Origin of the sequence: Bartonella australis AUST/NH1, from assembly GCF_000341355.1 — a bacterium.
Lineage (GTDB): Bacteria > Pseudomonadota > Alphaproteobacteria > Rhizobiales > Rhizobiaceae > Bartonella > Bartonella australis.
Map to the genome: position 1 here is coordinate 461,372 of NC_020300.1, position 57,671 is coordinate 519,042.

The 57,671-nt window shown below is 41.0% G+C and carries 40 protein-coding genes, 2 tRNA genes and 1 pseudogene (1 of these 43 cut by a window edge); 22 read left to right on the forward strand and 21 right to left on the reverse strand.

Annotated elements, in window-relative coordinates:
* The first annotated feature begins 47 nt into the window (after positions 1 to 47).
* From ppdK to BANH1_RS02010, 4 genes are all read left to right on the forward strand, one after another.
* Positions 48 to 2,720 carry a pyruvate, phosphate dikinase gene (gene ppdK, locus BANH1_RS01990; protein ID WP_015397768.1) on the forward strand — a complete coding sequence of 891 codons (2,673 nt, stop codon included), beginning with the start codon at positions 48 to 50 and terminating at the stop codon, positions 2,718 to 2,720.
* A gap of 474 nt (positions 2,721 to 3,194) precedes the next feature.
* Complete coding sequence (locus tag BANH1_RS01995) at positions 3,195 to 3,980, forward strand: DUF1499 domain-containing protein (protein ID WP_015397769.1); 786 nt, start codon at positions 3,195 to 3,197, stop codon at positions 3,978 to 3,980.
* A 452-nt stretch (positions 3,981 to 4,432) separates the two neighbouring features.
* Positions 4,433 to 4,507, forward strand: a tRNA-Gln gene (locus tag BANH1_RS02000).
* A gap of 788 nt (positions 4,508 to 5,295) precedes the next feature.
* On the forward strand, positions 5,296 to 5,898 hold the full coding sequence (locus tag BANH1_RS02010) for a superoxide dismutase (protein ID WP_015397770.1): 603 nt from the start codon (positions 5,296 to 5,298) through the stop codon (positions 5,896 to 5,898).
* Positions 5,899 to 5,970: 72 nt separating this feature from the next.
* On the opposite strand, the gene BANH1_RS02015 is transcribed toward BANH1_RS02010, so the two are convergent.
* Positions 5,971 to 8,064, reverse strand: a complete 2,094-nt coding sequence (locus tag BANH1_RS02015) for a S9 family peptidase (RefSeq protein WP_015397771.1) — start codon at positions 8,062 to 8,064, stop codon at positions 5,971 to 5,973.
* A gap of 881 nt (positions 8,065 to 8,945) precedes the next feature.
* Here BANH1_RS02015 and BANH1_RS02020 point away from each other — a divergent pair.
* Complete coding sequence (locus BANH1_RS02020; RefSeq protein ID WP_015397772.1) at positions 8,946 to 9,383, forward strand: Ros/MucR family transcriptional regulator; 438 nt, start codon at positions 8,946 to 8,948, stop codon at positions 9,381 to 9,383.
* A gap of 103 nt (positions 9,384 to 9,486) precedes the next feature.
* Here the strand turns inward: BANH1_RS02020 and BANH1_RS02025 are convergent, their stop codons facing one another.
* The gene (locus BANH1_RS02025) at positions 9,487 to 9,897 is read right to left on the reverse strand and encodes a SufE family protein (RefSeq protein WP_015397773.1); all 411 of its coding nucleotides are present in this window, start codon (positions 9,895 to 9,897) and stop codon (positions 9,487 to 9,489) included.
* Between the two features lie 98 nt (positions 9,898 to 9,995).
* Complete coding sequence (locus BANH1_RS07520; RefSeq protein ID WP_244427670.1) at positions 9,996 to 10,196, reverse strand: DUF5330 domain-containing protein; 201 nt, start codon at positions 10,194 to 10,196, stop codon at positions 9,996 to 9,998.
* Here BANH1_RS07520 and BANH1_RS07525 point away from each other — a divergent pair.
* Entirely contained in the window at positions 10,099 to 10,335 is a 237-nt protein-coding gene (locus BANH1_RS07525) for a hypothetical protein (RefSeq protein ID WP_041582927.1), read from the forward strand. The two genes, BANH1_RS07520 and BANH1_RS07525, sit on opposite strands and share 98 nt — an antisense overlap.
* Positions 10,336 to 11,139: 804 nt before the next feature.
* On the forward strand, positions 11,140 to 11,994 hold the full coding sequence (locus BANH1_RS02035; RefSeq protein ID WP_015397774.1) for a peptidoglycan-binding domain-containing protein: 855 nt from the start codon (positions 11,140 to 11,142) through the stop codon (positions 11,992 to 11,994).
* A gap of 464 nt (positions 11,995 to 12,458) precedes the next feature.
* Here the strand turns inward: BANH1_RS02035 and BANH1_RS02040 are convergent, their stop codons facing one another.
* Genes BANH1_RS02040 through BANH1_RS02050 form a run of 3 tightly spaced genes read right to left on the reverse strand, consistent with a single transcriptional unit; the run spans position 12,459 to position 15,757 of the window.
* Positions 12,459 to 12,998: a DUF1254 domain-containing protein gene (locus BANH1_RS02040; protein ID WP_015397775.1), complete on the reverse strand. Its 540-nt coding sequence runs from the start codon at positions 12,996 to 12,998 to the stop codon at positions 12,459 to 12,461.
* Positions 12,991 to 13,587, reverse strand: coding sequence for a DUF1214 domain-containing protein (locus BANH1_RS02045; protein WP_015397776.1), 597 nt, complete (start codon positions 13,585 to 13,587; stop codon positions 12,991 to 12,993). The genes BANH1_RS02040 and BANH1_RS02045 overlap by 8 nt, the downstream gene beginning before the upstream one ends.
* Before the next feature lie 16 nt (positions 13,588 to 13,603).
* The gene (locus tag BANH1_RS02050; protein ID WP_015397777.1) at positions 13,604 to 15,757 is read right to left on the reverse strand and encodes a transglycosylase domain-containing protein; all 2,154 of its coding nucleotides are present in this window, start codon (positions 15,755 to 15,757) and stop codon (positions 13,604 to 13,606) included.
* Positions 15,758 to 16,084: 327 nt separating this feature from the next.
* Between BANH1_RS02050 and BANH1_RS02055 the strand changes: the two genes are divergently transcribed.
* The 14 genes and pseudogenes from BANH1_RS02055 (at position 16,085) to BANH1_RS02120 (ending at position 31,370) form a co-directional block, all read left to right on the forward strand.
* On the forward strand, positions 16,085 to 16,321 hold the full coding sequence (locus tag BANH1_RS02055) for a hypothetical protein (protein ID WP_015397778.1): 237 nt from the start codon (positions 16,085 to 16,087) through the stop codon (positions 16,319 to 16,321).
* A gap of 17 nt (positions 16,322 to 16,338) precedes the next feature.
* Positions 16,339 to 17,007 (forward strand): response regulator transcription factor, encoded by a 669-nt coding sequence (locus tag BANH1_RS02060; protein ID WP_015397779.1) that lies wholly within the window; start codon positions 16,339 to 16,341, stop codon positions 17,005 to 17,007.
* Positions 17,004 to 18,416 (forward strand): ATP-binding protein, encoded by a 1,413-nt coding sequence (locus BANH1_RS02065; RefSeq protein WP_015397780.1) that lies wholly within the window; start codon positions 17,004 to 17,006, stop codon positions 18,414 to 18,416. The genes BANH1_RS02060 and BANH1_RS02065 overlap by 4 nt, the downstream gene beginning before the upstream one ends.
* A 413-nt stretch (positions 18,417 to 18,829) precedes the next feature.
* Positions 18,830 to 19,597, forward strand: coding sequence for a tetratricopeptide repeat protein (locus BANH1_RS02070; protein ID WP_015397781.1), 768 nt, complete (start codon positions 18,830 to 18,832; stop codon positions 19,595 to 19,597).
* Positions 19,598 to 19,738: 141 nt separating this feature from the next.
* Positions 19,739 to 20,233, forward strand: a complete 495-nt coding sequence (gene ccmE, locus BANH1_RS02075) for a cytochrome c maturation protein CcmE (protein ID WP_015397782.1) — start codon at positions 19,739 to 19,741, stop codon at positions 20,231 to 20,233.
* Positions 20,223 to 22,208, forward strand: a complete 1,986-nt coding sequence (locus BANH1_RS02080; protein ID WP_015397783.1) for a heme lyase CcmF/NrfE family subunit — start codon at positions 20,223 to 20,225, stop codon at positions 22,206 to 22,208. The genes ccmE and BANH1_RS02080 overlap by 11 nt, the downstream gene beginning before the upstream one ends.
* Positions 22,205 to 22,617 (forward strand): annotated as a pseudogene (locus BANH1_RS07620) (cytochrome c-type biogenesis protein). The gene BANH1_RS02080 and the pseudogene BANH1_RS07620 overlap by 4 nt, the downstream one beginning before the upstream one ends.
* Positions 22,618 to 22,863: 246 nt before the next feature.
* Complete coding sequence (locus tag BANH1_RS02085) at positions 22,864 to 24,378, forward strand: Do family serine endopeptidase (RefSeq protein ID WP_015397784.1); 1,515 nt, start codon at positions 22,864 to 22,866, stop codon at positions 24,376 to 24,378.
* Between the two features lie 79 nt (positions 24,379 to 24,457).
* The gene (locus BANH1_RS02090) at positions 24,458 to 25,144 is read left to right on the forward strand and encodes a response regulator transcription factor (RefSeq protein WP_015397785.1); all 687 of its coding nucleotides are present in this window, start codon (positions 24,458 to 24,460) and stop codon (positions 25,142 to 25,144) included.
* Positions 25,141 to 26,523 (forward strand): sensor histidine kinase, encoded by a 1,383-nt coding sequence (locus tag BANH1_RS02095; protein ID WP_015397786.1) that lies wholly within the window; start codon positions 25,141 to 25,143, stop codon positions 26,521 to 26,523. Before BANH1_RS02090 ends, BANH1_RS02095 begins: the two co-directional genes overlap by 4 nt.
* Positions 26,524 to 27,487: 964 nt before the next feature.
* The gene (locus tag BANH1_RS02105; protein WP_144050534.1) at positions 27,488 to 28,009 is read left to right on the forward strand and encodes a hypothetical protein; all 522 of its coding nucleotides are present in this window, start codon (positions 27,488 to 27,490) and stop codon (positions 28,007 to 28,009) included.
* Positions 28,010 to 28,164: 155 nt separating this feature from the next.
* Entirely contained in the window at positions 28,165 to 29,100 is a 936-nt protein-coding gene (locus BANH1_RS02110; protein WP_015397787.1) for an outer membrane protein, read from the forward strand.
* A 391-nt stretch (positions 29,101 to 29,491) separates the two neighbouring features.
* On the forward strand, positions 29,492 to 30,244 hold the full coding sequence (locus BANH1_RS02115) for an outer membrane protein (RefSeq protein ID WP_015397788.1): 753 nt from the start codon (positions 29,492 to 29,494) through the stop codon (positions 30,242 to 30,244).
* Positions 30,245 to 30,611: 367 nt separating this feature from the next.
* Positions 30,612 to 31,370, forward strand: a complete 759-nt coding sequence (locus tag BANH1_RS02120) for an outer membrane protein (protein ID WP_015397789.1) — start codon at positions 30,612 to 30,614, stop codon at positions 31,368 to 31,370.
* A gap of 200 nt (positions 31,371 to 31,570) precedes the next feature.
* Here BANH1_RS02120 and BANH1_RS02125 read toward each other — a convergent pair whose 3' ends face one another.
* The 10 genes from BANH1_RS02125 to BANH1_RS02170 form a co-directional block, all read right to left on the reverse strand.
* Positions 31,571 to 33,898, reverse strand: coding sequence for a PAS domain-containing sensor histidine kinase (locus BANH1_RS02125; RefSeq protein ID WP_015397790.1), 2,328 nt, complete (start codon positions 33,896 to 33,898; stop codon positions 31,571 to 31,573).
* Between the two features lie 283 nt (positions 33,899 to 34,181).
* The gene (gene pepN, locus BANH1_RS02130) at positions 34,182 to 36,809 is read right to left on the reverse strand and encodes an aminopeptidase N (RefSeq protein ID WP_015397791.1); all 2,628 of its coding nucleotides are present in this window, start codon (positions 36,807 to 36,809) and stop codon (positions 34,182 to 34,184) included.
* A gap of 80 nt (positions 36,810 to 36,889) precedes the next feature.
* Positions 36,890 to 37,720: a uracil-DNA glycosylase gene (locus tag BANH1_RS02135; RefSeq protein ID WP_015397792.1), complete on the reverse strand. Its 831-nt coding sequence runs from the start codon at positions 37,718 to 37,720 to the stop codon at positions 36,890 to 36,892.
* 140 nt (positions 37,721 to 37,860) lie between these two features.
* Complete coding sequence (locus BANH1_RS02140) at positions 37,861 to 38,619, reverse strand: hydroxymethylpyrimidine/phosphomethylpyrimidine kinase (protein ID WP_015397793.1); 759 nt, start codon at positions 38,617 to 38,619, stop codon at positions 37,861 to 37,863.
* Positions 38,610 to 39,215, reverse strand: coding sequence for a thiamine phosphate synthase (locus tag BANH1_RS02145; protein WP_015397794.1), 606 nt, complete (start codon positions 39,213 to 39,215; stop codon positions 38,610 to 38,612). The genes BANH1_RS02140 and BANH1_RS02145 overlap by 10 nt, the downstream gene beginning before the upstream one ends.
* The gene (locus BANH1_RS02150) at positions 39,212 to 39,985 is read right to left on the reverse strand and encodes a thiazole synthase (protein ID WP_015397795.1); all 774 of its coding nucleotides are present in this window, start codon (positions 39,983 to 39,985) and stop codon (positions 39,212 to 39,214) included. The genes BANH1_RS02145 and BANH1_RS02150 overlap by 4 nt, the downstream gene beginning before the upstream one ends.
* 4 nt (positions 39,986 to 39,989) lie before the next feature.
* A complete protein-coding gene (gene thiS / locus BANH1_RS02155) occupies positions 39,990 to 40,187 on the reverse strand; it encodes a sulfur carrier protein ThiS (RefSeq protein ID WP_015397796.1) in 198 nt (65 codons plus the stop codon).
* Positions 40,188 to 40,190: 3 nt separating this feature from the next.
* Positions 40,191 to 41,141 carry an FAD-dependent oxidoreductase gene (locus BANH1_RS02160; RefSeq protein ID WP_015397797.1) on the reverse strand — a complete coding sequence of 317 codons (951 nt, stop codon included), beginning with the start codon at positions 41,139 to 41,141 and terminating at the stop codon, positions 40,191 to 40,193.
* A complete protein-coding gene (gene thiC / locus BANH1_RS02165) occupies positions 41,138 to 42,973 on the reverse strand; it encodes a phosphomethylpyrimidine synthase ThiC (protein ID WP_015397798.1) in 1,836 nt (611 codons plus the stop codon). Before thiC ends, BANH1_RS02160 begins: the two co-directional genes overlap by 4 nt.
* A gap of 805 nt (positions 42,974 to 43,778) precedes the next feature.
* Positions 43,779 to 45,002: a porin gene (locus BANH1_RS02170; RefSeq protein ID WP_015397799.1), complete on the reverse strand. Its 1,224-nt coding sequence runs from the start codon at positions 45,000 to 45,002 to the stop codon at positions 43,779 to 43,781.
* A gap of 300 nt (positions 45,003 to 45,302) precedes the next feature.
* Here BANH1_RS02170 and BANH1_RS02175 point away from each other — a divergent pair.
* A tRNA-Ser gene (locus BANH1_RS02175) sits at positions 45,303 to 45,393 on the forward strand.
* Positions 45,394 to 45,778: 385 nt separating this feature from the next.
* Here the strand turns inward: BANH1_RS02175 and BANH1_RS02180 are convergent.
* The 5 genes from BANH1_RS02180 to BANH1_RS02200 form a co-directional block, all read right to left on the reverse strand.
* Entirely contained in the window at positions 45,779 to 47,734 is a 1,956-nt protein-coding gene (locus tag BANH1_RS02180) for a DUF1561 family protein (RefSeq protein ID WP_015397800.1), read from the reverse strand.
* Between the two features lie 1,399 nt (positions 47,735 to 49,133).
* Complete coding sequence (locus BANH1_RS02185; RefSeq protein ID WP_015397801.1) at positions 49,134 to 51,116, reverse strand: DUF1561 family protein; 1,983 nt, start codon at positions 51,114 to 51,116, stop codon at positions 49,134 to 49,136.
* Positions 51,117 to 51,690: 574 nt separating this feature from the next.
* Positions 51,691 to 53,667: a DUF1561 family protein gene (locus BANH1_RS02190; RefSeq protein ID WP_015397802.1), complete on the reverse strand. Its 1,977-nt coding sequence runs from the start codon at positions 53,665 to 53,667 to the stop codon at positions 51,691 to 51,693.
* 570 nt (positions 53,668 to 54,237) lie between these two features.
* A complete protein-coding gene (locus tag BANH1_RS02195) occupies positions 54,238 to 56,223 on the reverse strand; it encodes a DUF1561 family protein (protein WP_015397803.1) in 1,986 nt (661 codons plus the stop codon).
* 454 nt (positions 56,224 to 56,677) lie between these two features.
* Positions 56,678 to 57,671, reverse strand: partial view of a DUF1561 family protein gene (locus BANH1_RS02200; RefSeq protein ID WP_015397804.1) — the 3' portion only. Its footprint extends 962 nt past the window's final position; only the last 994 of its 1,956 coding nucleotides appear in the window; its start codon lies beyond the right edge, outside the window; it ends in the stop codon at positions 56,678 to 56,680.

Consider the following 57,671-nt stretch of genomic DNA (forward strand, 5'->3'; position numbering starts at 1 on the left):
GCCTGAATCAGAGGATGTTTTGATGCTGATAACGGGAGAGTTTGTGTATGACAAAGTGGGTTTATAGTTTTGGCGACGGCCGTGCAGAAGGCAGTGCGAATGAATGCAACCTCCTTGGCGGCAAAGGAGCGAATTTGGCAGAAATGAGCAATCTTGGTTTGCCTGTGCCTCCTGGATTTACCATTACAACAGAAGTGTGTAACTTTTATTATGCAAATGATAGGGTATATCCTAAAGGATTGCGGGAAACCGTCAAGCAGACGCTCAAACGTGTCGGTGAGCAAACTGGACGCGAGTTTGGTAATGAAAAAATGCCACTTTTGCTCTCTGTACGTTCGGGGGCCAGAGCTTCTATGCCGGGGATGATGGATACAGTTCTGAATCTCGGTATGAATGATGGAACCGTGGAGACAATTGCTGTACAAGCTAACGATGAGCGCTTTGCTTACGACAGTTATCGCCGTTTTATTCAAATGTATTCCAATGTCGTTTTGGGATTAGATCATTCATGTTTTGAAGAGATCCTCGATGAAACGAAAATACGCAATGGCTATAATATCGATACAGAAATGACAGCTGATGATTGGAAAAATGTTATTATTTCTTATAAGGCGCACGTTGAAGAAAAGTTAGGGAAACCTTTTCCGCAGAATCCTGAAGAGCAATTATGGGGCGCGATCGGGGCAGTTTTTTCAAGTTGGATGACCATGCGTGCAGTCACTTATCGTCGTTTACACGATATTCCCGAAAATTGGGGGACAGCTGTTAACGTTCAGGCTATGGTTTTTGGCAATATGGGGGAAGATTCGGCGACAGGTGTTGCTTTTACACGTAATCCATCGACAGGAGAGAAAGAGCTTTATGGCGAATTTTTAGTTAATGCACAGGGTGAAGATGTCGTAGCGGGGATTCGCACTCCTCAAAATATCACAGAAATCGCACGTGTTGCTGCTGGTTCAAATAAGCCATCGCTGGAAAAAATTATGCCAGAAGCTTTTCGGGAACTATGCCGGATTGCTCATAAGCTTGAACAGCATTATCGAGATATGCAAGATTTAGAGTTCACGATTGAAAAAGGTAAATTATGGATGTTGCAGACTCGTTCAGGCAAGAGAACAGCGCGTGCAGCTCTAAAGATGGCAGTCGAAATGGTCGAGGAAGGATTGATAAGTCGTGAAGAAGCTATAATGCGGATTGAACCAAAATCTCTTGACCAGCTTTTGCACCCGACGCTTGATCCGCAAGCGACGCGTTCTGTTATAGCGTGTGGTTTGCCCGCTTCTCCTGGAGCGGCAACTGGTGAAATTGTTTTTACTTCAGAAGAAGCGGAAACAGTTAAGGCAGAAGGTCGGAAGGTTATTTTAGTACGCATAGAAACAAGCCCGGAAGACATTCATGGTATGCATGCTGCAGAAGGCATTTTAACGACGCGTGGTGGCATGACGAGTCACGCTGCCGTTGTAGCACGTGGTATGGGAAAACCCTGTATTTCTGGTGCGGGAAGTATACGGATTGATTACAGTACGAACACAATGGTTGCTTCAGGGCAGAGTTTTCAAAAAGGCGATATCATTACGATCGATGGTGGAAGTGGGGAGGTCTTCGAAGGGAAAGTCGCAATGTTGCAGCCTAAGCTTTGCGGAGATTTTTCTAAATTGATGGAATGGGCCGATGGGATGCGGCGTATGAAAGTTCGCGTTAATGCTGAAACGCCATCTGATGCACGTATGGGACGTTCTTTTGGGGCCGAGGGTATCGGCCTTTGTCGTACCGAGCATATGTTTTTCGCGGCCGAGCGTATTGTCGCTATGCGTGAAATGATTTTAAGCGGTGATGAAGAGGGACGTCGTAAAGCGCTGAATAAACTTTTGCCAATGCAGCGGTCGGATTTTATCGAGTTGTTTGAGATTATGTCTGGCCTGCCTGTCACTATCCGGTTTTTAGATCCGCCTTTACACGAATTTTTGCCGAAAACAGATGCAGAAATTCTCGATATTGCGACAGCTATGGGGGTTTCTCCTGAGATACTTGCAGAACGTGCTCAGCAATTGCACGAGTTTAACCCTATGCTTGGACTGCGGGGGTGCCGTCTGATTATTACTTATCCTGAAATTGCAGAAATGCAGGCGCGGGCAATTTTTGAAGCAGCAGCGGAGGCAGCTCAGAAAACTGGTTCTCCTGTTATGCTTGAAATTATGGTGCCGCTCGTTGCGCTTAAGTCTGAATTGGTTTTTGTTAAAGCCTGCATTGATCATGTAGCTGGTGAAGTGATGAGGGAGAAAAGAATAGACCTTCACTATATAGTTGGAACGATGATTGAATTACCAAGGGCAGCTCTTCGGGCGGACGAAATTGCAGAAATCGCAGAATTTTTTTCGTTTGGGACAAATGATCTGACGCAAACGACTTTTGGTATTTCGCGTGATGATGCAGCATCTTTTTTGGAAATTTATTTTCAAAAAGGGCTTTTAGAACAAGATCCTTTCATATCAATTGATCGCGGTGGAGTTGGAGAGCTCATTGCCACCGCAGTACAGCGTGGACGTTCTCAGCGTGCGAAAATTAAATTGGGCATTTGCGGTGAGCACGGAGGTGACCCTAATTCAATCGCTTTGTGTGAAGAAAATGACTTAGACTACGTCTCATGCTCTCCCTTCCGAGTACCAATTGCACGTTTAGCCGCTGCGCAATCAGCAATTGCTAAAAAACGTAGGCGCTGAAGGTGTTGTCTATATGATTATTTCTGTGCGCAAATAATACTTTTTAACCTTTTATATATCACTAAAGGCGGGGAAAAGGGGGATATTGCTGGGATGCAGTGGGAAGAAGGTAGTATCACGCTTTGATATGCGTATAGGCCGATAAGGCGGGGTACAATGGTATACGATCCGTTGTCACCGCAGCTCGTTATTTATAGAATAGTACCGACTTTCTAAATTTTTCTTGAAGGTGAATATCAGCGTTTTTCTGTTTGCCAAAAGACGAGAAGGAGGGGGCGTATTACAAAAATAAAAGGCCAAAATACGATGATCTATATAAATTGGTTAAAATAGCTATCGGAGGTATCAAGCAGGATTATCCTTGATCTCACGAGTAAGTGCTTTACTTTTTCTATGTGATTGGAAGCGGTCCATGAGATACAAAATCTGAGGGTAGCTTTACCAAGAACACGTTATCGAGAAAAAGAGAGCTTAATGCAAAAGAGATATGTTCGGTTAACCTCAAGGGCGGCGGTATGGGCGCCGCGTTTCGGTGGATTGGCTTTCCTTATTTTGCTATTTTCGGCGCTCCTACAGCGTTTTTCTGTGATTCGCACGATTGACTTCGCTATTTTGATGGTAGTTTCTGCGTGCTGCGTTCTTTTTTCTCTCTTTCTTGCTGTAAAAGCGCTTTACAGTTTATGGAGGTATGGCGCCCGGGGTGGGATGAAAGCTCTAAGAGGTATTGTATATTCATTGATAACTGCTACACCACTGATGTTATTCGTCTGGTTTTGGTTTGCTTTTCCGGCTATTTATGACGTTTCTACTGATACACGAAGGCCGCCGGTTTTTTTTCGTTCCGCACGCCCTAGTGATTCTTTGCCGCTTAAGAGCGTTTTGATTGAACAGGCAGCGTTACAAATGTCAGAATGGCCGGAAATGTCTGGTCGTCGTTATGAGGGCTCTCCTGATTATATTAGTAAATCTGTTCTTAATGTTTTAGCTGCTTATGGTTGGCCAGTGATAGCTCAGCGGTCTGTTAAGGGAGAAGAAGAAGAATTGTATATTGAGACAGTAGCGAAGTCTTTTAGCTTTGGTTTTATTTCTGATATCGCGATTCGCTTAACAGATGAAGGAGGTACAACTTTTGTTGATATGCGCGCTGCTTCACGTTATTTTCCGAGGGATTTTGGTACAAATGCCGCTTTTATTATCGCTTTTATGGATGCACTCGATATGGAAATAGCTTCGCTCCCTTTTTATCAAAGTGATGAGTAAAAGCTGTTGAGATATAGTGCGTTGTTGCAGCAAGGCGCCTTATTTCTTCAATAAATTTTTGAGCTGGGCAAAAATAGGGAGATTGGTTTCCTCCTATAATTTTGAGTTAGAGCTTTTAAACGATTTTTTTGATGGGGTGATCATTGCGGGCGGCAAATTCTAAAGTGGTTTTTTGTTTCATTTTTAGTTGCTTGTTAAGGTATTAATATAACGGAGGGCGTTTATAAATAGCGATTGCTGAAGATTGGATGGGAGAAAGCACGCTATGGGAGGTAGCATCACCGCAGAGTTTTCCATTAACGTGAATGCTTGATTGTTAGTAATATTTATTCGCGTCGTCACCATGCGGGCTAACTTTACGGCACGAAAAAGTGAGAGCTTTAACTTTCAGATGTTGCGTACGATTGCGGAAATGGCTATAAGGTGCGGACGCGGATGCAGCTGCGTCCTTTTGGGGTATAGCCAAGCGGTAAGGCACCGGTTTTTGGTACCGGCATTCCCTGGTTCGAATCCAGGTACCCCAGCCAGATTTTTTAAAGCTTTGTTTCGAGGATCTTTTTTCGAAGTGGGTAGCAACAGGTAGATGGTTTTGCAGGGTTTCGAGTTATTTCCCCGTAACCTTTCTGTAATGTAGTTTTGACTGCATGTAGCGGCGTGGCCATTAATTACGGCTTGGATTATGGGGTTTTCTCGAGTCTAGACTGTTTAAATTTAGACAAGTTCGCACATTTAGGATTAACGTGGGGAGCGTTTTGAATATGTATACGCACCTTTCTAAGATCACTTATGGTTTAGGAAACTACATTTGCTTTTCAAGGGCGTTTTTGAAGCTTCGATTGAGAAAATAGAATAAGGCCGCTCGTTTCGTTCAGTAAAGAAATGTGGGGGTTTATTTTACCGAATCTGTTTGATATTCTTGGGCCTACTTCAGCGTAGCTTAATCAGCCGCATTCAATGTGGGTTTCGCTGCTTATTTTTTTGAAAATCACGATGGAGAGGGGATTGTATTTTCAACTTTTTGTGCTAATCCGCAATTTTATACAATGGGGCCGACAAAGTGGCTCTCTGAAGGGGGGCTTCCTGTTTTGTTCCATCGATCGCCCGACACGCGGTTAAGAACTTTTTTAGCGATGCAATTGTATTAATCGATCATATCTTGATTGGTTAATTAAACGGTCCATGAAAAGCTTCTTTATAGATAGACGCTTGTGAATGCTAAATGATATGTATAGATATTTATTTATTTTTAGATGCTATGAGTACCAAATTAGGTCTATAGAGTGAGCTTAAAATTAGAATCGAGGAGATTTTTAAAATGGCTTTTGAATTGGCAGAATTGCCTTATGCTTATGATGATTTTTCGCCGTATATGTCGCGGGAAACGCTCGAATATCACCGTGATAAGCACCACCTTGCTTATCTTACTAATACTAACAAGTTGGTGAAAGATTTGGGCTTAGAGGGTAAAAGCATCGAAGATATCATTAAAGAAAGCTTCGGAAAAAATCCCGCTTTATTTAATAATGCCGCCCAGTATTACAATCACAACCAGTTTTGGTATTGGATGAAAAAAGGCGGTGGTGGTCGAAAATTACCAGAAAAATTAGCGCGAGCTATTGAAACCGACCTGGGCGGCTATGATAAATTCCGTGCAGATTTTATTGCGGCGGGTTGTGCTCAATTTGGTTCTGGTTGGGCGTGGCTTTCTGTCAAAGATGGCAAGCTTGAAATTACAAAAACACCCAATGGTGAAAATCCCTTGGTTCATGATGCTCAACCTATTCTAGGGGTCGATGTTTGGGAGCATTCTTATTATATTGATTATCGTAATGCACGCCCGAAATACCTCGAAGCTTTCGTGGATAATTTGATTAATTGGGATTACGTTCTCCAACTGTATGAAGGTTGTGGGTTTTAAACAATTTGTTTCAAAATCGGGGGCTCCGTGCTTTACTGAATCACGAAGCCTTTTTAGAAAAAAATACTTAAGTTATAAATGGTGTTTGCCTGCTATTTTCAGAATATACGCGTATATGTACGCGGTCTCTTTTAGTCTTGAGAATCGACCGGCTGTCCCTGTGTGACCCGAATCCATATTTATTCGCAATAAGATTGGGTTGTTATCTGTTTTACAGTCACGTAGTTTTGCTATCCATTTTGCAGGCTCCCAATAAGTTACGCGAGGATCGGTTAGTCCTGCGGTAGCGAGGATAGGGGGGTATTTCTGTGCTTTTACGTTATCATAGGGTGAATAAGAGGCGATAAGATTATAATCTTCTTGTGATTCAAGCGGATTGCCCCATTCAGGCCACTCTATGGGTGTCAGAGGTAGTGAAGCATCTAACATAGTCGTGAGGACATCGACAAAAGGGACGTTCGCTATAATGCCGGCAAAGTCTTGCGGGGCCATGTTCGCGATGGCGCCCATCAACATTCCTCCTGCTGAGCCTCCTTGAGCGATGAGACGGTCGTGAGCGGTGAATTTATTTTCCACGAGGTGGCGTCCGCATGCGATAAAATCTGTGAATGTATTTTTTTTGAAAAGGTGTTTTCCTTTTTCGTGCCACTCAACTCCTTTTTCTTTTCCCCCACGAATATGAGCAATTGCGTAAATAAAGCCTCTATTAACCAATGAAAGGACGTTGCTGTCGAAATCTGCGGGTATGGAAATTCCATAAGCGCCGTAACCATAAAGAAGACAAGGTGCGCTGCCGTTAAGCGGGGTGGTTTTATGATAAAAAAGTGAGATAGGAATTTTTTCACCATCATCTGCAGTTGCTGTAATACGCTTCGCTATATAATCATCTTTATTGTGCCCGGAGGGGACTATTTGTGTTTTTAGAAGTATTTGTTTGCGACTTTTAATTTCATAATCAAAAACCTGATCAGGTGTTGTCATGGATGAATAAGAAAAACGAATGGTTTGGCTGTCATATTCTGCAGCGCCTTGTAGGCCTAAAGAGTAAGCTTCTTCTGTAAAGGCGACGAGATGAATTTGTCCAGTAGAACGCTCCATGACTTGTATACGAGGAAGCCCATCGAACCGTTCAAACCAGATAAGAAAATCTTGATAAGCATCATGAGATAAAATTAGGCGTCCGAGTTGGTGAGGTATGAGTTCGGACCAGTTTTCTGGTTGCGGTGATGCGCACGGCGCTACCATAATTTTAAAATCTTTAGCGTTATCTTGATTAGTGAGAATATAAAAGACATCCCCTCCTTCTGTGAGAGAATACTCAACACCTTTTTGACGCTTTTTTACGCATCGGGGAGCTGTAAGAGGCGATTCAGCAGGGATGAGCCAAGTTTCTGATGTTTCATGGTCATGAACATTAATATAAATAACGTTATTGAGCTTAGAACCACTTATATTTAAAAAAAATCCCGGATCTTTTTCAGAGAAAATAAGCTTGTCTTGAGATTGCTCGGTATTCAATCGATGATAATAGAGTTCTGAAGGACGATGATTTTCATCCATTTTAGTGTAGAAAAAACCTTCAGATTTTGCATCCCATACAATTTGTCCAGATGTTTCAATGATCGTATCCGTATAGTCAGACAATGTTTTAAAACTGCGAATCTTAGCTGTATAAAATTCAGATCCTTTGTCATCGTAAGTCCATGCAACATGTGTATGATCAGGAGATATTTGGACCGATCCAAAATTGAAATAGTTTTTACCTTCGGCCAAGGCATCACCATTAAGGTAAATATTTTTTTTACCTCCGTCTCTAGGCATGCGAAAATAGCGTGGTTGTTGACCTCCGGTGATATAGGATAGGCCATAGGAAAAAGGGCCACGTTTCACGGGAACAGAACTATCATTTTCTTGAATACGATTTTTCATTTCTGCAAAAAGTGAATCCTGCAATAGTTGTGTATCAGCCATTTGAGCGGCTTGATAAGCATTTTCTTTTTCGAGATGACATCGGATATTTTTACAAAGATTGTTAGGATTTTTGAAAACATTCCGCCAGTTAGATGCACGTAACCAGTGGTAAGGGTCATTACGGCAGGTACCGTGGTATATTTTTTTATAAACAATTTTGGGTGCCTTCGGGGGAAGTACAGATGGGTAAGTCATATATGGTCCTATATTGAAAGACATCAGTGGTTTTTTCACATGCTGAAGAAATAATATGCACGTAATAACATGAGCTTGTAAATTACAGTTTATTCAGCAAAGGTGCGGCTGAAGGAGATTTGGCGGTTCATACAACACATTATTCATTATGTGCTATAATGAACGTTCCTTAACATATGTAACAGCATTTTCACCGATGAGTTGGAAAAAATTAGCTATTTGGTACCGAGACCAAATTTTGCCGTATGGTGGAGTCGCTTGCTACGACTTACGCAGTAAAACAGCAAAGAAGTGAAGGTACCAAAATTCGCATAGAAAAAAGCCCCCTTGAGGTCATATTAATGTGCCTTTCCGTACTGTTTTAACGTTAATCATTCACATTTAAGCTGTTTTATACATTTTGTTTTTATTTATCTATGCATTTCCCATGCGTTGAATTTGAAAGGTTATTTGACTCACTTTTTAATGTCTATGGAAGGTTGTCCTCTGATATTAAAGTTGAGATTTTCAGAGAAAATAATAAAGTACGATATCATTAATACATAAAATAAAAAACTTATTTTATGTATTATAGCCTTGTATTGAACATATTTATTCCTAAATTCAATGTAAAATGTTAAGTTTATACTGTACTTTGTTTTCGTAAAAGGTGTTTTACGAGGCGAAGTCCTTTTTAAAAAGGGAACAAATCAGCTTTTTTGTTATATAATATGACGAAAAATGGGATTTTGTTTTGTTTTTTTGTGTTAGAGCTATTTTATAGAATAATTGAATTGACAAAAAAGATTTTTATACAATATGAAACTTATGCGCGTGAAATTCTGGTATTACGAGTGTAAATGCGAATGATGTCTCAATTTTAATATTTAAAGGAAACAAAAATGGAACGTCATCCAGTCCTAGAGACTGAAAGCAATTTAGTTATTACGTTGGTTGCTGATGTTGTCGCTGCTTATGTGGGTAATAATTCGATCCGGCCGACTGAAGTACCAAGTTTGATTGCTGATGTTCATGCTGCTTTTTTAAAAGCGGGAAATGCGGCGTTAACGGAAGTTGAAATCGAAAAGCAAAGGCCTGCTGTTAATCCGAAACGTTCAATCTTTCCTGATTACCTTATTTGTCTTGAAGATGGGAAGAAGTTTAAGTCTTTAAAGCGTCATCTTATGACGCATTATGGGATGCTGCCTGAGGACTATCGTGAAAAATGGCAACTGGACAGTTCTTATCCTATGGTTGCACCCAATTATGCGAAAGCTCGTTCGGCTTTAGCCAAGGAAATGGGGCTTGGGCGCAAAAGTCAGCAGAAGAAAGCTAAGTAATTGCATTTTCTGAAAAGCATTCCGAATTTCGGCGTGTGGAGGTTCTGTTTTAGAAAAGATGTTTGTCGCGGTCTTTTTTGGTCGCGGTACAAGGGTCTGATTCTTATAGAGAGCTCTCAGCGCGGATACGATTAATCATTGATTTAAGGCCATTAGATCGTTGTGGGGTTAAATTTTCGTGTAAGCCAAGTGTTTCAAAAAGTTTTTCAGCGTCCGCTGTGCGAATTTCAGAAGCCCTCTTGCCTGAGTAGAATGCAAAGAGGATGTAAATGAGCCCGCGCACGATATGGGCGTCGGAGTCACCTAGGAATGTTAATATGGGATTTTCTGAGTTATCATGAGAAGATAAGAGCCATACTTGGCTGACGCAGCCGTGCACTTTGTTGGCATCATTCCGGGCACTTTCGGGAAAAGGCGGTAATTTGTGGCCAAGTTCAATTACATAACGATAGCGATCTTCCCAATTATCGAGAAGAGCGAAATTTTCCGCAATGTCGTCGATCGTCTCTGTCATAGACGCAGACCTTTCTTTGTGTTATTGTTTAGTGAAATTTTATTGACGGGTAAATATTTATTATCCCCTGTTTATTTTTCCATGAGGTTCGGTGTGTCTTATTTGGGGCCAGTGTTTTTGGATTGAGTTGTGTCTTTACCGCTAAATGTGCGATCGAGGTATTCATAGGCGATTTTTGCGCCATCGCGTGCGTGCTCTCCAATGGAATTTAAAAAAGATTTTCCGGTTTTACAGATTGTCATATTACGCCCGCAAAATGCCCGCAAATCGTTTACAGTTCCTGTAAAGGCGGTAGCCACATCGCTTATTGTTATGTCTACGGTTGCTGAAGAGGAAGAGCGGCCGCCGTTTGGCTTTGTTGCAAAAAGCGAAATAACCACGAAGGCAAAAAATAAAAAAAACACTGTTTTAATTAAAAAACGCACCATGGGAGGCTAATATACCGCAGTTAGAAATGAATAAAAAGAAATAATTTATGATATTTTTGCTGAAAGATTGGTAACACCTTATATCTTAAAAATACACGTCATCGATTATGTCAGAAAAGATGCATAACGCAATGTGTGTACAAGGCAGTGCTCATTGTCTTTTTGATAAAAATCTTAACATCAAATTTCCGCGTGAAAGATCATTGAAAATGCGCGACGTTTCCGGTTCTATCAGGGTAGTTGGAAAAAAATCTTCCTTACTCCTTTCACTATTTCGAATAAAAGTTTGAATGGAGCCTGCAAAATTTGTTAAATAGCAGCGGAGTAAATTGACATTGTCGTACGATATTATATTAACCGCGTTGACTACGTTATTACACGGGGGTGTGAGTTTACGTACGGGATATCGGGAAGATATATGCTGTGAGGTTGATTATTTGACATTAAGGTAAATGTCGAATTTTGCTTCATGTGTCGTCCGGAGTATGCTTGAAAAAGCGCATTACGTGCGCGGTGGTATATAGAGAGGTGCGGAGGACTGATTATACGCAATGATGGCGTTGAATAAAACAAAAGGGCGTCGTGTATTAAGCTCTTCTTGCGTGTGCTTGGAGTGCCTGTGAGGTGTGGTATTACGAAAAATAGATTAGAAGTTATTGCCGGTCTACAAACTTACCTATCTACGTAATAATTAACAGTTTAAAAGAACATGGAACAATAGCGCCAGTGTGTTTTCTCAGCCGGCTGAAAATGGAGGTTGTTTATATTGGACCTCGCACAGGGAGCAGTTAAAACCGAGAATAAAATTGAGATAATGGCAAAAAAACGAAAGACGCGCAAAACCAAAGTTGCCCGACAGCGCAGCTTTATTATAGCATTTTTTTTAATAAGTAGTCACTTTTTTTTCTGGTTAGTGAAATGGCTTTATCAGCGTACACGCGCGAACGCTTTATTGGTCGTTGGCTTTTTTCTTTTCATTATCAGTTTTGGGGTCGTTACTTTGAATGCTTTATTTTTACAAAGAAATATGCATCAAAATGTATTTATTCAAATGGAATCATTGCCGTTTTCAGCTTTGGTCAAAAGTTCCGCTATACTTAAAAAGCCGGCAAATTTCCCAGAAGACATTCGAGTTATCCCTATACCTGTTTTGAATAGTTTACGTAAAAATTCATCTTCACATCCTCTACGTAACTCTCTGTCGCAGAATTTGCCAGAAATGAAAGAAAAGCCGACAAAACTTGGATTTTATGATGGCGCTTTAGGCAGGATAAATAGTCCTGAAACACGTCGTGCTGTACCACTGCGGGAACAACGAACTGCTCATGGAACTTCATCAGCGCAAAGGAGCATTCTACCGAAATACTCTACAGATGAGATTGCTTTATTAATTAAGCGCAGCGAAGAAAATATAGCAAATGATAAAATAATAACAGATAGCCCGACGCATCCAGAGAAGGTCATTTTAAGTCTTTCTACCGCGGATATTACGCGGGTGCAAGAGGCTTTGCGCATTTTCGGCAACCAGGAAGTGGTCGTCACTGCTGTAGAAGATAAGGAGACTGAGAGCGCTTTAAAACAGTTTCAAAAAATGTTTAATCTTCCCATAACAGGTAAGATTAGCCGTGGGGTTTTGGTTAAAATGCGTGAAGTTGGTTTATTGAGCTGAAGACAATCCCCTTTATGCAGAGTCCTCACATAATTGTTTGAGTTTTACGGACATCGGGCTTACTTGGGAGTAAATGTGGATTGTAAGTTAAATAATCGATGTGGGTACGCTTATTACTCAGAGCCTTTCGATGTTACTTGTAGTGCTGGAGGCAGTCTTCGCCAAACATGGATATTTTAAGTGAAATAGAAGGAATTTTCGTTTTATTTCACGAGAGGTGGCGAGTGGATGAATTCAACTGTGTTTATATCGTAGGAGTCTTTATGTATTGAATAGGAATAGCTGTTAGCATTTTTTCGCCAGCCTTCTAAATTGATAAACAAATTTCAAGTTATCAAAAATAAAAAATAAGGGCCGTAGCGCAATTCTATATCTCTCTCGATCGAGGATAAAATTGTCATTTCGGTAATCTCGTTCGCTTTTACAAAAATAGGATAATCGCAAAATTAGAGGTTAATGTGATTTTATTCATTAAATATGCGACAAGTTGCAGATGAAAGAAAAGCTTCGCTTTCCTTTTTCGTGGAGAGAGAAGGGGTGAAGATACGCAAGATAGCAAAGCCTTTGTTTAATTTTTTAGCCACTAAAACTGGATCGGTCTCGTTTTTAGATTTCGATTGCCTGAGAGTCATCACTTGTATAGGGGTTCCAACGATAAGATTGAGCACGGCATTAGGGGCTGTTTGGTCGTTGATACTATAAAAAATCGTTCCTTCATATGTATAAACTGACAATGACCAAAATTGTGTAATTGGGGGAGTTGTTAAATGAACAGGGCCATTTTTGAGGTTAAATTTGCAGACTTTAAAGAGGAATAAGGGGTCAGCGGATCGGCGAATAGGATCCTTTGGATCTAAATCTACAAATTGATAATATTTTCCTGTCTTCTCAAGTCGCTCCCACGTATTATGCTGCGTATAATAAGGGACTAAAAATAAAACACAAATATGAACTACAACAGCACCAATACTTGTAAGAAGCGCGGCGTAAATGAATTTAGTCACAGCCTTTTTGTCCTGATGGAATTCGTTTTATGGATGGCATGATAAGTTTGTGTAACGGCGTTATAGTCATGATTGGTGTATCGTACAAGGTGAGGACGAGCCCGAATTCTTTTTTACTAAGAGTCGTAAGCCAATTTCCAGTTTGCGGTATTGGTGATATGTGTATACGCAATGACCCATCGCTTTCATAGATGGCATTATGAGTGTGAAGTTCGAAGGGTATAGATTTAGTTGAGATATAGGGTTCAAGAAATTGGTTGGCTGCATAAAGAGTAAAGAGTCGTGCCGTGGGGATTTGGCCTTCAAGTAAATAATGGCAATAGGGCTGTAGTGGGCGCCCGTCGTTATCCCTCCAAGCTTGAAAAGCTACGTTTTCTACGTATCCAAGGGAGAGCTCACCACGTTTCGCGGTGCGTGCGCGGGTATAGGGGTCCGCGTTTAAGGTTCCTATTTGTGGATAAGCACTCCATTCTCCAATTGTTAAACGCCCAAAATTTTTGGAAGAATTGAGCATGTAATCAACACTAAGTGTTCCAAATAGAATGGAAAAAGAAAAAATTAAAAAAGCACTAGCGATATTAATAGCCATTCCGGGATACTCGAATTTAATGTGTTAAGGACTCAGAGATTTTTATTTTCGATGAGATCTTAGGTGGGATTTGTTTTAAACTGTTGTAAATATATCGCACAGTGTCTAACGTTTTAGGCGAGAGTGTGTAGGGGAATTGAGGTACATGCTCAGAATTATCGCGGGAGGAGATATCTGGTGGCTGATAAGGTAAAATAGAATCTTTGACACCATAAAGAGGTTTGATTTCTTTATTTTGATGTGCATAGAGCATGATGCGGTGCCATATCATAGCGGGGATGACGCCGCCAAAAGCGCGGTTCATGGAGGAAAAATCGTCATTGCCCATCCATACAGCTCCAGTGTAATTTCCAGTGAAACCAACAAACCACGCGTCACGATAAGCTTGCGATGTTCCGGTTTTTCCAGCAACAAGGGTCATGGGTAGAGCTGCACGTTTACCAGATCCTCTAGTTGTAACACCAACCATCATTTGGTTCATATAAGCTGCTGATTGTTCACTGATAACCCGATGCAGATTTTCGCTGTTTCGTTTCCAATCCCATATTATTTCTCCATCTGCCGCGCTAATTCGCGTAAACCCGTGGCGATTCCCAGCTATACCTCCATTAGCAAAGACATTGAAGCCAGTTGCTTGATCCATTGGAGTCATATTAGAGGTGCCTAAAACCATCGTTTTGTGCGATAAAATGTTGGCGTTAATACCCATATTCTTGATCAGGTTTATGATTGGCTGAGTACTGCGATTGAGATATTGGCGGGTGATATAAACGGGAACTGTATTTATAGAAAATGCTAAAGCAGTTGCCACATCGACTTTGCCGAGATAGTGGCCAGAGTTATTTTTTGGTGTCCACCCACCCCAATTAATAGGTACATCGGGAACTATTGTTGAGGGGGACAGACCGCGTTCCATTGCAGCAGTGTAAACATAAGGTTTAAATGAAGAGCCAGGTTGCCGACCACCTTGTGTCGCCCTATTAAATTGGCTCTGAGCATAATCAAGTCCCCCGACAATCGCGCGCACGGCCCCGTTATTAGATATAATAACGGCAGCTGCTTGCGTCGCACGATATTGCTTACCATATTGATTTAAATAATATTGGACTGATTCTTCTGCTATTTTTTGAATCTCTGGGTCAAGAGTGGTTTGGACAATCAAATCGTGGGTCGGTAGTTTATCGCTTATGCTACGGACTTCGTTAAATACCCAATCAAGAAAATAATTAAACTGATTATTTTTAAATTTTGTAACAGTGTTGGCAGGATGGCGATATGCTTTAATAATTTGGCTGTCAGTCATAAAACCACCTCCGACGAGGTTGAAAAGCACCACATTGGCACGTGCTCGTGCGACGGGTAAGTTGCTATGGGGAGCGTATTTAGTCGGTGCTTTGAAAAGGCCCGCCAGCATAGCTGATTCAGCAAGAGATACATTGCGTATATTTTTACCAAAATAAAATTTCGAAGCTGCCGCGATACCAAAATTATTGCCTCCCATATATACGCGGTCAAGATAAAGCTGTAAAATCCGTTTTTTACTCAAATTTGCTTCCAGCCATAAAGCTAGATAAGCTTCTTTGATTTTGCGTGTGATGGTTCTCTCACTTGTTAAAAATAAATTTTTAGCCAGTTGTTGTGTGAGGGTTGAGCCACCTTGGACTACGCTTTTAGCCTGCATATTCTGTGAGATTGCCCGTATGAGGCCGTAAAAATCAATTCCCCAGTGGTCAAAAAAACGGCGGTCTTCTGTTGCGAGAACTGCTTTGATAACATAATCAGGCATTTCTTCAACGGGGACAGATTTAGCCGGTAAGGCACCACGGTAACCGACAGGAATCCCATATCGATCTAAGAAAAGAACGGAAAAATTCTCAGATAAATACCAATCTCTTTTCGTTAGCTCAAAGACAGAAATACCGATAGCGGTGAAGATGGTAAAGCCAATCAATCCCAACGTTAAGGTTTCATTGAGAATTTCGACCGTAAACCGCTTCCATCCTCGCACGCGAAAACGTTGCAAAATAATAGCTGTTTTGTTCAAGAAAAAACTGCTCGCAACGCGGATGTGGTAAAGAGTTGTGTCCAGCCACGCGTCTAATTCGATGAGCGCAGGGCTACAGAACGGCCTATTATGCCGCGCTTTCTTTTTTCGCGATAAATTAAACATTCAAAGAAGCCCACTACACAATGATGCAACCGGATAGATCTATAACTATATGGAGTGAAAGCACTTTTTTGCTATAGTGGTGATAGAAGGAAGTTTTTTGAATGAGGCAGTTTGTTGTATACAGTACACGCATTCAGCCTTTATGGCCTCTTTGAAGCTTTGTTATTTAAATTTTGCGTAATTTTTAAATGCTTTTGAGCGAGAAGTTTTGAGATTTATGGTTACGATACACTTACCTATTGAAACGGATAGAGGTTATATTTTTATGATTTTTGATAATTTCCATTATTCAGTTTATATTCAGGTTGAATAGGTTATGAAAGATCCATGATGGTAAGAATCTCTTTTTTTGCAGTACTGATAAGTCTCGTAGGTGTAAATTCTGTTTTGGCAAATAATTGTGCCGAAATAGGCAAAAAGGTTGCAATTCAACAGAGAGGAATGTTGACTCGTTCGACGTTGAGTGTTCGAGGTGGCAGAAATGTGTGTGTAGTCGTGGTTGTAGTACCTGCTTATGATGGTCAAAAACCACGCCGCATTGAGGTTACGGTCCCCGCTGATTAGTTTTTTCAGGTACGGTGATGCGCATTTTAATTGTCGAAGATGATCGGGATCTTAATCATCAATTAGCGGAAGCTGTAAGAAATGCAGGGTATGTATCTGATAGCGCTTTTGATGGTGAAGAAGCTTATTTTTTGGGCAGTACGGAGCCTTATGATGCTGTGATTCTTGATATTGGTTTACCGCGCATGGACGGGATTCGCGTCGTTGAGAAATGGCGTCAAGAGGGGTATTCTATGCCCGTTTTGATACTTACGGCGCGTGATTGTTGGTCTGATAAAGTGTTGGGCATTGATGCGGGCGCCGATGATTACGTTGTTAAGCCATTTCATTTAGAGGAAGTCACGGCGCGGTTAAGGGCGTTAATTCGCCGCGCTGCCGGCCATGCGACAAATACGTTGTCCTGTGGTAAGGTTTTATTGGACACTAAAACTTCCCGTGTTTTTGTCGAAGATAGGTTAGTTAAATTAACGTCACATGAGTTTCGGCTTCTCTCCTATCTTATGCATCATCGTGATAAAGTGGTTTCGAGGACAGAGCTCATTGAGCATCTTTATGATCAGGATTTTGACAGGGATTCGAACACAGTCGAAGTTTTTGTGGGGCGGTTGCGTAAAAAACTTGGAGTAGATTTAATCGAAACTATCCGGGGTATGGGCTATCGGGTAAAAACGTTAGGTGATCAATGACGGCTCCAAAAAATGATAGCCAGTTTAGGCGATTGTGCCTTTTTATCGGCAGGTCTCTCAGTTTGCGTGTTATGATTTTATCGACAGTATGGGTTGCTATTTCTCTTTCGTCTATCTCCGCAGTTAGTATTTTATTTTATAAGCGCTCAAGTGAACAAAGCTTAGAACGCGTCCTTTTTGCTCATCTTTATAGCCTGATTGCGACTGTGACTGTGAAAGCTGATGGGGTTTTAGAAGGAAATTTTGGGCTCGATGATATTCGTTATTCAGACCCGACATCGGGATGGTATTGGGAAGTTTTCGCGATATCACCTAGTCTGCATGGAAGGCTGACCTCCCCGTCGTTAGGAACTAAGAAAATTTTCTCTCCGAGTGATAGTGATGTGCCCTTTGACGGCAATTTTTTGCGCTCTTACCGGACCAAGGGGAGCGACGGCCAGGAGGTACAAGTTATCGAAAGCGATGTTGCTCTGGGCGATCAGAATCGTGTCGCACGCTTTCGCCTCATTGGGAATATTGATGAAGCACATGCACAGGTACAGAAATTTAAACGGACCTTGCAAATTTTTCTTTGGAGCTTTGGTATAGGGAGTGTTCTCATCAATATTGTCATTATTTTCTTAAGTTTTCAGCCATTGAAGCAGATAAGGCAAACGCTGAACGATATTCGCGAGGGCAGGGCCGATCATGTAAATACGGATTTATTAAGCGAGATTATGCCGTTAGCACAAGAAATGAACGCTCTTATTGATAATAATCAGCGCATCATTGAGCGGTTTCGAACGCAGGTTGGCAATCTCGCTCATTCATTGAAGACACCTTTGTCGGTTATTATGAATGAAGCGGATAAAATGAGTGGGGCGCGGGCTGTCTTATTGCGGGAGCAAACCAAGATAATGCAGGCCCAAATCAATCATTATTTACGACGCGCCCGAATTGCAGCGCAGCGTGATAGTGTTATTTATCATACATCTGTCCGTACGACGGTTGATCGTCTAGTACGGGTTATGAGAAAGCTCAATCCCGAGAAACATATACAATTTACTATGAACGTCGATGACGTTATTTTTTCCGGTGAAAGAGAAGATCTGGAGGAGATTGTGGGTAATTTAGTCGAGAATGCAGCTCAATGGTCTCGCACTCAAATCTCAGTCCACTGTTTTTTAGAAAAAAATATTGGAGAAACGGCGTCTTTTAGTATCACCGTTGAGGATGATGGCCCCGGTTTAACAGAAAAGCAGATTAATGAAGCTTTAAAAAGAGGCCGACGGATCGATGAAAGTAGACCAGGGACGGGTTTAGGATTAGCTATCGTTTCAGATATGGTTAATGAATATGGCGGGAGTCTTTCTTTGTCGCGTTCCAAGCTGGGCGGATTATATGCAAAAGTCTTATTACCAAGACAATAAATGTACCCCCCTTATCTAAAGGAACATATATGTTATAGATTCTTTACAATTGTGGATCTATGTCATTGCATAATGTATGAGGCAGAAAGAACGCGGGATGAGAAGGTTATTTTTGTATTTTGAGAGTTATATTTATGCGCGACAAGAATGTATAAAGGAAAGTTTCATTTTTTACTATCAGCGATGTACGTTGAACAGCTCGCATTAATATGCGCTGCAAGGCGGGAAGTCGGTTTTCTTGCTTAAATATTTTAGTAAATGGAAGTGCGAGCAAATGGGTTGCAGATTTTTGACTCGTACTGGTACAGAAATGATATGTTACTGTTAATTTTTATTGCACTTCTTTTTATTTTTTTACAGTTCTTCCTTTTTTCATTGAACTTTAATTGTAAGAAAAAAAAGATAAGAAACTTGTGGTTATTGATATTAACAAAAATCGAATTCACGAATTTAAGGCCAATTTTAAGCGCGATTGTACTAGCGAAGAAAGTATGCAGAAAGCGCATTTCGGGTCAGCTCTTTTTGTTATTATGACGAAAATACAGGAAAATTTCGCACAAAAGTTCCGCAAGGATCATAAAAGCATCCGCACTTTTATGATCCTTGGTGCTTTGTTTATTTTCTTCGTAACGTGGGGCGTTTATAGTTTAACGGGCAATCCAAAAGTCAAAAGTTATTTTTTTAGCGAATTAATGAATAAAGATCCAAAAATGCTCAATGAGTACGAAAAAGTTGTACGTCTACAAGCGCTTTTTTTCCGCACGCCAAATGATGGCAAAATAGCGGATGCCTTGGCAGTGGGCTATTTTGAAATAGGTCATTTTCAGGATTCAGTAAATACTTACGTAGACGCACTTCGTTTAAACGGAGAGTCGCCTCAAAGGCTTGTAGGCTACGGTTTGGCTTTGGTTGGTTATGAAAACGGAGTGATTACGCAGGAGGCGCAAAGTGCTTTTCAAAAGGCCGCGGATTTAGCACCAAATGATTTTTATCCTTTTTTGCTCTTAGCTAGCGCATTTCAGCAAGCAAAGAAGTTTACCCAGGCAGTACAAATTTTACAAAATTTTCTTGATAGAACGCCTGAGGATATTACAGGACGATCACAGATCGAGGCAATGATAGCTTATTTACGTAGTGTATCTAATCAGGATGCTGGAGAAGTTTTAGAATCTCTTCACTGAATAGGGCTGTTTAGTAATAATAGAAATAGCAGATAAGAAGTTGCACTAACGTGAAGGATATGTAAAATTGCTAAGAGATTAATGCATATGAATATTGTGTGATACACCATGCATTTATAAAATATTTTTCGTAAATAGGTTATGAGCAATCAATCTTTAGAGAATTTTCCTTCGCTTAAGCTTTTGTTAAAAAGGCGGAAGCAAAGGCGTTTTGTGATGATTTTACTATGCCTTGTCGTTATGGCAGTTGCAACGGGTCTTATATTGTACGCGATGCGTAATACAGTAAGTTTTTTCCGAACGCCATCTGAAATTACGAGAGAAGATATTTTGACAGGCCGTTCTTTGCGTTTAGGTGGTTTTGTCGAAAAAGGAACTGTGAAGTATAGTGGGAAGACGAAGGTCACTTTTTTTGTGACCGATCACGTGAAACACGAAAAAGTCGTTTTTGACGGCATATTGCCGAATCTTTTCCGTGAAGGGCAGGGTGTCATCGTAGAAGGGTATTTTGATGAGCAGGGTCTTTTTATAGGCACGCGTGTTTTAGCAAAACATGACGAAGTTTATATGCCTAAAGAAATAGCTGATCGTTTAAAGCAACATAGTACGGAGAGGCAATTCGACCGTGATCGTTGAATTAGGCCATATTTTTTTGGTGGCGGCGTTTGCAGTTAATTTATTACAAGCATTTTCACTTACCTTCTGTGCTTTAAGGGGAAAGCGTTTGTTAATGCAGGTAGCGATGCCATTAACGTATATTGCCTTTATATTATTACTCTTTTCTTTTTTGATTATTGTTTATTCTCATGTAGCTTCTGATTTTTCCGTGTTGAATGTTGTTGAAAATTCCCATTCAGAAAAACCACTATTTTACAAGATCGTCGGTGTCTGGGGAAATCACGAAGGGTCGATGCTGCTGTGGGTTTTAAATCTAGCTTTTTTCAGTACATTGGTGGCCTTATTTAGCCGAAAGTTGCCAAAACAGTTTAAAGCATTGGTGTTAAGCTGCCAAAGTTGGATTATAAGTGCTTTTCTTTCATTTATTCTTTTTATGTCCAATCCATTTTTGCGCGTTAATCCGCCAAAATTGCAAGGGAAAGACCTTAATCCCCTTTTACAAGACGTCGCCTTAGCAATTCATCCGCCGCTCCTTTATTTAGGCTATGTTGGTTTTTCTGTTTGTTTTTCTTTTTCGGTAGCTGCGTTAATTACTGGAGATATTGATAAGGTTTGGGCGCATTGGGTGCGGCCGTGGGTCCTTCTTTCGTGGTCTTTTTTAACGCTTGGCATTATGGTTGGATCTTATTGGGCTTATTATGAGCTAGGTTGGGGGGGCTATTGGTTTTGGGATCCAGTTGAGAATGTTTCTCTTATGCCTTGGCTTTCAGGAACAGCTCTTTTGCATTCTGTTATTGTTCTTGAAAAGCGGAGTGCGTTAAAGAGCTGGACTTTATTTTTAGCTATTCTTACTTTTTTTCTTTCTCTTATAGGAACTTTTCTGATTCGCTCGGGTGTCTTGATATCTGCCCACAGTTTTGCTGTTGACCCTGCTCGGGGGTGGGCGATTCTCGCTATTTCATTTTTTTTTATAGGTGGGGCTTTACTTCTCTACGCTTTGCGTATGCCTACTTTGAAGACAAACAAATTCATTCGGCCAATTTCACGTGAAGGCTTCATTGTTTTAAATAATTTGTTTCTCATAACAGCAACAGCGACGGTGTTGATTGGTACACTCTATCCCTATTTTTTCGAACTATTAACTGGACACAGAATTTCTGTAGGGGCTGCCTTTTTTAATTTTACAGTAGGACCTTTAGCAGTATTGCTATTGTCGTTGATCCCATTTGGGACAATAATAGCGTGGAAACGCGGTGATTTTCTCGCAGTTTTTGAACGGTTATGGCTTATCTTCGGATTAGCCAGTATGGCTTGTTTTATGACACTTTACGCAACATCTTGGCGTGATATCATTGCGGCCGTTGGGATTGGACTTTCAGTTTTCGTTACTTTAGGTAGTCTGGTTGACCTTTGGGTAAAGAGCGGCCATCACAAAATCCCTTTATTGGTGCGGGCTAAGAGGCTTGGGGGGCTGCCATGGTCTGTATTTGGTTCTACGTCTGCGCATATGGGGTTAGGTGTTACATTATTTGGCATTATTTACGTCGCGGCTTTTGGGCAAGAGCGTATTTTAACTATGCAAATAGAGGATACGGTCGCAATTGCCGGCAAAATTATTCGTTTTGATGAAATACGTAATATTGCCGGCCCAAATTATTCTGAAACTCAGTTCAATTTTAAGGTGTATGAAAATAAAAAATCGGTACGCATTGTAACAGCATCGAAGCGATTCTATCCGAGTCAAAATATATCTACAACGGAAGTCGGCATTCGAAGTTACGGCTTTTCTCAAGTTTATATCGTGGCAGGCCACGTAGATAGTCAAGGGCTTTCTGTGCATATTTATTGGAAACCTTACGTAATTTGTATTTGGCTTGGTGCATTGATGATGGCCGCGGGGGGCTGTTTTTCTCTTTTCGCTTATTGGGAACGTATGGATATGTGCCGACAGATAGCCTCTACTCGTAAATGCGCTAAGGGGAGATTAAGATGAAAAAGTCTTTCTTTTGGGCTTTAATTTTTTATCATTATCCTTCCTGGGTTGGTGGAGGCAATAGAGCTATATGAAGTCTTAAAGGATCTATGACTGGAATCGCGCACTCGTGATATTTCTTTGTATTTGCGTTGTCCGGTTCATCAAAATCAATCGATTGATGATTCAGACGCCTCATTAGCATGTGATCTACACCTTTTTAGTGCGCAAACATTTAAAAATAGGCTATAGTGATCAATAGATCACCGATTTTCTTATAGCATGATACGGTGAATTTATTTTACTGAAGCCGCCGTTCAATAAAGCAATGTGTTTTTTATAGACACCACCCTTGATAATTATAACCATTGGTGTGGACATTATATTTTTCAGAGTAAGGCGGTGCAGACACAAAAAAATAATTATTTAAAATGTTGATGAGGGAAAATAATTAAAAATACTAGCAGACTTGGGAAAATGAAAATATCGTCGCGAAAAAAGAAACTGTATGAGTTTAAATTAATGATTAAGTTCTATTTATAATTGCTAATTACTGTCCGCTGCTCGTTTGTTTAAGCTTACAAAAATTTAACAATTTAGACAGAAAACGGCAAGGTCTGATATTTTATTATCAATTCCGCTAATGGTGAAATATTACTGAATAGGAGCATACAAAATGATCAAACTAAATTTCCGTACGACATTGACGGCTATAGGTTTTTCTGCCGCTTTAGCGAGTACAGTGTTTTTCAGTGAATCAAGTTTGTGGGCGATGGAAGTTGATGCAAAGCCCGTGTTTGTTCCATCAGTACAACAACAAGGATTTGCAGATATTGTTTCCCGAGTGAAACTCGCCGTTGTTTCTGTGCAGGTGAAGAGTAATGAGAGGAAAAAAAAGGAATGGTTTTTTAGTGATTTTTTTGAAGCTCCGGGATTTGATCAATTGCCAGATCAACACCCTTTGAAAAAATTATTTCGGGAGTTTTATGATCGTAGTCGGCCTGATCGTAAACTTCAACGCCGTTCACGCAGGCTGCATCCCATAGGATTTGGATCTGGCTTTTTTATCTCCTCTGATGGTTATATTGTGACAAATAATCACGTGATTTCTGACGGAACAAGCTATTCAGTTGTTCTTGATGATGGCACAGAGCTTGAAGCAAAACTCATTGGAGCTGATCCGCGAACTGATCTTGCAGTACTAAAAGTGGACGATAAACGGACGTTTTCATATGTTGATTTTGCCGACGATTCAAAACTCCGTGTCGGCGATTGGGTTGTTGCTGTCGGCAATCCGTTTGGTCTCGGTGGAACTGTAACCGCTGGTATTGTTTCAGCGCGTGGGCGTGATATTGGAGCTGGCGTTTATGACGATTTTATCCAAATTGACGCTGCCGTTAATCGCGGTAATTCTGGTGGTCCAACTTTCAATCTTAATGGGCAGGTTGTTGGAATTAATACGGCAATTTTTTCCCCTTCTGGTGGGGGCGGAAATGTTGGGATTGCTTTTGCTATTCCCGCGACAACAGCGAAACAGGTTGTGAGTCAGCTTATAGAAAAAGGTTCAGTCCAGCGCGGTTGGCTCGGTGTTCAAATTCAGCCAGTGACGAAGGAAATTTCTGATTCAATTGGCTTAAAAGAGCCTAAAGGCGCTTTGGTCACTGATCCATTAAAAGGACCTGCAGAAAAGGCCGGTGTTAAGACAGGCGACGTAATTATCGCGGTAAATGGTGATAAAATTGCTGATGCACGAGATTTGGCAAGACGTATCGCAAATATTAAACCAGGAGAAACGGTAATTTTAAATATTTGGAGATCTGGTAAGGAGGAAACTATTAAAGTCAAACTCGATTCAATGCCGGCTAATGAGGATAAAAAAGAAGGTCAAAAATCTTCAAGTGAGCAAAATGACCCGAATGAAATTCTGGCTGATTATGGCTTAATTTTAGCTCCCTCAGATGACGATATAGGACTAGTTGTAACCGATGTAGATCCAGAATCAGAGGCAGGTGATAAAGGGATCCGCCCGGGCGATGTAATTGTGACGGTTAATAATAAATCTGTTAAAAAGGTTTCCGATATCACCGATACAATTAAGAACGCGCAAAATTTGAAGCGAAACGCGATATTATTGCAAGTGCGGACAAATGGTCAGAGCCGTTTTGTTGCTCTTTCAATTATCAAAAAATAGCATTTTGTTAATAGTGGGACGAAAATTTGGTAAATTTTTTGTCCCCTGACCATCCGATGAAATAATGGAGATATATTGTATGAAGGTACTCATTATTGAGGATGATTGTGAGACAGGGCGTTATCTCGAAAAAGCTTTTTTGGAAGCGGGACACACAGCTGATGTTGCTCGTGACGGGGATACTGGTTATGCTTTGGCTGAAACGAGGAGCTACGATGTTATAATCGTTGACCGTATGTTGCCACATCGTGATGGTCTTTCGGTTGTTTCTGAATTGCGTGCAAAAGGCAATGAATCCCCAGTCCTTATTCTTTCAGCTTTGGGGCAGGTTGATGACCGTGTGACGGGTTTGCGTGCGGGGGGTGATGATTATTTGACAAAGCCTTATGCTTTTTCTGAACTTCTCGCCCGTGTTGAAGTTTTGCAACGGAGAAAAAATCCTAAAGTGACAGAAACTATTTATCGTGTAGGCAATCTTGAGCTTGATCGATTAGCACATACAGTGAAACGTGGTGAAATGAATATTATGTTGCAGCCACGCGAGTTTCGTTTACTTGAATATTTAATGCGGTATGCTGGCCAGGTTGTCACACGTACAATGCTCTTGGAAAATGTCTGGGACTACCATTTTGATCCACAGACTAATGTAATTGACGTCCATATATCTCGTTTGAGGGCTAAAATTGAAAAAGATTTTGATATTCCACTTTTACATACGGTACGCGGTGCTGGATATATGCTGAAAGTGCCAGATAGAGAGATATGAACCGTTTAATCAATTTAATGCGCACGACAGCGTTGAGACTTTCTGCATTGTATATCCTATTGTTTGGACTAGTCGCAATGGGGCTCTCTATTTATGTTACAGCATTTTCCGTTTCATTGTTGACAGAGCAAACCGAGCAGGCTTTGCGCGAAGAACTAAAAAGTATTGAAAGCGCTTATGATTATGGCGGATTACCTTTATTGATGCGCACTATTAACCATCGTTCACGGCAGCCTGGAGCTTTCCTATATCTTGTTATGGATCCAGTAGGGCGTATTTTAGCGGGCAATGTTGCACGCATTGAATTTGATCTTCTTAATAACGGTGGCTTTTTTTCTGATTCTTTTGTGTATTTTCGTTTCGAGGAGCGTGGCAAAATGAGTGAACGCCGTGCTTTAGCAGTTGTTATTGATTTGCCAAACGCCATGAAGCTCCTCGTTGGACGAGATTTGGATGAGCCTGAACGTTTCGCTGCAGTTATTCGTAAAGCTGTGATGATTGCTTTAGCTGCGATGGTTGGGGGCGCTTTATTAATATGGTTTTTTGTTGGAAGGCGGGCATTGCAGAGAATTGATCAGGTGACAGCTGCGTCGCAGCATTTGATGAGTGGTGACTTTAGCGGGCGTTTACCTATTTCTGGGGCAGGCGATGAGTTTGACAGATTATCGGTTAACCTTAATGTCATGTTAGATCACATTGAAGAATTGAATACCGGCTTGCGCCAAGTGTCTGATAATATTGCTCACGATCTTAAAACACCGTTAACACGTTTGAGAAACCGCGTTGAAGAAGCACTTTTGGGGAAAAAAACGGAGTCTGAGTACCGGCAGGTGCTGAACGACGTGATCGCTGAATCAGATCAACTCATTCGTACTTTTAATGCTATTTTGATGATCTCACGCATCGAAGCTAGCAGTGCAATTGAGCATCTTGAAACGATGAACGTAAAACTGATTCTTGAAGATGCGGTTGAATTTTATGAACCTTTTGCGGAAGAAGCAGGTATTTTGCTTCGGTTAGGGTGTACATTTGATAAAGAGCTCAGGTTGAATCGAGAGCTTATCGCACAATCTATTTTCAATCTCGTTGATAATGCAATAAAATATGCGCCTCAAAGCGGAAGGAAGACAGAGGTGTTCTTATCAATGGAATATCGCGCAGAATGTTTGCTCATTGTAATTAGCGATAATGGCCCAGGAATCGCAGAAGATAAGTATGAAAAAGTAACGGAGCGGTTTGTTCGCCTCGAAGAAAGCCGAACACAACCAGGCTTTGGTATTGGGCTAAGTATAGCAAAAGCCGTTATGAAATTGCACGGGGGTGAACTTTTACTCGAAAACGCGAACCCCGGCCTCAGGGCTATTTTATCATTTCCCTAGTTGATTTTTTTTCGTTGCCCTACTTTAGCGCTAAATTACTCCTTTTTTGAATTGACAATGCTATAAGACAGAAACGGAGATAAATTACCTTCGTGAGGGAGTATAAAAAAGCTTTTTAAAATAGGGCTTTTTATCCCACACCCCCTTCAATGAGAGCGGTTTTAGATGGCCAAATTATGTTGAAGAATGAGCAGGGAAAGAAAATTTATAATCACCGTTTTTTGTATCGTATATGTTAGAAAGCAGTCTGATTTTATTAATGGGTAACGACCATGTCTCTTTTTTACACAGAGTGTTAATCGCCAATCCGTCTTATTTTGGTCCCTTGTTGGACGTTAATATAGAATTAAAGCCAGCTGGGTTATAGAAGATTACGATTAATCAATGAGGCTGAATCTATCCATGAAGCTTTGTTAATGTTAACTTTAGAGCGCAAAGAAAGAGGCACATATTTTAATTACCTTAGCTGATTTAGGTAGTGTTTTTACTTATTTCATCTTGATCTTCGGCTTTGATCAGGCCCAATATCTGCTCTTTTGGTATCAACAGATAGGGCTGCTTTACATATTCTTTTAAAAAGCTAAGCTTTTTTCCGCAGCGTCGAATATCTCTTTCAAATATTGGCAAATGAATAAAATATATTTTGTCGGATGACGTTCCCCAAATTATCAGCATTGTATATTTGACGAGGTATAAGGAAAGTAGTTGCTTTATACGCGATTTGATAGAAACATTTCAAATTTTTTAAAAACATTATACAGTGCTTTCAAAATCTGAGTAAAAATTTGAGTTAGAGGTGGGCAATTTTGTTTTTACAGGTGAAAGAGGATGATCCGGAAACGCTTATTAGATTAAGCTATCTAGGTTTTGAAAAGGCAAGCGATATCTGTTGTACTATGCGGATACCGCGGTTAATATATAAAGCTGCTTAAATTTATTGAAGCGCGTGGAACCTCAACAAGAAATGACGCCAGCAATTTTAGAGGCTTGCAGTGCGACCAAACAAGTAGACGAAGAATATCCGTTTAATAATTTTTCACGAGGTTCTCCTTCAGGGATTTGGCTTTTTAATGACGTAATTGTAGGAAATAGAGCGGATTTTGCTCTCACAGTGCTTGTGGATCTTGAGATTGCAAAAATATTTACGGCGATTCAAAAAGAATTTTCTAGTTGCTGTAGTTACATCAAAGAGGAGTGCGTCGGCACACTGTGGGTGAATAAACTTGAAACTTGTAAGTTAACTGCAGGCTCGGATGTCGACCTTATTTACTTTATGAGCATGGTGAGAATCCGGAAATATCTGACGGGGATCTCCCCTTTATATTCCCCGATATTGTACGTCAATATAAATGCAGAAATATTTGCGCGCAGGGTGCGTGTTACGGTGAAAAAGAAAAATAAACAGTGTATTATTAAAGTTTTGGTATCTCATAAATATCGATTTTACCGGTTTTTTCGTCTCTGTGTTAAGTTTTCTCTCTTTTAAATGAATCTTGAAGAAAACTTTTAGCGGTAAAAAAGCTTTATTATCAGGTGACATATTGTTGTTATTGAGCCAACCAAAAAGTATTTTATATTTGAAGAAGTTTAGAAGAGTATTATGCATAGGGCCATGTTTGATTAAAACCAGGGAGAAGTTTTATGATTACAAGATGTTTAATGACAGTACCCATTTTGGCTATGCTTTCAGTTTCTGCGGTACAAGCAGCGGATGTTGCGGCTCCTAAAAATTTAACACTGATCGTCCCTGTTCCTGATTTTTCTTGGACAGGCTCTTACATCGGCGGGCAAATCGGCTGTTTTTCAGGCAAAACCGTCCTAAATTATTTAGATGATGACGTACCCGGTGGCAGATGGGTTGAGCTTGATAAAGAATTAACTCCTAAACTTTCAGGATTCGCGGGCGGTTTTTTCGCGGGTTCTAATATTGCTCTCGGTAATGGCTTGGTCCTGGGCATCGATACAGATGCAGTGTGGTTTAATAAGAAGGACACAAAGACTCTGTTTACAGACTGGGGCGAAGATGGTGATGAAAATGGCGACGGCCAGGAGTTAAGTGTAGGCTCAGGTTTGAATTTAGGTCCATATGAAGAGCTCGACACAGGCCCGGATTCAAGTGCAGACGAAGACAAAGGGTCGCATGACCAGCTGATGGAGGTTGTTCACGTGGAAAGATCTGCTCGTGGTCAAGATAAAGGTGGGGGAAAAACTGTTACGACTGATTATACTTTAGAGCAAAAATGGTCTGGTGCAACACGGATACGTGTCGGTTTCGTTACTGGTCGTATCATGCCTTATATTGCCGGAGGTGTTGCTTACACGCAGCTTCACGGCATTTACTCAGAGACAGTTGAAAAAAAAGATGTAAATCCGCAATCTTATAACTTAGAAGATGATAAAAAGACGATGGTTGGTTATACCCTTGGCGGTGGTTTGGATTATGCGGTGACAGATAATATTATTTTGCGTGCAGAATATCGTTATTCAGATTTTGGAAAAAAGAAATTTGCACAGGATCGCATTAAAATTCATTACAGGGCCGATGATTTCCGCGTTGGTATGTCTTACAAATTTTAATGTACTTTAAAATTTAATTACTGGTGAAGCTCCGCCTTTATGCGGAGCCCTTTTTTATGGATTTTCATTGCAAGACTTTTCCTTTAATTTCGCTGTAAAAATATTGCTTTCAGAAAAAAACGGTGAAGCCGTATCTCTAATTTATCTCTTCAAGCAACTTCACTATTTTGTATTCCGGTTATAATACAAATGTGAACTATGGGAGTATTTCTGGCTAAAAATAGAAAAAATGAACGACCTTACAGCGGAGCAGAGTAGCTTCTGTAAGGTGGTACTCAAAAATTAACTTGAGTTGGCTTAATTTTTTCAGCTAAGATCGCGCCGCCGGCGTTTATGATTTTTGGGAAGGGTGCGTATAGTGCCTTGCATAGTCGGTTATAGGGAGAGATTTATGACTATAAGATATTTAGTAACAGTGTCTGTTTTAGCTATGCTTTCATCTTCTGCGGCGCGAGCATCAAATGCCGCAGCTCTCGGGGATCATGAAGAGATTGTTCTTGCTCCTAATTTTTCTTGGACAGGTTTTTACATCGGTGGACAGATCGGTAATTTTTCGAGTAAAACCGCTCTAAATCACTTAGACAACCGTAGCCCCGGTCGCGAATGGGTTCAGCTTGATAAAGAATCAACCCCCAAACTTTCGGGATTCGTGGGTGGTTTTTATGCTGGTTCTGATATTGCTTTCGATGATGGTTTTATCCTGGGTGTCGATACGGATATAATGTGGTCCAATAAAAAGCAGAAAAAAGCTTTTTTCACGGGTCGGAAAAGTGGTGAAGAGACTGTTACAAACGCTTACACTTTAAAGAAAAAGTGGTCTGGTGCTACACGAGTACGTGGAGGGATGGCTTTAGGTCGTGCTATGCCTTATATCGCTGGAGGTATTGCTTATACGCAACTTAAGAGCATTTATTCAGAGACGCTTGATAGAAAAGTTGAAGGTCCGATATTTTCTGAAGATAATACAAGAACGATGATTGGTTACACCCTCGGCGGTGGTTTGGATTATGCGATGACCGGTGATATTATTTTGCGCGCAGAATACCGTTATTCAGATTTTGGAAAAAAGAAATTTGAGAAAGGCCGCACTGAAATCCACCATAAGACCAATGATTTTCGCATTGGTGCATCTTACAAATTTTAATGTGTTTTTAAATTTAACCGCTGAGGGGGCTTTATCTTTGAATAGAGCCGCTTCTTTCGTGAATTTATATTATGAGACCCATCTTTGAAAGGGAAGTTGGGTCGTTCCATTAATTTTTTTGTTTAGGCGAATCTATCCGACCTATTTTATATTTTATTGAAGAGTGGGCATGGGTCATAGAAATATTTTCAGCCAAAAATAGGTACAAACGGGTGATTCTGCGATAAATTTAAGCAATTTTTGCGACGTAATATTAAAAAATTCACTTGACTCTTCCAATCTAGACTGTACTACCGATATCCGCGGGTTTTTTTTGGAAAAGCGCGTGAGTATAATATCACGCTCGATTGATTATAGAGAAAAACTTATGACTGTAAAACATTTAATGACAGTGCCCGTTTTAGCTATACTTTCAGCTTCTGTAGCGCAAGCAGCAGATATCGTAGTTTTCGAGGATCCAAAACAAATTGTTTCTGTCCCTGATTTTTCTTGGGCGGGTTTTTATATCGGTGGACAGCTTAGTGGTTTTTCGAGTAAAACCGTCCTAAATTACTTAGACGGTGAGGGTCCGAGTAGTAAATGGGTTGAGCTTGATAAAAAATTAACGCCTGAACCTTCCGGGTTTGCTGGGGGCCTTTACGCGGGTTCCAATATCGCTCTTACCAGTGGTTTTGTCCTGGGCATCGATACGGATGTGATGTGGTCTGATAAAAAGAGCACAAAGACTCTCTTCACAGATTTGGATGATAAAGGAAAAACTGTAACAGACGCTTATACTTTAGAGCAAAAATGGTTTGGTGCTGCGCGAATACGTGTTGGTTTTGCTGTAGGCCGTATTATGCCTTATATTGCTGCAGGTGCCGCTTACACGCAGCTTCGCGGCATTTACTCAGAGACAGTTGAAAAAAAAGATGTAAATCCGCAATCTTATGACTTAGAAGATGATAAAAAGACGATGATTGGTTATACCCTTGGCGGTGGTTTGAATTACGCAATGACAGATAATATTATTTTGCGTGCTGAATACCGTTATTCAGATTTTGGTAAAAAGAAATTCTCGAAGGATAAAATAGAGATTGGGTACAAGACGGATGATTTTCGCATTGGTGCGTCTTACAAATTTTAACCAGTGTTTGAAATATAATTTATAATGATGGTATCCAACGGGGGGGACTTTTCGCGTAGTCAGCGATACGCTGTGCTCGGCCGGTTTTCACTCGTCATTCTTTTTCATTGTATGGTGTAAAAGGTGCTGCAGGTTAACATTATCATTTAGGGGCCGTATAGGGAATTTTTGATAAAGTGTAAGAAGCTTCGTTAAGAAATTTAATTTCGTCGAATTGGCATTACGATGGTTACAGTCGTCCCTTTTGCTTCTTTGGAAGTGATTTCGAGTTTCCCTTTATGTAATTCTAGTAGAGAGCGGGAAATGGCCAGTCCAAGACCCGAACCGGGATGAGTTTTTGTGAATTGATTTTCGACTTGTTCAAAAGGTTGTCCAAGTTTTTTAATCGCTGATTGCGGGATACCAACTCCTGTATCTTTAATTTTAAAAATAAGGTTGCTTTCCTTTTGGAAGGCGCAAACGTCGATATTTCCACCAGAGGGAGTGAATTTAACAGCGTTAGAGATGAGATTAAGAAAAATTTGTCTCATGGCACGGCAATCAACTTCAGCGTGGAGCTTCGGTGCGATATTAGTCGTGACAGAGACCTTTTTTTCTTGTGCTTGTGGCGTGAGTGTGCGGACTGCCTCGCTAATGATTGGCTCAAGATTGGCGTTTTTACAGTCAAGGGTGAATCTTCCGGCCTCAATTTTGGACATATCAAGGATATCATTGATGAGAGTCAAAAGATGAGTGCCTGAATTATGTATATCTTGCATGTATTCTCTGTAGCGTTGTGAGCCAAGGGGGCCAAAAGTAGATTGCAACATAATGTCTGAAAAACCAAGAATAGCGTTAAGCGGAGTGCGTAATTCATGAGACATATTGGCCAGAAATTCCGATTTAGCTTTATTAGCACTTTCGGCTCGCTCTTTTTCTGCTTGCAGGCTCTCGTTCAGCTTTTCAACTTCTGTGGCGCGTTGCTGAGCATTTCCTCGTGCACGTTTAAGCTCTTGAATGAAGGAAAAAAGTCGTCTTTCGCTGTCCTCAAATTTTTCTTGTTGTTGCTTCAGTTCAGAAATATCAGTACCGATGCAGACGAGCCCCCCGTCTTGGGTGCGCCGTTCATTAATTTTGAGCCAGCAGCCGTCGGCCGTTTGGCGAATACTGGTTGAGTTACCGGCACCGTCATCTTTTAGAGGGTATTCACTAATAGCAGGGCGTGCCATGGCCTCAACAGCTGCACGTTGGATACCTGATTTCAGCATTTTTGGAGAGATAGAGGCGTATTCACAAAATTTGCTATTAGACATAACCAGGCGTCCCTCTGGATCCCATAATACGAAAGATTCTGAAATATTCTCGATAGCATCACGGATACGAAGATCAGCTTGCGCTGTTTGTTCAGCAAATTGACGTTGTTCACTGATATCGAAGGAAATACCTACCAGATGGGGTTCCTCCTCTTCAGTTACTTCAGCGCGGATGCGCATCCATACATAATGGCCATCGGCGTGGCGCATAGGGACGTTAATGTCGACGTATTTTTTTTCACCGCTCATTAATTCTTGAGCAATATCAAAAAAATTGGCATCGGTTGGATCGATGATAGCTGTGATTTGAGAAATTGATAGCAGCGCATCTTGAGGTATGTAGCCGAGCATTTCGTACATCGCGCGTGACCAATAAACCCGCCCACTCGCCATATTCCAGTCTAACAGCCCGCAACGTCCACGCATCATCGCCATGTCAATACGATTTTGAATTTTTTCTGAAACAAGATCCATATTGCGTGCCCGCGCCACTTGACTGTAATAAGCGCATAGGAGGGCCATCATAATGCCAGTAGTCCCTACGAATAAGGTCACGTTTAATGAAAATACCTTGCGCCATTCTGCGTAGATATGACGTTTTGTTTCCGCAACAAATACACCATATTGGCCGTTTTTTGTTTGGTTAAACGAGGCTAGTGCAGGTTCCTCCTTTATTGTAACCTTCATAGTCCCCATATGCTGCCCGAGAGTTCGCAAAACAGCGCTTTCAGGAGTAAAATTTTGTAAAGATTTTCCTGAAGTGATCTCTGCACTTGATGAGACAAGGACGTTTCCACTTTGGTCTACTATAGCAATAATAGTGTTAGTATTGCCAAGACCTTGATCACGAAAATTAATAAGAATATTTTGTAAATGATTATGAGAAAGGGCGGCGGGTTTTCCTTGCTTGCTAGCGGCAGGAAGGCTACGGTTGGCTGCGTCAATCGTATTTGTGATATGAGCGGTTATAAGCGCAATTGTAGAACGCGTATCTTTGTCAATCTTGTTGTGCCAATCATGCATTGAGACGAAACGGATCGTTGCCAATACGATAAGAAATGTAATAATGATAAAGGGAATAGAGCGTCGTAGCCAAGGTTCAATGAATAAGAGTTTTTGATAAGTTAAACCAGAAAGCAAACTGACGTGCGCCGTCCGTGTCTTGCGGCCATGAGCGCTTGATTTTGAATCGGCACACACCTCCGTTGGCGCGTTATACGCGTCCAATTTAGCCATCCCTAGTTCCTTTAATCATGAATAATGTAACTGAAAAACCGTCCCGGTATTCATAACAACCTACTCAGGCGTAGTGAATCAAAACAAGAGTCTTCTGTCCAGTCTTTTTTTCGAGAACAAACAATTTTGCTTCTACGATCGCGAATTATAGAAACAAAAAGTGGCTTAATATGGCCTATAAACAGTCTGAGTTTGCCTGTTTATAGGCTTATTGTCGCCGGATAGTTATTTTTTGTTGCTTTAAAATAAAGTTTTAACACACTGATGGTGTTTTTTCTATTTTTTAAGCAAGTGTCCGGTTTATGATATCTGCTACATCGCTCGACAAGTTTGGCGCTTTTGCGATGGTTTGTAATGCAGTTTTAAGTTTTTGTTGTCGGACAGGTTCCCACTGTCGCCAAGAGCGCATAATGGTCAATAACCGCGAAGCAAGCTGTGAATTTTTTGCGTCTATTCCCAAAATGATTTTACAAAGAAAATGATAAGCTGCACCGTCAGCTCTATTAAAACCCGTTTGGTTACCGGCGGCAAAGGTACCAATTAAGGCACGTACTCGGTTAGGATTATCTTGTGAAAAAAGGGGGTGTTCCATGAGTTTTTGAACACGGCCGAGCGTTTTTTCCCCTGCAACCATCGCTTGAATTGCAAACCATTTATCCATAACCAATGGGTCGTTCTGATATCGGTTTTCAAAATCATTTAAGGCATCTTGCGCTTGTTCAGTTTCGTTAAAGCGCTGTACTAAAACGGTTATACTAGCCATGCGGTCAGTCATATTATCAGCTCTTTCATATTGGGCAGCCGCACGGTCTGGTACTGCTTCAACGATGGAAAGGTAGTCCAATATAATATTTCGCAATGCTCGCTTTCCAGTTTGCACAGTATTGGGTAAATAAGGCTCTTTGACCTGCATTTGTTCATAGAGTTTTGTTAAGAGCTCTTGATGAGTACGTGCGATAGAAGCTAAAAATTGATTACGCACGTGGTGAATACGATCTGGATCGACATTTTCACCGATTATACGGGCAAGTTCAACTTCGTTAGGCAAACTCAAACAAAATGCGCGAAATTCGGGTTCAAGATTTTTGTCGTTAAGAGTAACCTCAATTAATTCCAACAAATTGGGAGGCATAGCTGCTTTTTCCAGTGTCGCGTCTTTGACCACTTGAATGAGAGCTTGCGTTATTAAATTATTCAGAGACTGCCAGCGATTGACTTGGTTATTATCATTTTTGGCAAGAAAAATAAGTTCTTCTTCGTTAAATGAGGCTTGTAAGGTGACAGGAGCAGAAAATTCACGGAGTAGCGATAAAACAGGCTTTTCGTGCAGTCCTCTTAATTTGAAGGTTTGCGTTTCTTCAGAGAGCATTATAATACCTGATTGAATATCATCATCAGCTTCATAAGTCAGTTGTTTCCCTTCGTGCCCTAATAAACCAAAAGCAATAGGGATGAGCATGGGCTTTTTTTTGTTTTGTTGCGGCGTTTCTGGAATATGTTGCTTTGCATAAATTGTTAAAACCCCATCACTATAATGGCTATTAATTGTCACATTAGGTGTGCCTGCTTGTTCGTACCACAGCATGAATTGCGAAAAATCTTGACCGGAAACTTCGGAAAAACAAGCGATAAAATCTTCAATAGTGCACGCTTGACCATCATGTCGCTGAAAGTAGAGGTCCATACCTCTACGAAAAAGAGTAGGGCCTAAAATAGTATGCACCATACGAATTATTTCTGCTCCTTTTTCGTAGATGGTTGTAGTATAAAAATTGTTAATTTGGCTGTATTGACGAGGACGTACAGGGTGAGCGAGTGGCCCGGCATCTTCGGCAAATTGTGTAGATTTCAGTGTTTGTATATTCTCAATTCGTTGTAGGCTGCGCACATTTTGGTCTGAAGAAAATTCTTGGTCACGGTAGACAGTTAGTCCTTCTTTTAAACAGAGCTGAAACCAATCGCGGCAGGTAATACGATTGCCAGTCCAATTGTGGAAATATTCATGTGCAATGACGCGTTCAATATTTCGGTAATCACGGTCAGTCGCTGTTTCAGGATTTGCAAGGATATATTTATCATTGAAAATGTTTAGACCTTTGTTTTCCATTGCCCCCATATTGAAGTCAGAAACAGCGACAATGTTGAAAACATCAAGGTCATATTCGCGCCCGAAACACTGTTCATCCCAGCTCATAGAACGTTTAAGTGCGTCCATTGCGTAGAGTGCTCGCTCGGTTTTTCCTTTTTCTACATAGATGCCAAGTTCGACGCGGCGTCCAGAAGCGGTCGTAAAATAATCTTCTAATTTGTCAAGATTTCCGCCAACTAAAGCAAAGAGATAAGATGGTTTTGGATAAGGATCTTTCCAGAGAGCAAAATGATGGCCATTATCAAGAATTCCTGTTTCAACAAGGTTTCCATTAGAAAGCAAGATAGGAGCCGTTTGGGAATCTGCTTCAATTTTTACTGTATAGGTAGAAAGAACATCGGGACGATCATAGAAGTAAGTGATACGACGGAAACCCTCTGCTTCACACTGCGTACAATAGACGCCATTGGAAAGATAAAGCCCCATGAGTTGGCGGTTACTTTCGGGATTCAGTTCTGTGACTAATTGCAGTGTGAAAGGGGCCGTAGGCGGAGCTATAATTTCTAGATGTGAAGGGGTGCTTTTATAAGCATTTTCAGGCAATTTTTCTCCATTGATGGCGATGGAAACTAATCTGAGCTCATCGCCAGAAAGCACAAGAGGCGTGAACTCTTTAGTATGTTGACGAGCTTTGACAAACAATGTCGCTGTAACGCGAGTTTCTCTTGGTTTCAAACAGAAGTGAAGTTGTGTTTTTGGTATAGCGTAGGGTGTCGGTTGGTAATCTTCTAAGCGGTAAACGGGAATTGTTGGTTGCTTCATAATTTTTTCCTAATTGTATTTCGGGGGTGTAAACGGTTGGAGTAGCATTTATATTTTTAGAAAAAGGAAGAGATAAGAAATCACGGGAGGCTATCTAAACGGTTTTTTACTTCTAAAAAATCTACCCATGTGAGCTTTTTTTGACTAGGTGTTCGTAAAAGATAAGCAGGGTGAAAGGTCGGCATAACAGGTATTTGAGTGTTATCTTTATCTTCGTAAGTTTGCCATTTTCCCCTTATGCGAATAATTCCGCTTTGTGTTCCTGTGAGAAATTGCGTTGCAACACCTCCTAATGCTACAAGGACGCAGGGCGCGGCCAACTGAATGTGCCGTTCAATGAAGGGACGGCATAAGGCGATCTCTCTCGGCGTCGGTGTACGATTTCCTGGTGGACGCCAGGGGACGGTGTTGGCTATGTAAACATCCTGCCTTGTTAAGCCGATCGACGCCAGTATTTTATTAAGAAGCATGCCCGCTTTTCCCACGAATGGAAGCCCTTGTAGATCTTCTTCTCGTCCAGGCGCTTCTCCTATAAGCATAAGCGGGCTCCCCGCCGTTCCATCCGCGAAACAAGTATTTTTGGCCGTCAGTTTCAGTGAACAGCCATCAAAAGCAAGGAGGGCAGACTTTAATTCATCGAGTGTACGAGCATTTTTTGCCATCTCTGTGGCTGAAAATGCGGGCTGCGCGTTACTAAAATTATGGAGTGGACGGTCACATGGCGCTGCGGTTGGAGGTATTTGTTTGGGGCGAGTAATGTTATTACGCGCCTGTTTTAATTGCTGCCTCAGAGGAGAAGATTCATTAAAGTGATCAATGGGTGTCTCAACAAGTACAGCATCCACACCACTTTCTTTATAGAAGCTCAGCAGTTCTTCGTACGGAATCGAACATTCTATTTGTTTAGGCATCGCACTTCTTTGTTCGTAAATCGATCCGTCGATGAATAAACCAAGCGGGGCCATTCTTCAAGCTTTATGACGTATTTATTGCCGATTTTCTGCGTAAAATATTGACAGAACATCTTATAAAAAGGGGCAGGCTATTACGTTTAACGCTTTTTTTGACGGTGGTTTAGAAGGAGTGCGTGGATATACGCTTTCGCATTTTTGACGGCCTCAGTCATAGATTCATTTAACGCTAAGCGTGCCGCAATAGCACTCGAAAGAATGCAACCCGTTCCGCGCATCGTTCCTTTCAAACGTGAAGCAGAAATATTCATTATTTCAGTTTTGTCAATTAAGCTGTCGGTGGCAAGAGTATCGTTCGTATGGCCGCCTTTTATAAGTATATAGCGCGGACCGAACGAAAGGAGTTTTTTTGCTTGTTGTATTGCTTCTTCACGATTAGAAGCTAAAGGGCTTTGGCTGAGAAGAGCGAGCTCTCCCATATTAGGTGTCAGAAGATCAATATGGGGAAGCAATTTAGTGATCATAACCTCTATGATTTTTTCGGTTGTAAGTTTTCCTCCTGATGAAGCAACGAGTACAGGATCAAACACAACAGGAATATGGTTGTAGTCTTCTAGTACATCGCAGATTTCTGATATGATTTCTTGAGTACCCGTCATGCCGATTTTTATCGCACTGATTGGGTTGGCTTTCAGAGCTACCCTCATTTGCGCATTAACGGATTTCCCGCTCATGGGCGTAATTTCGGCTACGTGGTTGTTGTCTTGTACATTAACAGAGGTGATTGCCAAACTTGCTTTTATTTCAAAATGCGCCGCTGTTTCTATGTCCCGGACAATACCAGCACCCCCTGTGGGATCGGTGCCTGCGACGATAAGAATAGAAGGCACTAACGCCATGCTTTAGTCGCCTTTATCCACTGTTGGGTGCGATCTTCAGGTTTTTTATGTAAGATAATATCGGTCACAACAGCGGCACTATCAGCTCCCGCCTTCAAAACATCAGCCGCACGTTCTGGAGTTAAACCGCCGATGCAAACTAAAGGCAAGGTACCAATTTGTTTTTTCCATTGTTTAATTTTCTCTAATCCTTGCGGCGCCCATTTCATTTTTTTCAAGATCGTAGGATAAATAGGACCAAGTGCAATATATTCCGGATGAGCAGATAAAGCGGTGTCCAATTCATGTTCGTCGTGAGTGCTAAGACCAAATTTGATACCATTTTTACGGATCATAGGAATATCAGCTTGACTCAGATCTTCCTGCCCAAGATGAATAAAGTCGCATTTTTTATCGATTGCTATTTTCCAGTGATCATTAATAATTAATTGCGCTCCAAATTTATCGCATATATTTTTTGCTCGTTCTATATGCTTACTTATTGTTTCTGTATTTTCGTTTTTTACGCGTAATTGTACTAATTTGATCCCAATAGGGACTAAACGTTCTACCCAATTGGCACTATCAACAATGAGATAAAATGGGTCAAGTTTCACGAAAACACCGCCCTCCCAATAACTGGCGTTGAAGGTACAGCTACATTACGTGCTTCGAGCATTCCTGCTTTGTAGCCCATACGTCCTGCTTGAATGGCCTTAGAGAATGCTTCAGCCATCAATATAGGGTCACTCGCTTTAGCGACAGCGGTATTGAGCAGTACTGCGTCATATCCTATCTCCATGGCGGTAGCGGCGTGAGATGGACGTCCAATACCTGCATCGATGACAAGAGTAAGGTCAGGGAGGTAAGCACGAATAGAGCGCAAGCCGTCGAGATCACGGGGACCTCTGGCAGACCCAATAGGAGCACACCAGGGCATAATAACGCGACAGCCAATTTCAAAGAGTTTTTCGGCCACAATAAGGTCGTCGGTTGTATAGGCAAAAATCTGAAATCCTTCATTATTTAGAATTTTTGCTGCTTCAGCTAAGGAAAAAATATTTGGCTGTAATGTATCTGGATTACCAATAACTTCGAGTTTAATCCAAGAGGTTTTAAAGAGATCTCGTGCCAGTTGAGCAGTAGTGACGGCTTCTTTGACAGTGTAACAACCGGCTGTGTTGGGAAGCACTGTTACACCAATTTCTTTGAGAAAGTGCCAAAATTGTCCACTTTGCTTCCCGCCTGCGGTCTCTCGACGCAGTGAAACTGTGACAATTTCCGTACCGGATTTACGAATAGCATCACGAAGAACGGCCAGTGATGGGTATTGAGCTGTACCCAATAAAAGGCGGGAAGAAAATTCACGGCCATAAAAATTTAACATAATCTCAGCCTCCTTGCATTGGGCTTAGAATTTCAATTTTATCTCTTTCATGTAAGACAAACTGACTCCGTTTATCCAAAGGAACAACTTCAGCATTGACAGCGATCGCCAGCCAATTTCCTTCATAACCTAATTCTTTAAGAAGTGAACTGAGATAAGTTACTTCTGTTTGTAATATTTCACCATTGACAGATATTTTCATGTTTCATTCCAATGCCAATTTTACTGCTCGTTTTGCCATTTCTGGGGACAAAAGGAAACCATGTCTATAAAAACCATTAATAGAAATATGATTTCCGTGTTTATGGACACAGGGTAAATTATCAGGATAACACGGGCGTATACCAACACCAGATTCGAGAATTTCCGCTTCAGCAAAAGCGGGGTGTAAAATATAGCTAGAATTAAGTAATTCCATCATTGATCTTGCTGAAATTGGACCGCTTGAATCACTTTCAATCATTGTTGCCCCAATCATAAAAATATTATTTTGTCGGGGGACTATATAGAGCGGAAACCGCGGATGAAGCAGGCGAATTGGACGAAAAAATTCAACATCTACACTGCGCATCAAGAGCATTTCGCCGCGTACTCCCCGTATATTTTTATCTTTTTCTGAACGCGCTATTCCTGTTGCATCAATAACAATATCAAAGTTTTTTTCGGATATTCCCACATCAACGAAATACGCTCCATTTTTTATAAGGGCTTCTTTCAAAGTAATAAGTGCTGTGCGGGGATCAATATGTGCTTCAGTTGCGTAAAAAAGCGCACAGTCAAAACGTCCCGCAAGATCGGGCTCAAGATGAGCTATTTCCGCGCTATCTATAATTTTATGATTGTGTGTGCGTGTCGAAAATCGTTCAAGTTCTATTTTATCGCGTGCAGGCGCTACAACTAAAGTCCCTTTGTGTGTCACAATTTCGGGAAATGTCTCGCTCCACCATTGTATGGCCTGTATACCAAGATCTTCAATAATCTGTTCAGCACTTTCTCTTTCACAATAAGGTGCCAGCATACCTCCTGCGTACCAACTTGCAGTTCCTATAGGGGAACGAGGAGGGGCGGACACAGTAACAGCAGCACCTTTTTGTTGCAACATAAAGGCAACTGTTAAACCGCCTATGCCCGCACCTTTGATAAGAATGTTTTTCAATTGTTCAGTGTTTCTTTTTCAGGGGAGGTGACCTTTATATAAAGATCACCATTTTTTTGATATTGTTTAGCCATGGCAGCCATACCTTCGTCTTTTATCGTTTTCATTGCTGCTGCATTACGGATGTCGTGAGAAATACGCATCGAGCAAAATTTAGGTCCGCACATAGAGCAGAAATGCGCTAATTTGTGCGCTTCTTTAGGCATTGTTTCGTCATGAAAAGCGCGTGCAGTGTCCGGATCAAGAGAAAGATTAAATTGATCATGCCATCGGAAATCAAATCGCGCGCGAGAGAGGGCATTATCACGCAATTGTGCGCCCGGCAAACCTTTGGCAAGATCAGCGGCATGGGCAGCGATTTTGTAAGCGATAACACCAGTTTTTACGTCATTTCTATCTGGTAGTCCTAGATGCTCTTTAGGTGTCACATAACAAAGCATGGCAGTGCCAAACCAACCGATCATAGCAGCACCGATTGCCGATGTAATATGGTCATATCCGGGTGCGATATCAGTTGTGAGAGGGCCTAAGGTATAAAAAGGCGCTTCGTGGCAGATTTCTAATTGTTTTTCCATATTTTCTTTAATTTTATGCATCGGTACATGGCCGGGTCCCTCGATCATAACCTGCACATCTTTTTCCCATGCAATTTTTGTTAATTGTCCCAAAGTTTCAAGTTCAGCAAATTGGGCCTCATCATTCGCATCAGCAATAGAACCAGGGCGCAACCCATCACCTAATGAAAGAGATACATTATACATGCGCGCAATGTCACAAATTTCATCAAAATGTTCGTACAGAAAGCTCTCTTTATGGTGATGCAGGCACCACTTAGCTATAATTGAACCACCTCGTGATACAATACCTGTTGCGCGGTCAATAGTCAGAGGAATGAAAGGCAATCTCAATCCTGCATGAATGGTAAAATAATCAACACCTTGTTCTGCTTGCTCAATGAGGGTATCACGGAAAACGTCCCATGTTAAATTTTCGGCAATACCATGCACTTTTTCAAGTGCTTGATAAATCGGAACAGTCCCGATAGGAACCGGGGAATTTCGGATAATCCATTCACGAATGTTATGAATATTACGTCCTGTTGAGAGATCCATAACTGTATCTGCGCCCCAGCGAATGGCCCAAACCATTTTGTCGACTTCCTCTTCCATAGATGAGCTGACTGCCGAATTGCCGATATTGGCATTGATTTTAACACGAAAATTACGCCCAATAATCATCGGTTCGCATTCTGAATGATTGATATTTTGTGGAATAATAGCTCGCCCGCAAGCAATTTCATTGCGCACAAATTCCGCAGTGTAAGTTTCTGGTATTGACGCGCCGAATGTTTCACCTGATGTTGTTTTTTTCTGGTCTTGTGTTACTAATCCCCCGTTTTCACGTATAGTAACATATTCCATTTCTTCAGTAATAATACCCGCGCGCGCGTAGGCTAATTGCGTGACCGCTTTACCTTTTTTTGCGCGTAAAATTGGGTGCTTTTGTTCAAAAGATGGCGCGAGATTTTTGTCTCTAGTTAAACCATTATCTTCCGGCTTAACTAATCGCGCGGGGTAAGATTCTGTGTCGGCACGCTTGGACAACCAAGGCGTGCTGATTGCAGGGAGTCCTTTTGTTATATCAATATGCACATTTTCATCAGTGTAGGGCCCTGACGTGTCGTAAACATTTAAAGGTTTTTCACCGCTGCCATCTGTCAATGAAATCTCGCGGAAAGGCACACGTACATCAGAAAAGAGAAGACTTTGTCTATAAATTTTGCGTGAATCGGGGAAAGGGCCGCAGCTAACTGATGGAGTATTTTTTTGCACAAATTTTTTCCTTATAGGCTCGCAGTTTAAAGACACATTGCAAGGTTAACGATGACGCACTCAACTAACGAACTACGTGAGCTTTGACCAGATTACATACTCTACCATTCTTACACTGGCGAATGTCTGATAAAGTCCGGGAAATACCACTTTGAAAAAACCGGTAAAAGCATTTTTAACAATGCCTTTATGTACACCCCAACCCCAATCAAAGTATCTTACTTGCATGGTCATGATCAGCTTAAATAATCACATTGTCAATTATAAAGATGTACGCTTAATAAGTTTGAATCGGTTTTTTAGAAGGAACAGAGGGAGCATTACAAACAGTTAACCTGTACTGTTTAAGCAATCTTCTCAAAGCGGCGGTACGAGGAAAAAGTATATAGTGATGACTTATACGTTATAATATTCAGTATAAAGAATGAAACCCGACTTATTAGCATCAGTATTTATGATAGTACTTGTCGTGAAGATAAAGGAGAAATAAATAAAAACAAGCAAATCGCATATATTACAAATAATTATCTATATATTTAGAGAATAAATTTACTTAATTAAGTTATTTGGTAATATATTTTTTGCTATGAGTTCAAGAAATTAATAAAAGTTTTAATATTAGTGGAGATGTTGTTTCTCATATTATGATATATATTTGCTTATACTCTGTTATCATTATTTTTTACGCAGTGGGATCGTAGGATATTTTATGATGACGATATTTTATGATGACGACGGGCACTTAAAAAACAAAAAAAACCGACGCCTTAGGCGCCGGTTTTTTTCAAATGTAAATTTTGAGGGACTAAAATGAACGCTGAAGACGGATCATGGCTTGTACAGCGCTCTTTCCATTTAAAGCATATTTATAACTCTGGCCGGAGTCATTTTTGCCTGCAAAAGTGCGATCATCTCCCCAAGAAACGTAGGTCAATTCAGGTGTGATGACAAAGCCTGGGACGAGCGTGTACGAAATATTGACGGAAGTTGCGAAGGTTTTTACAGCGCTATAAGAAACTTGGGCATTGAAATTTGCTTTTGGACTAATTTTGTAAGTAGCACCAGCCCAAGCAGCCCATGCGCCCCCCCAGTTTGCGTAGATCGTCGTATTTTGCCGCGACAATGCATTATCTTGATCCACTGTATAGTAATCAACATTATTTTTATAGCCGCCCATCACCCAGAAATTGATATAATCATTGAAGTTGAAGTCCGCGCGCACTTTAGCAGCCCATTTTCTGTAATAGGCGTCATAAGCAGAAATCGCTGAGAAGCCACCCCATCCTTGCATAAATTTGACACCGAGGAGGACATTAGGTACGTAGCCCTTTATCCGCTTACTCGGGAGTTTATCATCAGGAACGATGTCGATTTTGTCAGCTTTATCGACGTAGTAATAATCGATTTTGTTACCTGTTTTAGTTTTAAGAGCAGGACCCGAATCGTTACCTAATTCAGCTCCTATTATAGCCGAGAAACCAGAATCGCCGTTAAAGGTATAGGCAATAACATTTGTGCGTGTATTACCTGATGGTGCTATGCTGTCGTCGTTCATAACTTGACCATAACCGCCGGTCCAATCATCAAAAATTGTGCTATCAAGACCTACACGAAACCCTCCAAGCTCAATATAAGCAGCATTGAGCCGAGCGCCGTAACTATCTTTTCCTTCACTCCATTGCGAGCTGATTTTTGCATATGAGCGGAGTGTCCCTAATTCTGTTTCAGAGGCAGTCTGAAAAACAAGGGTTAAGCGTGAGGCCGCAGTATAGGTTTTTTTACGATCCTCCAAATCAGCATCAGTTACTGCGTCGATGTTCTTACCACCTAGGAGATCGGCACGAACATTTCCTGATAAACGTATACAAGTTTCTGTTCCGGGGATATAAAAATATCCCTTACCATACGCATCGCAAACGCGAACATACCTCACAGGTTTTGGTTCCGCAGTACCTTCCGAAGCTGCTTTTGCCCCGGAAATTGCTACAGTAATCACTGTAGAGCTCAGAAGGAGTGTTTTAATATTCATACCTAATCTCCAATGGAAATTTAATATTTTTAAAGAGGCACCACCTGTAGGATAACAGAGTAGAATACCGATATTTAAGAACGCTAATAACTACAATAATCTCCGTGAAACATACAAATACGAAATGGATCCATTAGAGGTCATCAACGCACTATTTGCGATAATGTGGCAAAAAAGCTACAAATTTATTCGTTAATTTTGTGTTCAATTTGAGGGAATGAAAAAACAAAACCCCAGATATTTTTGAAAAAAATCGAAAATGTCTTGAACTTTTTGCTTATACCGTTTATGCACCGCTTCGGAGAGGTGGCCGAGTGGTCGAAGGCGCTCCCCTGCTAAGGGAGTAGGGCCCAAAAGGCTCTCGAGAGTTCGAATCTCTTCCTCTCCGCCACAATCTGTTTGAATTAAAAGGTCACGTGAAAGTAAGTTTTTGCTTTTGCATTTTTTGCGATTCTGTTTTTAACTTCCTTCTCATTCTTCATAGATTCTATTGTGAAACATTTTGGTCGGCTCCCTTAGTTTAGGATCGCATTTTCTTTTTAATGAAAATACAGTCCTAAATCGCGACGTCACTGTATTCTAATTTACGGTATTTTTATGATCGGCGGCTCTATGTATATATTTTAAATATCTATTTAGGCCCCTTACTAAAAAGAAAGCCAGCTAAAATTTTTTAACTGGCTTTTTAGTAAAGGATCATCGACCGAACTGAACACAGCGCTCATAGTTTTTTCAAGAAAAATTAGAAAAAACCACGAGCATTGTATTTTCTTTCTTTAAAAAGAACATCTCCCGCTTGCACACTGATTGACTAAAGCGCTCCTCGGTAATTGGCCACTTCCCCTTCTATCTTCTCCTTCCCCGGTACAATTACTTTGGGAGAGTGTAATACTCAGAGGCTGCTCTTCCTCTGGGCCTAGGCGCAGTGTAGCAAAGGAGTTAATGGTTACATTTGTACGCTGAGCAAGCCGCAACATAACAAGATTAGCATCAGTTGTTTCCGAAACTTCGTTGGTAAACTGGAAGAAGCTCATTATAGTGTTCGTCGGAATCACTTTAAGTCCATTAGAAGAACGCAAAATCGGAAGTGCATGCCTGGCCGTACCACCACCTTGGAGAGTATAGCTAACTAAACCAATCCATATTGTCCCAGGAGGCGCGTCAAGAAGTCTTCTGATGGAATCCAAAATAGCACTACGATCTGTTGCTAGATTCGACAACATCCAACTGAAGCGGGGCAAAACAGACTGAGTTGTCGAAGATGCTATCCTCGCAGCAATCATGTCACTTGTTTCTGTTGGAGACAAAGGAACGCCATAAAATTGAGGAGCATTTTGCATAACATTATGGATTGAAGCAAACCTTTCTCTTAACGAAATCATCGGGTCAGTACTGGGGGCTGTATCAAAGAAATAGCCTCCGCTTGAACGGGGAGGACCCGAAAAATTCTCTTGAAGTTCCGCAATCATCTGATAAGTTTGCAAAAGGCAGGTGCCGCATATCCCCACCGAAGCTGTAACATCAGACGTAGAGGTCGCTATCGCATAAAGCCGCTTGCGCCATGCTTCGTTGAATTGAAAATTAGGAGGGAGGGACCGCTTTACTCTCCGTTTAGATTCGGAAATATTTTGCTTGTTTCCCGGAGCTGGGCAGTAAGGAAGGGCGTCCTCTAAATTTGCTGTAACATAGCGGTTCCAGCGCTCAATATCATAATCTAAAACAAATTCAGATGTGGGGGAATTTGTTGTATCTTTTTCGATATAATCGGGCCTCATCGTATAAGGCGTTCCCCAATTGGAGCCATACTGAGTAACCCTTAAAAGATTACCTCCACGGTCTAAAATTGGCCCCTCGCGTCCAGCTAAAAGAGAAATATCCCAGTAGCCGCTATCTTTCGTAGCGGGAATATTATCGTTGCAAAATGACCACTTGGCCCAGTCCCAATCTTCGTGAGAAGATTGCCGAGAAGTCATGCAAGAAAGTAAGCCGGAGGAAGGAAAATATCTAGCGATATGGCCATTTTCGGGGTTATAGTAAAGATTAAAGACCTCAGATTTAGAGCCATCATCCGAAATGTAATACATAGAAAAACCAATATCGCTCTTAAACTTCCAACCCAGGGAAGTTTTGAAGCTCATATTACCGGGAGTTGCGATGGTATTTATCCATTTCTCCATCGCGGGGCTTAAGGTATGGTCGTAATAATCTTCTTCATTGTTTGAGATATAAGCGTACCACTTATAATCTTTCACACGAAACTTTTCATCGGCTGTATAAAAGGCATTATTTTTAATAACCCAGCGCTGGTTGGCATCGTTGATGACGCAAGGCCTGAGCGTAATGTAACCCCAATTCGCTGTCGCTTTCTCATCAATACCTGTAACCGAGCCTGGAGCCGCCATACATAACCAAACATTTTTAACCTTCCAAGCTACCCTCTGAAAAACATCATATCGGGCAAATTGAACATTGGGAGAAGCGCAGTCATCGATGTAAACGTAACTTTCACCATCCACGAAGGCTGGAGCATAACAATATTCCCCTCCGTTGTGAACTTTAACGCGGATAGCTTTATCAATAGGCATATCAGCAAGCTTTTGAGAAGCAGGAGAAGCAGCGAGAGAATCGATAAACACTACAAAAATAAAAAAAAACGAAAAAAATTCCAGGCCGCTTTTTTTCTTTAAACTACGACCACTTAAACTCAGAAACGCAATTTCATTGTGTCTCATCGTACATCAGCCTTAATGTTTAACAATCCAAGCCGTATTCAAGGCCGATTTTAAGATAAAAAAGAGTTAATTAAAACAGGTTATTTGAAAAAAATGGGCAAATTATGGCAAAAATATTCCAACCTAAGAAGCAACAACTAAAAATTCGCGTAAATTTCGGCTTGATTTTTAGCCAATTTAAGAGCCTTAAAAAGATTATAAAACCTATGAAAGCTATGTTTGCGTTGTTAAAAATTACCAATTACGCTGGGTATAAGAGGGCAATTTTTTAAAAAGTAGTCAGTTTTTATCATTGATAAAATAGCAGCAATATGCGCAGGCCTTAATTAGTCTCTTCGAGAGTACCTTATTATATATTGGAGACTTTGGCTTGTTGGTGCGCTTGTGGTTTAAAAAACATGACTGAGCGTTGTTAGGCATACAATAGCTTTACTGAAAATGTATAGCAACGGCCTGCGTATTGTATTTTCGCGCACTCGGTATCTTATTTAAGATATTGGTCAAAAATATTTAATGATACGAGGGTTCATTTTGAATATTTTGGCAGAAGCTATTATTAAATTAGCGACAGAAAGTACGGTACTTTCAGAACGCTCAGTAAGTTGTATTTTAATGAAGCTTCCCCAGATGTAAGACCGTTCTTTAATTAGCGAGGCAAATATTAGCTGTGCTATCGCACGCTTGAATACGGGTATTTTTCTCTTATTTCGATTTATAATACTACTCGACATCAAGGATTATTAGGTGCTAGGGGGTATCAGATGTGTAAGTGCTTATGTCTCACATTGCTGTTACAGCTTTTAAAATGATCCTGGATATTTTAGGCTGTGTCAAAGGTGAAAAAGAGCGAAAATTTATATTGCTGCCGAATTAATGTCAAAAATGTGGTTATCTAAAAATCTGGAACAAGTTGTGGTTCATTTGGTCTTATTGAGGTAGAAAAATAATGGCCAAAAACTTGATTAATACTTTACATGGTAATAACCGAGCTTGTCGACGTAGTCGTAACCAAGCTGAGTGCTCGTATTAATTTTAAGAGCAGGGTCTGGATTATTGTCCAATTCAGCCCTTAATTATAGCGAGAAGGCTAGAGTCGCCATTAAAGATAATAGGAAGTAATATTCGTGCCCACACTACCAGTAACGCTAGGGTGGTGTCATTTATAATTTACGCCGCAACTGCGCTGCAGGCCGGCCGTCAAAAATTTGCGACCTCGGTGCATACGCGAAAACCGCTGAACCCCGCGTAAATCGTATTAAGCTTTCCACCGAAATGATTTTTTTCATTACTTTATTATAAATTAATTTTTGCGTAAAAGCGAAGCACTCCTAACTCGGTTTCAAAAACAGCTTAAAAATGAGGATAAAGCGCAAGAGTGCGCTATAGGTTTTTGTATTTTTTACAAAAGAGTACATCTCCCGTTTGTACATTGATTAATAAAAGAACTCCTTGGTAATTCTCTGCTTCCTCTCCTACTGTCTCCTTCTCCGGTACAGTCATTTTGGGAGATAACGGTGCTCAGAGGCGGGGCCGTCACTTCAGTTAGCCGTAGTGTTGCAAAAGAAGCAGGGAACCCCTGTCTTGACTGGGCAATTCGAATAAGAAGACCACGAATACTGTTAGTCTCTGCCGCTAAACGGGAAAAAGCGGATAAAGTTGCTGAAGGGGCTTGGATATTTGTCGGAATTATTATAACCCCTCCGGAAGAACGTAAAATCGGGAATGCATGCCCACTTTCGCTACCATCTGGCATAATATGAGTAGATAAACCAATCCAAATTGTTCCGACAGGCGCGGCCAAAAGCCCTCGGATGGCAGCTAAAATATCATCAGGCTCAGTGGCGATGGATGACCGCTCCCACTCGAAATTCGGTAAAGCAATTTGTGCTGCTGCAGCCGCTGATCTTACACGAGTTACAGTTATGTCTTCTGTCGGACTTATAGAAACGCCATAAAGGGTATCAGCAAGTTCTAGAGCCCCAAAAAGCCTAGGATACCTTCGTCTCAATGAAACCATTGGATCAGTATTCAGAGCAGTATCAAAGAAATAACCTCTTTCACGGGGGCGATCTGGAAATCTATCTCGGATTTCTGCAATCATTTGAAAAGTCTGTATAAAGCAGACACCACATGCTCCTGCTCTGGATATAAAACCAGGCGTAGTAGCAGCTATATCGTAAAGCCGCTGTAGCCATTCCTCATTAAGCTGGAAATCAGAAGGCAAAGTTCGCTTCACTCTTTGCTTAGATGCAGGAATATTTTGCTTTTTTCCGGGAGCAGGGCAGTAAGGAAGGGCATCCTCCACATTTGCCATCACATAGCGATTCCACCGTTCAATATCATAAGACAAAACAAATTCAGATTTTGGGGAGTTTTCCGTGTCTTGTTTAAGATAACTAGGTTTTGCCGTATAAGGCCTTCCCCAATTGGAACCGTACTGAGTAATCCTTAAAAAATTACCCTGATAGTCCAAAAGCGGCCCTTCACGGCCGACTAAAAGAGGGATTCTCCAGTAGCCATTATCCTTTATACCGGAAATATTATCACTGCAAAATGACCACACCACCCAGTTCCAATCTTCTGAAGAAGATTGCTGAGAGGCCATACAAGAAAGAATTCCAGCGGAAGGGAAATATCTGGCAATATGGCCATTTTCAGGGTTATAATAAAGATCAAAAACCTCAGGTTTAGATCCGTCATTGGAAATATAATACATATTGAAGCCGGAAGTACCCGTAAACTTCCAGCTTAGGGAAGTTTTTAGGCTCATATTACCGGGAGTTGCGATGGTTTCCGTCCACCGTTTCATCTCGGAGCTCAGAGTATGATTGTAGTAGTCCTCTTTATTTTTTGAAATATAAGCATACCACTTATAATCTTTAACACGAAATTTCCCGTCGGCTGTATAAAAGGCATTATTTTTAATAATCCAGCGCTGGTTGGCATCGTTGATGACGCAGGGCCTAAGCTTGATATAATCCCAATCCGCCGTTGCTCTTCTACCAACACCTGTGACTGAATTAGGAGCTGTCATACACAACCAGACATTTCTGACTTTCCAAGCCACCCTCTGAAAAACATCATAGCGAGCGAATTGAACACTGGAAGAAGAGCAGTCATTGATGTAAATATAACTTTCGCCATCCACGAAGGCTGGAGCGTAACAATATTCTCCTCCATTATGAACCTTAACGCGAATAGCTTTATCAATAGGCTTATCGGTACGCTTTTGAGAAACTTCGGGGGTAGGGGGGATAGGGGCGGCAAAAAGAGGATTGAAAGAGAACAAAAAGACGAAAAAGAAAGAAAAAAAACTCAGATTATTTTTTTTGTTTAAATCACAATTTCCTGAATTAAAAAAGGGGGCTCTATCGTACCTCATCACGTGCTGGTCCTAATATTTAATGGCCCGCGTTATATTTGAGATTAAATTTAAGGAAAAAAAGCGGGTCAAATCAAGCAGCTTGTTCATAAAAGTGGAAAAATTATGACAGAAATATTTTAAATTAAGAAATAGTATATCAAAAATTTGTATAAATTCCGGCTTGCTTTTTGGTCGTTTAATCCAAGGATTTAAAAATTTATTAAAGGTCCTTGGAGGCCGTACTTAAGTTACCGAAAAAATATCACAAGACTCTGTTATAAATTATCAATTATACAGAAAATAGCCTTCCGAAAGGAGGAAAACAGTTTTTACATTTTATGCATAACTATGCATTGCTTTTCAAAAATTCTAACTGCGTGGCATAAAAGCACAGAGGCGGTTCCTTTTTTATATCGGAAGCTTCAACGTGTTATATGCTTATATTAAAATCCGATTACATTATTAAGCCAATCACAAAAATGACTTTTCCCATTTTTAAAATAGGACAGAGAGTTTCTGACTCAGTTTCAGAATTAGTTAGATGAACAAGAGTGGAAGTGTAAGGGCGCACTGTAGGTTTTTGCATTTTTTTTTAAAGAGGACACCTCCCACTGTCACATTGATTAACTGAAGCGCTCGTAGGTACTTGCTTGTTTCCTCTTCTGCCTTCTCCTTCTCCGGTACAGTTGCTTTGAGAAATCATAACGCTCAGAGGTTGGGCCCTTATTTCAGTTAGCCGTAATGTCGCAAAAGCAGTAACAGACGGGTTTCTCTGCTGGGTAATCCTAGACAAAATAAGAGGGATATTAGAAGCGGGGAGTTCTCCGAGTGTAGCAGAATAAGCAGAAAAATCCGCCGCAGTAGTTGGAATATTTGTCGGAATTATTATAAGCCCATTAGGAGAACGCAAAATTGGAAGCGCATGTCTTCCTGTGGTACCGTTTGGACGGATATAGACAGATAAACCAACCCACATTGTTCCAATAGGTGCGTTAAAAAGATCCAGGACAGAAGCTCGGATAGCAGCTGAATCAGTGGCTATCGGTGATAATACCCAATCGAAGTTTGGCAAAACAACCTGTGCTGTCGCGGCTGCCGCTCTCATACTCATAGTAACGGGATTCACCGTCCGAGTTATAGGGACACCATAAAGGACGGTAGCAAGCCCTATGGCACGATGAAGTCTAGGATATCTGCGCCTTAACGAAATCATCGGATTAGTATTGGGAACTGGATCAAAGAAATAACCTATTGGACGAGGGGGATTTGGAAGCCTATCTTGGAGTTCTGCAAGTATCTGAAAAGCTTGTATAAGGCAGACACCGCATATCCCTTGCCCGGGCGGAACACTAGACGCAGAAGGCGTAGTAGTCGCTGTCGCGTAAATCCGCCTCTGCCATTCTTCAGTAAGCTGAAAATTGGGGGGCAAATTCCGCTTCACTCTTTGTTTAGATCCGGAAACATCTTGCTTTTTTCCGGGAGCCGGGCAGTATGGAAGAGAATCTTCCACATTTGCCATAGCATAGCGATTCCACCGTTCAATATCATAGGACAAAACAAATTCAGATTTTGGGGAGTTTTCCGTGTCTTGTTTAAGATAACTGGGTTTTGCCGTATAAGGCACCCCCCAATTAGAGCCGTACTGAGTAACCCTTAAAAAATTACCCCTTCGGTCCAAAATTGGCCCCTCGCGTCCAACTAAAAAAGAAACGTTCCAGTAACCACTGTCGTATGCATCGGAGATATTATCATTGCAATATAACCACTTTACCCAATTCCAATCTTCTGAAAAAGATTGTTGAGAAGCCATGCAAGAAAGGAGCCCAGCGGCAGGGAAATATCTGGCAATATGGCCATTTTCGGGGTTATAATAAAGATCAGAGATTGCAGGTTTAGATCCATCATCCGAAATATAATACATATAGAAGCCGGAAGTGCCTGTAAATTTCCAGCCTAGGGAAGTTTTGAGGCTCATATTACCAGGAGTTGCGATAGTGTCTATCCATTCATCCATCAAGGGGCTTAAGGTATGATCGTAGTAATCTCCTTCATTTTTGGAGATATAAGCGTACCATTTGTGATCTTTAACACGAAATTTCTTATCAGCCGTGTACAAAACTCTGCCTGTAATAATCCAACGCTGATTAGGATCGTTGATGACACAGGGCCTAAGCTTGATATAATCCCAATCCGCCGTTGCTTTTCGCCCAACACCTGTGACTGAATTAGGAGCTGTCATACACAACCAGATATTTCTGACTTTCCAAGCCACCCTCTGAAAAACATCATAGCGAGCAGGTTGAACACTGGAAGAAGAGCAGTCATTAATGTAAATATAACTTTCACCGTCCACAAATGCCGGAGCGTAACAATATTCCCATCCGTTATGAACCTTAACGCGAATAGCTTTATCAATAGGCTTATCGGTTGGCTTTTGGTGAACAGGAGCAACAAAAGGAGAATTGAGAGAAAACAAAAAGACGAACAAGAAAGAAAAAAAAGTCACCAGACTTTTTTCCTTTAAATTACGATTTCTTGGGTTAAAAAACGGAGCTCCATTGTATCTCATCACATGCTGATCCTAATACCCAACGGCCCACGTTATATTCAAGCTCAAATTTGGGGAAAAAAGCGACTTGAAGCAAAAAAATTATTCACAAAAGTGAGAAAATTATGACGGAAATATTTCAAATTAAGAAGCGGTATATCAAAAATTTGTATGAATTCCGGCTTGCTTTTTGGTCGTTTAATCCAAGGATTTAAAAATTTAATAAAAGTCCTTGGAGACCGTACTTAAGTTACCGAAAAAATATCAAAAGGCTCTGTTACAGATTATCAATCACACAGAAAATAGCCTTCCGAAAGGAGGAAAACAGTTTTTACATTATATTATGCATAATTGTGCATTGCTTTTCAAAAATTCTAACTGCGTAGCATAAAAGCATAGAGGCGGTTCCTTTTTTATATCGGAAGCTTCAACGTGTTATATGCTTATGTTAAAATCCTATTACGTTATTAAGCCAATCACCAAAACGACTTTTCCCATTTTTAAAATAGGACAGAGAGTCCCTAACTCAGTTTCAGAATTAGTTAGCGAGAGTGGAAGTGTAAGGGCGCACTGCAGGTTTTTGTATTTTTTTTAAAGAGGACATCTCCCACTGTCACATTGATTAACCGAAGCGCTCGTCGGTGATTGCTGGTTTCCTCTTCTGCCTTCTCCTTCTCCGGTACAGTTGCTTTGAGAAATCATAACGCTCAGAGGTTGGGCTGTTATTTCAGTTAGCCGTAATGTTGCAAAAGCAGTAACAACCGGATTTCTTATCTGGGTAATCCTAGACAAAATAAGAGGGATATCAGAAGACGGGAGCTCTCTGAGTGCGAGATTATAAGTGTAAAAATTCGCTGTGGTAATTGGAGTATTTGTTGGAATTATTATAAGCCCATTAGGAGAACGCAAAATTGGAAGCGCATGTCTTCCTGTGGTACCGTTTGGACGGATATAAACAGATAAACCAATCCACATTGTTCCAACAGGTGCATTAAAAAGATCTAGGATAGCAGAACGAATAGCAGATTGATCAGTGGCTATGGGTGACTGTACCCAATCGAAATTTGGCAAAATAACCTGCGCCGTTGCAGCCGCCGCCCTCATACTCATATTGACAGGATCTGCCATCGGAGTTACAGGAACACCATAAAAGACGGTAGCAAGTCCTATGGCGCGGTGAAGCCTAGGGTACCTTCGTCTTAACGAAAACACCGGATCAGTATTGGGAGCTAGGTCAAAGAAATAACCTCTTTGACGGGGGGGGTGTGGGAATCTATCTTGGAGTTCTGCGAGCATCTGAAAAGCGTGTAAAAGGCAGATACCACATATTCCTTGCCCAAGTGGAATACGAGACGTAGAAGGCGTAGTAGTCGCTATATCGTAAAGTCGCCTCCGCCATCCTTCGTCAAGTTGAAAATTAGAAGGCAAATTCCGCTTTACTCTTTGTTTAGATCCGGAAACATCTTGCTTTTTTCCGGGAGCCGGGCAGTATGGAAGAGAATCTTCCACATTTGCCATAGCATAGCGATTCCACCGTTCAATATCATAAGACAAAACAAATTCAGATTTTGGGGAGTTTTCCGTGTCTTGTTTAAGATAACTAGGCTTTGCCGTATAAGACATCCCCCAATTGGAGCCGTACTGAGTAATCCTTAAAAAATTACCCCGATAGTCCAAAAGCGGTCCCTCACGTCCAACTAAAAAAGAAACGTTCCAGTAACCACTATCGTATGCATCGGGGATATTATCATTGCAAAATAGCCACTTTACCCAATTCCAATTCTCCGAAAAAGATTGTTGAGAAGCCATGCAAGAAAGGAGCCCAGCGGCAGGGAAATATCTGGCAATATGGCCATTTTCGGGGTTATAATAAAGATCAGAGATTTCAGGTTTAGATCCATCATCCGAAATATAATACATATAGAAGCCGGAAGTACCCGTAAATTTCCAGCCTAGGGAAGTTTTGAGGCTCATATTACCAGGAGTTGCGATAGTGTCTATCCATTCATCCATCGAAGAGCTTAAGGTATGATTGTAGTAATCTCCTTCATTTTTGGAGATATAAGCGTACCACTTGTGATCTTTAACACGAAATTTCTTATCAGCCGTGTACAAAACTCTGCCTGTAATAATCCAACGCTGATTAGGATCGTTGATGACACAGGGCCTAAGCTTGATATAATCCCAATCCGCCGTTGCTTTTCGCCCAACACCTGTGACTGAATTAGGAGCCGTCATGCACAGCCAGACATTTTTAATCTTCCAAGCCACTCTTTGAAAGACGTCATACCGAGCGAATAGAACACTGGAAGAAGAGCAGTCATTGATGTAAATATAACTTTCACCATCTACAAACGCCGGGGCATAACAATATTCCCCTCCGTTATGAACCTTAACGCGAATAGCTTTATCAATAGGCTTATCGGTTGGCTTTTGAGAAATTGTGGGAATAGGGGCAGCGAAAAGAGGATTGAGAGAGAACAAAAAGACGAAAAAGAAAGAAAAAAAACTCAGATTACTTTTTCGCTTAAAGCTACAATTATCTAAATCAACAAATAGAACTCCACGGTGTTCCATTATGCGTAAGTCCTAATGTTTGACAATTTAAACTACATTTAAGATAAATTTTAAGGCAAAAAGAGGATCAAATTGATTAATTTAATTGTTAATTCGTGTATTTAAAATTATATAGGAAGGGAGATAACTTTAAATTATACATATTAGCCCGATTAATCTCTTTAAAAAATATCTTAATTGCATGGTAGATAAAACGCCAAAGCGGTCTTTTCATATTGGAGGCTTTAGCTCTTCGTCCGCTTGTGGTCTTAAAAATTTAATTAACTGTGATTGTGCTGCGCAATATTTTTACGGAAAATACTGATAATGGACCGCATTTTGCATTATCAAGCTAATCACCAAAATAACTTTTCCCATTTTCCTGCATGAGGCGGGGAGTCACTAACTTAGTCTCAGAATTAGTCAGATAAATGAGACTCAAGAGCGAGGGTGCTTTTTAGGTTTTCGTATTTCTTTAAAGAGGACATCTTCCACTTTCACACTGATTGACTAAGGCACTTCTCGGTAATTGCCTGCTTCCTCTTCTCTCTTCTCCTTCTCCGGTACAATTATTTTGGGAGATAGTAACACTAAGAGGTTGGGTTGTTATTTCGGCGAGTCGCAGTGTTGCAAAAGCGGTAACCGTCAAACTTGTCGGATAGGAAAGCTGATTCAAAACAAGATCAGCAGTGGTAGCCTCCACAAGTTGGTAAGAAAAACCGAGAAAACTCGCTGAAACATTCGTCGGGATTACCTTAATTCCGTTAAGAGAACGCAAAATTGGAACTGCATGTCTGAGTGGACTACCATTTGGGAGAGTAAAGACAATTAAACCAACCCACATTGTTCCAACAGGTGCGTTGAAAAGCTCTCGGATGGAAGCATGGATAGCAGATTGATCGGTGGCTATGGGCGATTGTACCCAATCAAAATTCGGCAAAGCAACCTGTGCCGCTGCATGTGCTGCCCTTACACTAATCACGTCATCCCCCTCGGCTGTATTCAAAGAAACACCATGAAGAATAGTAGCAAGTTCTATAGCCCTATAAAGGAAAGGATATCTTTGTTTTAACGAACGTATCGGATCAGTATTGGGGGCCGTATCAAAGAAATAGCCTCCGCTTGTACGCGGAAGACCAGGATAAGTTTCCTGGAGTTCTGCAATCATTTGGAAAGTCTGTAAAAGGCAGGTACCACATATCCCTGCCATTGCCCCAGCTCTAGTTCTGGTGATTGCTATTGCGTGAAGCCGCCTTTTCCATTCTTCGTTGAGTTGAAAATCGGAAGGCAAATTCCGCTTTACTCTTTGTTTAAATCCGGAAACATCTTGCTTTTTTCCGGGAGCCGGGCAGTAAGGAAGGGCATCTTCCACATTTGCCATAACATAGCGATTCCATCGCTCGATATCATAATCTAAAATAAATTCAGATGTTGGAGAATTTGCTGTATCTTTTTTGATATAATCAGGC

What these genes read in the sequence shown, in the direction of transcription:
- ppdK (WP_015397768.1), top strand. Translation starts at nt 48, where the DNA reads ATGACAAAGTGGGTTTATAGTTTTGGCGACGGCCGTGCAGAAGGCAGT.
- BANH1_RS01995 (WP_015397769.1), top strand. Translation starts at nt 3,195, where the DNA reads ATGCAAAAGAGATATGTTCGGTTAACCTCAAGGGCGGCGGTATGGGCG.
- BANH1_RS02010 (WP_015397770.1), top strand. Translation starts at nt 5,296, where the DNA reads ATGGCTTTTGAATTGGCAGAATTGCCTTATGCTTATGATGATTTTTCG.
- BANH1_RS02015 (WP_015397771.1), bottom strand. Translation starts at nt 8,064, where the DNA reads ATGACTTACCCATCTGTACTTCCCCCGAAGGCACCCAAAATTGTTTAT.
- BANH1_RS02020 (WP_015397772.1), top strand. Translation starts at nt 8,946, where the DNA reads ATGGAACGTCATCCAGTCCTAGAGACTGAAAGCAATTTAGTTATTACG.
- BANH1_RS02025 (WP_015397773.1), bottom strand. Translation starts at nt 9,897, where the DNA reads ATGACAGAGACGATCGACGACATTGCGGAAAATTTCGCTCTTCTCGAT.
- BANH1_RS07525 (WP_041582927.1), top strand. Translation starts at nt 10,099, where the DNA reads ATGGAATTTAAAAAAGATTTTCCGGTTTTACAGATTGTCATATTACGC.
- BANH1_RS02035 (WP_015397774.1), top strand. Translation starts at nt 11,140, where the DNA reads ATGGCAAAAAAACGAAAGACGCGCAAAACCAAAGTTGCCCGACAGCGC.
- BANH1_RS02045 (WP_015397776.1), bottom strand. Translation starts at nt 13,587, where the DNA reads ATGGCTATTAATATCGCTAGTGCTTTTTTAATTTTTTCTTTTTCCATT.
- BANH1_RS02050 (WP_015397777.1), bottom strand. Translation starts at nt 15,757, where the DNA reads ATGTTTAATTTATCGCGAAAAAAGAAAGCGCGGCATAATAGGCCGTTC.
- BANH1_RS02055 (WP_015397778.1), top strand. Translation starts at nt 16,085, where the DNA reads ATGATGGTAAGAATCTCTTTTTTTGCAGTACTGATAAGTCTCGTAGGT.
- BANH1_RS02060 (WP_015397779.1), top strand. Translation starts at nt 16,339, where the DNA reads ATGCGCATTTTAATTGTCGAAGATGATCGGGATCTTAATCATCAATTA.
- BANH1_RS02065 (WP_015397780.1), top strand. Translation starts at nt 17,004, where the DNA reads ATGACGGCTCCAAAAAATGATAGCCAGTTTAGGCGATTGTGCCTTTTT.
- ccmE (WP_015397782.1), top strand. Translation starts at nt 19,739, where the DNA reads ATGAGCAATCAATCTTTAGAGAATTTTCCTTCGCTTAAGCTTTTGTTA.
- BANH1_RS02085 (WP_015397784.1), top strand. Translation starts at nt 22,864, where the DNA reads ATGATCAAACTAAATTTCCGTACGACATTGACGGCTATAGGTTTTTCT.
- BANH1_RS02090 (WP_015397785.1), top strand. Translation starts at nt 24,458, where the DNA reads ATGAAGGTACTCATTATTGAGGATGATTGTGAGACAGGGCGTTATCTC.
- BANH1_RS02095 (WP_015397786.1), top strand. Translation starts at nt 25,141, where the DNA reads ATGAACCGTTTAATCAATTTAATGCGCACGACAGCGTTGAGACTTTCT.
- BANH1_RS02105 (WP_144050534.1), top strand. Translation starts at nt 27,488, where the DNA reads ATGACGCCAGCAATTTTAGAGGCTTGCAGTGCGACCAAACAAGTAGAC.
- BANH1_RS02110 (WP_015397787.1), top strand. Translation starts at nt 28,165, where the DNA reads ATGATTACAAGATGTTTAATGACAGTACCCATTTTGGCTATGCTTTCA.
- BANH1_RS02115 (WP_015397788.1), top strand. Translation starts at nt 29,492, where the DNA reads ATGACTATAAGATATTTAGTAACAGTGTCTGTTTTAGCTATGCTTTCA.
- BANH1_RS02120 (WP_015397789.1), top strand. Translation starts at nt 30,612, where the DNA reads ATGACTGTAAAACATTTAATGACAGTGCCCGTTTTAGCTATACTTTCA.
- BANH1_RS02125 (WP_015397790.1), bottom strand. Translation starts at nt 33,898, where the DNA reads ATGGCTAAATTGGACGCGTATAACGCGCCAACGGAGGTGTGTGCCGAT.
- pepN (WP_015397791.1), bottom strand. Translation starts at nt 36,809, where the DNA reads ATGAAGCAACCAACAATTCCCGTTTACCGCTTAGAAGATTACCAACCG.
- BANH1_RS02135 (WP_015397792.1), bottom strand. Translation starts at nt 37,720, where the DNA reads ATGCCTAAACAAATAGAATGTTCGATTCCGTACGAAGAACTGCTGAGC.
- BANH1_RS02140 (WP_015397793.1), bottom strand. Translation starts at nt 38,619, where the DNA reads ATGGCGTTAGTGCCTTCTATTCTTATCGTCGCAGGCACCGATCCCACA.
- BANH1_RS02150 (WP_015397795.1), bottom strand. Translation starts at nt 39,985, where the DNA reads ATGTTAAATTTTTATGGCCGTGAATTTTCTTCCCGCCTTTTATTGGGT.
- thiS (WP_015397796.1), bottom strand. Translation starts at nt 40,187, where the DNA reads ATGAAAATATCTGTCAATGGTGAAATATTACAAACAGAAGTAACTTAT.
- BANH1_RS02170 (WP_015397799.1), bottom strand. Translation starts at nt 45,002, where the DNA reads ATGAATATTAAAACACTCCTTCTGAGCTCTACAGTGATTACTGTAGCA.
- BANH1_RS02180 (WP_015397800.1), bottom strand. Translation starts at nt 47,734, where the DNA reads ATGAGACACAATGAAATTGCGTTTCTGAGTTTAAGTGGTCGTAGTTTA.
- BANH1_RS02185 (WP_015397801.1), bottom strand. Translation starts at nt 51,116, where the DNA reads ATGAGGTACGATAGAGCCCCCTTTTTTAATTCAGGAAATTGTGATTTA.
- BANH1_RS02190 (WP_015397802.1), bottom strand. Translation starts at nt 53,667, where the DNA reads ATGAGATACAATGGAGCTCCGTTTTTTAACCCAAGAAATCGTAATTTA.
- BANH1_RS02195 (WP_015397803.1), bottom strand. Translation starts at nt 56,223, where the DNA reads ATGGAACACCGTGGAGTTCTATTTGTTGATTTAGATAATTGTAGCTTT.